Origin of the sequence: Blastomonas sp. CCH9-A1 (assembly GCF_001557175.1) — a bacterium.
In the GTDB taxonomy this organism is placed as follows: domain Bacteria; phylum Pseudomonadota; class Alphaproteobacteria; order Sphingomonadales; family Sphingomonadaceae; genus Blastomonas; species Blastomonas delafieldii_A.
The window spans coordinates 1-57,252 of record NZ_LSHM01000071.1 but is presented as its reverse complement, the minus strand read 5'-3'; the positions used below and the strand labels follow the sequence as shown (position 1 = coordinate 57,252).

Here is a 57,252-nt window from a genome sequence, read left to right as displayed (position 1 = left end):
GAAGTTCCGGTTCCCGAGGTCCAGCCCGGCATGATCCAGGTTGCCATTCAGGCCTCCGGTGTGTGTCACACCGACCTCCACGCCGCAGAAGGCGACTGGCCGGTAAAGCCCGAGCCGCCCTTTATCCCGGGCCACGAAGGCGTGGGCTTTGTCTCCGCTGTGGGCAAGGGCGTGACCCACGTGAAGGAAGGCGACCGGGTCGGCGTGCCTTGGCTCTACACCGCTTGCGGTCACTGCACGCACTGCCTCGGTGGATGGGAGACGCTGTGCGAAAGCCAGTTGAACACCGGCTATTCGGTCAATGGCGGGTTCGCCGACTACGTGCTGGCCGACCCCAATTATGTCGGCCACCTGCCGGACAATGTCGGCTTCAACGAAATCGCGCCGGTGTTGTGCGCGGGCGTGACGGTCTACAAGGGCCTGAAGATGACCGATACCCGGCCCGGCGATGCGGTCGTCATCTCCTGCATCGGCGGTCTCGGCCATATGGCGGTACAATATGCGGTGGCCATGGGGATGAAGGTGGTCGCCGTCGACGTCGACGACGCCAAACTCGACCTCGCCCGCAGGCTCGGTGCGGTGGAGACGGTCAACGCACGGACGGACAATGATCCCGCCACGACGGTAAGGCGATTGACCAGCGGAGGCGCGCGCGGCGCGCTGGTGACCGCGGTGAGCGAAAAGGCCTTTGAACAGGCGGTCGGCATGATCGGGCGCGGCGGCACCGTCGCGCTTAACGGCCTGCCGCCGGGTGATTTCCCGCTCAACATCTTCGGCATGGTACTGAACGGTATTACCATACGCGGCTCCATCGTCGGCACCAGGCTGGACCTGCAGGAATCGCTCGAATTCGCTGGCGACGGCAAGGTGAAGGCGACGATCTCGACTGCCGGTCTCGAAGACATCAACTCGGTGTTCGACCGTATGCGGCAGGGCCAGATCGAAGGGCGGGTCGTCCTCGACCTGACCGTATAATGGCGAACGGTGACGAGCAGGACGAGGGAAAAATGGGGCGGGCCGCTTTGGTTCGCCGTGTGATTGCCACCGAGGCGGGAGCGGCGCTGCTGGCCGAAATCGTCGACCGTCACGGCCCGGTGCTGGTCCACCAGTCGGGCGGTTGCTGCGACGGATCGAGCCCGATGATCTATCCGCGCGCCGAATTCCGCATCGGCGAGCGCGACGTGCTGATCGGCAAGGTCGGCGATATCCCGGTCTATATCGGCAGCGCGCAATTCGCGGCTTGGAAACACACCCAATTGATCCTCGATGCGGTCGATGGACGGGGCGGGATGTTCAGCCTCGATAACGGGACCGAGCGCCGTCTCCTCGTTCGCAGCAGGGCCTTCGACGACAAGGAACTCGGCATGATCGACAAAGCCGATACTCTACGCCAGATGCATCATGACATCGCCCGCGACCCGGACGCATTCTGGCTAAATCAGGCACGCCGCCTCGACTGGGAGAGCTTCCCGACCCGCGCGAACGAAAGCAGCTTCGACAAAGCCGACTTCGGCATTCGCTGGTTTGCCGACGGCGAACTGAATGTTTCGGTCAACTGCCTCGATCGCCATCTGGATGCCCGTGGCGACAACGCCGCCATCGTTTTCGAAGGGGACGAGCCGGGCGAGGGGCGAACCCTCACTTACCGCGAACTGCATACGGAAGTCTGTCGTTTCGCCAATGTGTTGAAGGGCCGCGGAGTCGCCAAGGGAGATCGGGTAATCCTGTACATGCCGATGGTACCCGAAGCCGCGATCGCCATGCTTGCCTGCACACGAATCGGCGCGGTACATTCGGTGGTGTTCGGTGGCTTTTCACCCGATAGTCTGTCTGATCGTATTTCCGATTGCGGCGCCAAGCTCGTTATCACCGCCAATGAAGGCAGGCGCGGCGGCAGGTCGGTTCCCCTAAAGGCCAATGTCGACGCGGCCTGTGCAAAGGCGGGCGGGGTCGAAACGGTTATCGTCGTACAGCGGACGACGACCGAGGTCGATCTCAAGGAGGGCCGCGATTGGTGGTGGCACGACTTGAGCAAAGGGGTCGATGCCGATTGTCCGCCCGAGCCAATGAATGCGGAAGATCCGCTGTTCATTCTCTACACCAGCGGATCGACCGGCAAGCCCAAGGGCGTGCTGCACAGCACCGGCGGTTATCTGTTGTGGGTCACGCTCACCACCGATCTGCTGTTCGGCCTGAAGCAGGACGACCTGTTATGGTGCACCGCCGATGTCGGCTGGATCACTGGTCACTCCTATGTCGTCTACGGCCCGCTTTCCAACGGTGTGGCGACGGTGATGTTCGACGGCGTCCCGACCTATCCCGATGCCGGGCGGTTCTGGGAAACCAGCGAGCGGCTGGGCGTCACCGTGTTCTACACCGCGCCCACGGCCATCCGCGCACTGATGCGCGAAGGTGATGCGCCGGTGACGCGGCATGACCTTTCGAAGCTGCGCCTGCTTGGAACGGTGGGAGAGCCGATCAATCCCGAGGCGTGGCAATGGTATCATCGCGTGGTCGGTGGCGGGCGGTGCGAGATCGTCGATACGTGGTGGCAGACCGAGACCGGTGGCGCGCTGATCGCGCCGGTTCCGGGTGCGATGGAAACGAAGCCCGGCTCAGCCACCAGGCCGCTGCCGGGCGTATTCCCCGAACTGGTCGACGCAGAAGGCAAGGTGCTGGACGGCACGACCGAGGGCAATCTCGTCATCACACAGAGCTGGCCGGGCCAGATGCGCACCGTCTGGGGCGATCACGATCGCTTCTTCCAGACCTATTTCAGCACCTATCCCGGCAAATATTTCACCGGCGACGGCGCGCAGCGCGACGAGGATGGGTATTTCTGGATCACCGGCCGGGTGGACGACGTGATCAACGTCTCCGGCCACCGCATGGGCACCGCCGAGGTGGAAAGCGCGCTGGTGGCGCACCCCAGGGTGGCCGAGGCGGCGGTCGTCGGGATGCCGCACGATATCAAGGGCCAGGGCATTTACGCGTTCGTCACGCTCAATGCCGGCGAGGAAGGCGACGCGGCGCTGCGCGACGAGCTGAGGGCATGGGTGCGCAAGGAGATCGGACCGATCGCCACGCCCGATGCGATCCAGTTCGCCCCCGGCCTGCCCAAGACCCGCTCGGGCAAGATCATGCGCCGCATCCTGCGCAAGATCGCCGAGGGGAAACCCGGCGAAGTGGGCGACACCTCGACGCTGGCCGAACCGGCGGTGGTCGAGAATCTGGTGGCCAAGCGCATTGAACCGTAAGTTTCTTGAATTGCTACGGCCGCTAAGCACGCATTTTGGCTGAAACCGGACTGACCGCTTCCGTTGAGAGTTTCGGACGCCGACAGGCGTCGGAAAGTCTTCGATGCCCGAACCGGGGTGGTCATGAGCCGAGCTATGGGGATTCCACTGGACGCGGCTGTCATGCCGGAAGTTCCGCGACAATGAGGTGCGACTGCAACTGCATGCGCTGGCCTACAACCTGGCCATCTTCTTGCGCTGCATCGAGTTGCCCGAGACGATGGCCGACTGGTCGTTGACCAGCCTGCAACTGAAGCTGATCAAGATCGGGGCACGTGTCGTCCGCCATGCCCGCGCCATCACCTTCCAGCTGGCCGAGGTGGCCGTCACCGGTCCGATGGTCCGCGCCATCCTCGCCGCCATCCGCCGATTGCGAGCGCCTCCGCTATGCGCATGACCGCCATCCACGCCCAAACTGAACGAAAACGGCAGGATGGGTCTGTCCGCTGCGCTGAAAAACACCGCCACCAGGGCACAACACGGCGGCTTCGCGGGCCGATCTGCCCTGTCTCAGCGCCTTGCGCGCCCGACGACGCCGCTCGGGACGGAAAATGATTGTCCTGCGGTCGGATTCAGGCGAAGCTCACGTCAGACGGCATGCCACTTGGGGAATGTATGGTCATAAGATTTGCGGCGGTCCGCCTCGCAGAGGAGCGCCATACCGACTCAAGGGTTTTGATGCTGAGCGCGACCCAACGCAGCGCAGTCTAACGCTTTCACGCGACAGGCTTGCCTCGACGCCAATGCAACCGGCAATGCGCCCAATCGAACAACCGGCAAACCCTTGATAGTTAGTGATACAGTCTTGACATACGGTCCACAGCAATGCGACCGATCACAGGGTCGAAACGAGCACCGAATGGCAAACTACGACGACGCTCTGAAAGTAATGGACGCGGTCGCAAAGTACCGTGAGGACGAGAGCTTGCCTAACGACCCGCACGAAATCGACCGCCTGTGCGAACGCTTGTTCTCGAACGATGGATTTGACGAAATCGCCATCGCATGGAAGCGTATTTCGAAATACGAGCGTGAGGTACACGGAGGCGATTGGCCAAAGGCCGATTGATGAGAATTGCCGTCATGCTACTATTGCCGCATGGCGAAACGGATTGAGCTCTACCAGGAAGCTGCCAAGCGGATGGCGATCAGCCCTGACGCGTGCATGGAGCAAATTCGGCGCTGCAGCATCAGTTCCAAGTTCGGATATGAGGGCACTGACCCAGCTTCGCTTGCCGCGATCGTGGGAATGGACGCAGACTGGGGTGCCGCCGCATTTGCGGAACTGCGGAGCACCGGTTTCATTAAGACGGACTGGGCCCGTTTCAAATGGTACCAGCCCAGCGGCAAGCAACTCGATGATAAGATAGCCGAACTAGCGGCAATCGAAGCCGCGGCAATCATCAGGCTGTCGTCCATGGACTGCGCGCCGGCACTACCTGTTATCCGCGCCTTGGCTGAGAACTTCCTCGAAGAAGCGGATGGCGGGGACACGATTGGGACGAGCCTTGCTCATAACAGGATGATGCTGGCGATCGTCAGCGCCACCGGCGAGCTTCGCCTCATGGAAGATTACGTCAAACACGCCAGTTTGGCGGTCGCCTATGCAGTTGCGGCTCGACTTGAGGCTGCCGACCTCGAGGGCATGAAACGTTCAGCTAATGTCATTGTGGACCTCATCGGGACGCCCGAACCGCGGGACTGTGCAGCCGAAGCTGTCGCCATGCGGCTCCACCCGAGAGAGCCCGTGATCGCGTAGGAGGCCTCACTCAGCAAAGCGGCAGGGCTACCTGACCGACCTCTTCCAAAGGCTCTATAATCGGCGTGAATGTGCGGGAGCTGCCCGCATAGGTTGGATACCCGGCTATGTTGTCCTCGATCGTCTGAAACCCATCCTGGCGGTCGTTGACCGGATAGATGCCCTCGCCCATCTTTTCGATGAGCGTCTGGAGCGAAGGGGCGATGCCATCGAAGAAGATCCGGCTAGCTGCGCGAACGCCCGCAAGGTCGCCTGACCTGGCAGATCCAAGAAACTGGTCGCTCGCCTCCACTAGAAATCCTGTGCGGACAGCATAAGAATCTGCCATCCAAAGGAGGCGGAAAAACGCCTGGGGGATGAATTGCGAGACAAGGTTGGCAAGGGTGCTTTCCTTGCCACCCAGGACGATATGCGTCAGCCCCATGGCACCAAGAAAAAAATCCTCGTGTTTCACAGGGACGTTTCGAATGCGTTCGTCGATGAATGCCGCAAGCGGGCCAAGAGTTCCACCCCCGGACTGCGCCAACCGTACTGCTCCGATCTCGACGATTGCGCCCAACGAAAGGCGCCATTCCTCAACTTGGCTCTGCGAGAATGTTGAGATGACATAGGACGTGCCCGAGCGGGTAAGATACATGAGCGTGGCCCCCAGAAACCAGTTGAACCAGGCACGCCAGTTGAGGCTGAACGCCACCACTAGCAGCGTGTAAATCAAGCCCATGACCATCACGACGCGCAGCAGCGAGCGAAAGCCCCCTCCCCCTGTCCAAGCGGATACCGCGTTGAAGACATTGACGATGTATTCGCCCCCGCCGATCGTGAATATCTCCATCATGGCACGCGGTCCCTACTGGATGCCCTGGCGCGAAAGCGACGTGCTGAATGACAGCGCGGCCGACATCTGCGGCGACAGATTGTTCCTGAGCGTGCCCTCGAGGAACACCGCGCGCTGAACGACATGCTGGGTCCGGTCGAGGCGCAGCTTCATGCCTTGCGAGTATGTGTCGAGCACCTGTCGGACCGAATTGATCTGATCGCGCCACTGCGAAAGAGCTTCCTCATTGGCATTCTGGAAGGTCCCTACCCCGCGCGAGGCATAGCCATAATATTGCTGCGCAAGCGCATCGAGCAGATCCATCGCCACGATTTCGGCGAGGTCATTCATGTCGTTGCTGGTCATGCCCCCGAGGGTTGCGGCAGCGTTGACCGTCATGATCTTGTAGAGTGGAATGGTGGTCGCCCCGAGCAAGCCGATTTCGTCACTGGTGAGCGCGGCATTGCTGCGAACCTTCGCGTTCATGCTCTCGATCATCGCCCGGACCCTGGGTTTCAACGCCTGTGACGCCGAAATCGACATGGCCTGCGTGGTCGGGTTGAGGCACTTGTCGTTGGTATCGCAATTCAGCATCGTGACCGAGCTGGTACCGTCCAGAAGCGCGGTCAGAAGGGCGCGGTCGCCCTGCCCCACGAACTGGAACCCGCGTTTGCCACTGGCATCGCCATCCTGGTAGAAGATCACCGTTCCGACGAAGGTCATGAGGTACTCACGAAACTCGGTCGAGAAACTGGGGTAGCTTTGCTTGAGCATCTCCCACGTGAAGTTGTAACTCTGTGCAGGAATGTCGGGATCGCTGTTGGCCGCGATCGTCGAGGCACGCTGCCCCCCTGTCCCGCATTCATGGCGGCTCTTGGCCCAATCGGAGAACAACCCCTGGCTGTTGCCGACCGACTTGCAAATCTCCGAGGACATCCGATCGGACTTGCCCCACAAGCCGCCGACGAGGTTCTGCGCCACTTCGCAGCTGTTCATGTTGAATTGGTTCATCTGCTGAACCTTCTGTGCCATTTCCTCGATGGTCGAGGCGATCTGCGGGCTGATTGACTTGATTGCGAGCTGGAAGGCAAAGCCCAGCGCGTTGTTGGCAGTCGCTTTCAGCATGGCCACTATTTCGTCGGTGTTGATGAAGGAGAAGCTGCCGGAGAAGACGTCGATGCCCCCGCATCCAGCTTTGACCCCCGGCAGCTGCAGATTGACCGGGTTCACGTTCTTTTGCGGAAAACGGGTCCAGATGTTGCCACCCGAGTAATAGCCTGCCGACTGGCCCTGATAGGCGACGGGGCCGGTGGCATTGGCGGCAGCGCCCATGTCGTCAAAGAAGCTATTGAGCTCCGACCCGACATTGGCACTGACCGGGGCTGCCGCAAAACTCGCAGCGGCAAGCACGGCAAGGGCCGTCCCCGAAGAGCGGAAGAGGCGGGCGGCAAAGCCGCGCTTGGTCTGGCGTGCCATCAGTAGTCACTCCCGGGCTCAATCTGGGTGAGGTAGAAAATGCGCTGCATCACATCGTCGGCCGCCATCACGCCGTAGCCGATCGGAATCGGCTTGCGTGTCTGGGTGTCGAAAAGGACCAGCGCCGGCACAGCTCCGCCCTGCAGACCCATGCGCTGGTACTGGCCGCTATCGACGACATAATTGGGGAACGCTTCGTTGGGTCCGCCATCCATCGAGACCGCGAGAACCTCGAGCCCATAGGTGTCGGACAGCGCCCGCATTACCGGCGAAAAGGTTCGGCAAGCCGAGCAGGATGAGGAGTAGAAATAGAAGACCCCGTAGCGCTCGGTAGCGGCTGTCGAACCCGTCCTTGTGCGGTGTGCCTGCAAAAATGCAGCCTTCCGGCACAACCCCGAGCGGGCCAGCGGCAAGACGATCGCCGCGCTTCGTCATCGGTTTGATGGTCGCCACACGCTTGCCGTTGACGTGCACATCATTCCCGATGCGCGTCACCATGTCGCCCGGCAGACCAAGAGCGATCTTGGTGAAAGCCGCCGGCTTCGCCCCAAAATACTTGACCGTAATGGGATCATGACCGGGATGGAAAACCACATAGTCCCCGCGCACCGGAAAACGCCTGGCCTCGACCACGAACGCCCAGTTCGGGAGCGAGTCCGTCACGTTGATCATCAACGCGTGGTTCTCGCTCCACTTCGAAGCTGCGCTGAGGGCACCTGCAACGAGACAGACAGCAGCGATCGCCACAAGCCTGCCACCGGTCGAAAGGCGTCTGGTCGCACCTGTCTTCACAGGGGGCTCACTGTCCGACAAAAGCCGAGCAAACCCCTTGCGTTGAGCCGAACGAGGGAGCGGATCAGGGTTTGCCATCGCGCTGACGCCCCTGATTGGCAGCCATGAAGGCCTGCATCTCTTGTTCAACGCGGGCCGCCTGACCCTGGGGAGCGGCGCCAAGCGCTTGGGCGGGTTGGGGACGCGGAACCTTTGCGTAAACGGCAGTCTTCACGCTCTGCGTGACGTCGGGAACCTCGCCGCCCACGATCGCCTCATGAACGAGCACGACTTTCCCGGACTTCGACAGGCCAGATACAGTCTCATCAAGCGCTGCCATGAAGACAGCGGTCTGCCGCGCAGCAGTCTGCTCGTCGGCATTCGAGCGTGCCTGTGCCTGGAGATAATCCCCGATGATGCCCTGCAGCTGAAGCTGGACGAATTCCTGCTGCCCTGCCCCCTGTGCGGCAACACTCTTGGTCACCCAGGCCCCCCAGACAAAGGTCGCCGCAGCGCCCGCGAACAGGAGGATTTCACGAGCCGACAGCGCGGCAAAGCGACTGCGACGTCTGACCTGTGAGGCCTTTGCCGAAGCGGGTGGCTGCGCTGGCAGCTCAACTACCTCAAGGGCGCGCCAGTCATCCTGGCAATCAGCGTGTACTATGCTTGGCACGTCGGTTTCTCAGTGTTCTGGGACGTCTGATCGTCCATCGAATGAGGCAAGCATTACCCTGCGAAACGGATTGGGCGCGGGAAGTGCTGCCGAAGTCAGCGACACGCCGCCGGTCGAATTCGGAATGCCAATTGAGCCCATGATCGTACGCACATAGTTGCGGGTCTCACGAAACGGCGGGATACCGCCAAATTGGTCCACGCGTCCCGGGCCTGCATTATAGGCAGCCAGTGCAAGCTCCCATGTCCCGAAGCGATCCAACTGCTCGCGCAGATACCGCGCGCCGCCGACAAGGTTTTGCCGCACATCCCAAGGGTCGGTGACACGCAGATATTGGGCCGTACCGGGCATAAGCTGAGCCATGCCCATCGCACCGGCACTGCTTCGGGCGAAGGGACGATATCTGCTTTCCTGCGCCAGCAAGGCGTCAAATAGAACAACGGGCACGCCGGCATCGCAAGCGACGTCGACGATCAGGTTGAAATAGGCGGTCCGGCGAGCCTGAGCATCGCCGCTGATACCATATCGCGGGAAGAAGCTGCGGGACTGGCAGAGTGGGTCATCCTGCGAAGGGCGGAATGGTGAAGAAGCAGGGCTCATGAATGATGCACCTGCCCGCATCCACGAAGGAACAGCGGGACGCGCGGCATAGGGATTGATCGTGAAGCTGTGAGGGACCAACTCAAAGTCGCCGTGCAACTCTGGTGAAAACGCATCCACTGGAGCCGGAGGCACTTCCACTGATTGCTCGAGATCGACCGCCCCGCGCAACTGTGGGCGGAGCACAGCAAAATCCGGTTTTGCCTCTGGCACAAACACGTCGAGCATGGCTTCGCGCGCCGATGATGGCGTCGGCGTCAAAGCGACCAGCAAAAATAGAAGATTTTTCATGACCACACCTTTCGGCGTGGTTCGGATATCGCCCCACTTTTCTAAATGAACAGGCGGCGCATGGCAATCGCCCAGAATCTGGCATCGCACAGACGAAAGCGGCGTTGGCCATCGCGAGCCGTGCCGGAGAAGGTCGGGTCGATCCAGAGGGGAAAGATGGTGAGGCTGAGCTGAGAGGAGCGAGTTTATGCTAGTTGCGCTCAAACCCACCCAGGAGACCATCGACATCGTTGCTGCGCTGAAGGGCCGTTGGCACGGTTCCTACGCGATGTGCATCTGCCCTGCGCATGCAGACCGAACGCCGTCACTTTCAGTCCGGCAGGGCGAGCGGGGTATTCTGGTCCACTGTTTTGCGGGATGCCGCAGCGAGGATGTCCTGCGCGAAATCGGTCGGACCAAACCGATCCTGAATTCCTCTGCCCCAAGCTATCAGCCAGAACGAACTGCGCCAAACGTCAGAAGGATATGGGATCAGGCCACGGAGATCCGCGGAACGCTCGGTGAAGTCTACCTTCGGTCGCGGCGGCTGCCAATCGACCTCCCCGACTTACGCTTCCATCCGCGGTGCCCATTCGGCCGCAAGCCTAAGACCACCTTCCGGCCCGCGATACTGGTCGGTGTCAGAACCGGGCACCGGATGACGGCCATCCAGCGGATCAGGCTGACCAACGACGGAACATGGCATGATGGCAAATTCATGCTCGGAAAGCCTGAACGGGGCGCGTGGGCACCGCAGTTCGAGGGCGACGTGCTCGCCATTGCTGAGGGCATGGAGGATGCGGCGAGCTATACTCAGATCAAAGGAGTCCCTTGCTGGGCAGCACTCGGGAATAAGCGTCTCGCGCTAATCAACGTTCCGGACCAAGTTGGCACCCTTTACATCGCCGCGGACAACGATGGTCCAGGCCGATACGCTGCAATGGCGGCAGTTGGATCACATAACATACCAGAAAGGCAGCTCTTGCGTGATCCGCCGCCAAGGCCTTTCCACGATTGGGCAGAAGCTCAGAGCCATATCCGTTAAATGAACATCAGGCTGAGTGTCGGCGATGAAGATCGGGCGCGAGGCACCGACAAACGCTGTAAGCTGTTGAACGAGCCATTCGGAAACATACCGCAAACTTGCCGGTCGAATTTCAGCATCGATATGCAGTTCCGACTTCCGCCGTCGAAGTTCATAGGCCACACCATCATAGAAAACGGATCGGTCCATTGAGGAACCCGTTTCAAGCAGTGCAGCGAAACTACGCAGACCGATTACTTGCATCTTTCCCACTACAAAGCTTGCGGGATTATCAATCGCGTCAATTCGATTTATGGCGAACCATTTGCCCATGAAATCTCGGATTTTCGGTGATGGGGCCAAAGGAAAACGCTATCACTTCAAGACACAGCTTGGTTTTATCCTGTATGTCAATTATACTGCCGCTGACTTCGGTTAAAATCCGTTGTCAACAGATCGCGCCGGTGCCCGAGAGGGTTTAATTCGGGAACACGGTGAGGAGCGGCTTTTGCTGATCCGAGTCCGAGGCTGTCCCTGCAACTGTAAGCGGCGAGCGCGATGCACATCGCTTCCACCTTCGGGCGGGAGCAGCCACTGGGCCGGACGCTAAGTCATGCGGGGCCTGGGAAGGCCGTGCATCAAGCTGTGACCCGCGAGCCAGGAGACCTGCCGGCGCTTGGTCGCTCTTGCTGCGGTCCAGGGGATGGCCATGGCACGGTAAACCTCCGTCTGAGCGACGAATCGATGTGACTGGGTCTTTCAGCGGCCCCGGCGCTGCGGGCGCGCGCCAGGAGAAAGCTGCTGACCACCTCACGTGGCGACTTGGTCTTGGTTCGTGGCGTCCGGACCGGAGACACCTGCAATGCAAATGTCATATAGTGCCTGACGTTATGGCAATCCGCCGCTTGGTCACCCTCAAGAAAGACAATGACCATTTGGTCGTAGAGGTAGACCTCGATGGGCCGATGCCGATTGGCCTTGTGGTCCATAAGGGCGAGCGCGACGCTACCATGCGGCTACTCATGGCGAAGAGTGGCAGCGCAATCGACAAACCCGGAAGAGTTTGCAGATTTCAACCCGATCAGTTGGGCTCTGCTGAAATGCTTGTCGATGAGCTTCGCGACAGGCTCCGCCGGATCGCTTCGAAACCCCTTAGTCTCAAGCAGATTGAGAAGCTGTTGTCGCTCACCCCCGCCGAACGCAACCGGTGGTCGAAAGATGGCCGACTGCAAATTTCCGGGACATCCAAAATACGCCGAGGGGACAACCTCATTTCGCTCGCGACCTATAATGTGGATGCGGTGGAACGGTTGCTTGAAAATCCTGCCATCGTTGAGGCTTGGCGTCGTTCCGATGCCAGTCGTTAAGGGATTGGCTTTCGGGCGACTTTCGACTAGTGGATCAACGTCAACGGTTTAAGACCGTTGTCAACAGATCGCGCCGGTGCCCGAGAGGGCTTAATTCGGGAACACGGTGAGGAGCGGCCTTGGCTGATCCGAATCCGAGGCTGTCCCTGCAACTGTAAGCGGCGAGCGCGATGCACATCGCTTCCACCTTCGGGCGGAAGCAGCCACTGGGCCTTACGCTTGTCCAAGCGCGGCCTGGGAAGGCCGTGCATCAAGCTATGACCCGCGAGCCAGGAGACCTGCCGGCGTTTGGTCGCTCTTGCTGCGGTCCAGGGGATGGCCATGGCACGGTAACCTCCGTCTGAGCGACGAACCATTGCGGCTGGGGCCGCAGGGTTAGTCCTGCGCGGGTGAATTGTGCCCACTCGCGTTGGCCTGGCCGACCGTTCGTGCGCTCTCCCGACTCGCCTTGGGAGTTGATGGATCCGGTTGCCCCTTTTCGTCGCGCAGTTGCTCGGCACCAAGGGGGTATCCCGATGAAGAAACCTGTTCTCGTATCCACGTTTGCGCTGGCGCTAGCCAGCTGCCCGGCCTTCGCGCAGTCGAACCCGGGACAGCCTACAACCAATGACAGCGGAGAAACCATTGTCGTGACGGCGTCACGGTCCGGTGAGGCCGTGGCCGTAAACAAGCTCGGTGCGTCGGTGACGGTACTGGACAGCGAAGCGTTGGAGCAGCGCCAGACCCGGATTGTTTCGGACATTCTGCGCGATGTGCCGGGCGTTGCCGTGAGCCGCACCGGCGCTGCTGGCGGCCTCACCCAGCTCCGGCTTCGCGGCTCCGAGGGCAACCACGTCCTCGTTCTGATTGACGGTATAGAAGCTTCGGACCCGTATTTTGGCGAGTTCGATTTCGCCACTCTCATTGCCGATCCCGAAGCCCGCGTTGAAGTCCTGCGAGGGCAGCAGTCCTCGCTTTACGGTTCGGACGCGATCGGCGGCGTTATCCAGTATCTGACATTGACCGGGAAGGAGGCTCCGGGGGTCAGCTTGCGCGCAGAGGGCGGCAGCTTCAACACCTTCACCGGAAGCGCGCGTGCTGGCGGAGTGTCTGGCGATCTCGATTATGCTGTGTCTGGCGCTTACTATCACACCGGCGGCTATCCCACGGCACGAAATGGCAGCAGGGATGTCGGCTCCGACATCGCAGGCCTTTCGGCCAAGCTCATCTGGTCGCCGTCCGAAACCTTCAAACTGACCGGCGTTGCCCGCTACAGCTTCACGGAAGCCGATACCAACAACAGCGAGAACAATCCGGCGAGCCCGCTATTCGGATTCACCGTCGACAGCCCCGGCGTGTTCTTCAGAAACAAGGCCTTCTATGGTCTTGTGAGAGCTGAACTGATCGGGCTCGACGGCCGCTGGACGAACGCAGTGACAGGGCAAGTCGCGTTGAGCGAGCGCAAGGGCTTCGACGCTGCGGGCTTCGATTACGGCAACAAGGGTAACCGCTACAAAGGCTCGTTCGAATCGAGCCTGCGGCTGGGCACCGACGCCATCCGGCATCGCCTGACCGCCGCAATCGACGTCGAGCGCGAAGAATTCCAGAACACCACACCGTCATCCTTCGCGTTTCAGGGAAAAAGATCGACCGACAATGTCGGGATTGTCGGGCAGTATGAACTGCTGATCAACGACGCATTCTCTTTTGGTGCATCGATCCGCCATGACGAAAATGATCGCTTTGATGACCCCACAACTTGGCGGGTTCAAGGCAGTTATTCGCTCCCGACTGGTACCCGTGTTCGCGGTGCCTATGGAACGGGGGTCAAGAATCCGGGCTATTTCGAGCTCTATGGATTTTCCGATGGCCGCTATATTGGCAACCCTAACCTGAGGCCCGAGAAGTCGGAAGGGTGGGAAGCCGGCATCGAGCAAAGCTTCAGCGATGGCAAGGCCACCATAAGCGCGACCTATTTCGATAGCCGCCTGAAGGACGAAATTTTCACGACCTTCCCCGCTCCGACCTTCATAGCGACGCCATCAAACCGTGCAACTTTGTCGAAACAGCATGGCATTGAGGTGGCCCTTGCCGCCCGTCCAATTCCCCAGATCAGGCTGGACGCCGCCTACACATGGCTTCATGCGCGAGAAAACGGCACAGTCGAGGTGCGTCGCCCCAAGCATATCGGCAGTTTCAACGCGACAGTGTTCAGCAAGGATGAGCGCTTTTCGGGTACGTTGACAGTGCGCTACAACGGGCGTCAGACCGATGTCGCGTTTACAAATCCAAGCTTCATTCCGGTGCGCGTGTCCCTGAGGGAATATGTACTGGTTAACCTGAATGCCGAATACAAGTTGCGCCCCAACATTTCGTTGTTTGCGCGCGTAGAAAACCTCATCAACGAGCAATACGAAGAGGTGTTCAGTTTCGCCACTCCGGGCCGCGCAGGCTATGGTGGCGTTCGCGTCCGCTTCTGATGTTCCGCAAGGCGCTCTGCCTCCTTTGGATGATCTCCGTGCTTCCGGCTCTGGCCGGTTGCACGGAGCCGTCTGGTAGTCGCAGCCAGGCGGCAGCAAAGCCAGTCCATGTCATGTCGATGAACCAGTGCACGGATCAGCTTGTCCTGGCATTGCTGCCACCTGAGCGGATCGCGTCGGTCACTTGGCTGTCGCGCGATCCCGACGGCTCCCTCATGTTCCGCGAGGCTGCGCGTGTCGACATCAACCATGGAATGTCGGAGGAGGTCCTGCGCCAGAAGCCGGACCTGGTTATTGCCGGGGCATTTACGACGCCGGCAACACGCGGACTGCTTAAGCGATTAGGGTTTCCAATGATCGAGGTCGATCATGCGGAAACCTACGAAGATATCCGCAAGATAACCCGACAGGTCGCCAAGGCAGTAGGAGAGCCCGCTCGCGGCGAGGAATTGATCGCAAAAATGGACCGCCAACTGGCCGACCTTGCGCGCGATCCGGGCCCGCCGCTACGAGTGGCTGCGTGGGATGGTGCTGGCTTCAATGCAAGCACGGGGTCTCTCTATGACACTGTGCTCAAGACAGCCGGTGCGACCAATGTTGCCAACACACTGCAGAAGAGCAGCTACGGCAAACCGGATATCGAAATCCTGCTCCTTTCTGCTCCGTCCCTGCTGGTGAAAGGCGCCGGGGTAGGTCGCCGCCCGGGGCTTCGCGAAAACGTCGAGCGACACCCTCTAATCCGTCGCTACTGGGACGGTGACCGTACGCTGACGATCCGACAGGCGTACTACGTTTGCGGAACGCCGATGGTGACGGAAGCCGCGATGCAGTTGCGCAACGAACTTCGTTCAGCGGCTCTCCATGCCCGCTCTCCCCTTCCCTTTGCCGGTGGGAAATCGCTATGACCCGGTGGCTTGTTCCCATGCTGGTCAGTTGTCTGCTCGCCAGCGCTTTCGCTTCGGTGCTGGCTGGCTCCGTCTGGTTGACACCACGCGAAGCGTTTCAGGCGCTGGCTTTCGATCATGCGGATCTGGCTGGCCAGATCGTCACCCAGATCCGCCTGCCACGGGTTGTCCTTTCGATGGCCATCGGTGGCATCCTTGGCCTCTCGGGTGCCGTCATGCAGGGGCTGTTGCGAAACCCGCTGGCTGACCCCGGCCTGCTGGGCGTTTCGGCAGGTGCCTCGCTCGGTGCGGTCATCGCCATCTATTTCGGCTTTGCCGCCAGTTTTACCCTTGCCGCTCCGCTGTTTGGTCTGACAGGTGCATTCGTCACCACAGGCATTGCCTTCATCCTTGCGCGGGGAGGCGGTACCCTATCGCTCATCCTGGCCGGGGCAGCAGTCAGCAGCATAGCCAGTGCAGGCGTCAGTCTGGCGCTCAACCTCTCCCCCAATCCTTATGCCGCTTACGAGATCATGACCTGGCTGATGGGTTCGCTTGCCGATCGAAGCTGGGATCATGTCCGCCTTGCCACACCCTTTATCCTTGCCGGGGGTACGATGCTTCTGCTGACGGGCCGAGCTCTGGATGCTCTTGCATTGGGTGAAGCGCAGGCTGAAAGCCTGGGGATTGCGGTTTCACGAACGCGCATGCTGGCGCTGATCGGTACGGCCCTTGGCGTCGGAGGCGCAACCGCCGTATCCGGAACGATCGGTTTCGTAGGCCTGATTGCGCCTCACCTTGTCCGGCCTCTGGTCGCCCATCGTCCAGGCAAGGTGCTCATCCCGGCCATGCTGGTTGGAGCCGTTCTGGTAACCCTCGCCGACATCGCGTCGCGCACATTGGTATTCCGGGGCATGCCGCTAAATCTCGGGGTGTTCATCAGCCTGATCGGGGCACCGTTCTTCCTGTGGCTGGTCCTTCATGTCCGGAGACGCACCGCATGAGCGCGCTGCACTTTCATGGTGTTTCGGCGCGCCGGGGGCAGCGTCTGGTCCTTGACGGGATATCGGCGCGTGTTCCATCGGGCCATCTGACTGCTGTGATCGGCCCCAATGGCGCCGGCAAGAGCACCTTGCTGGACATCACATCGGGCCTCAAACGCCCGGTGCAAGGTTCGGTCGAACTCGATGGCAAGGACCTCCACCGCCTTGGCCGCCGGGAACTTGCCAAGTTGCGTGCCTATCTGCCGCAACGTGCGGGGGTTGATTGGCCGATCACCGTAGAGCGCGTGGTTGCGCTCGGGCTGACTCCGGCGCTGCCAGCATTCGGCACCATACCGTCCGCTCTGCTTCCCGCCATCGACGATGCACTGCTCGCCTGCGATCTGCTGGGTTTGCGGGATCGGCCAGCCACGCAATTGTCGGGTGGCGAACTGGCGCGGGCAATGCTGGCCCGCGCGATTGTCGGCGATCCAGCGCTTCTGATCGTTGATGAACCAACCGCGGGTCTGGATCCACGCCATGCCATCGATGCCGTCCAGCGTCTCAAGGCCCGGACCACGGCCGGGTGCACGGTTGTCATGGCGATCCACGATCTTGATCTGGCCTTGGCCTTCGCGGACTCGATCCTCGCAATCCGCGATGGGCGATTGCTTGCACACGGTCCGACGCACGAAGTCGTCACCGAAAGCCTACTCACCTCGCTCTATGACGTTCCGGTCCGGTTATCTCGTGACGGGGACGGCATTTCCGTCCGCTTTCTCAAGTCCGGGGTATCATCATGAACCAGATTTCCTTTGACGAACTGGCACGTCTCGCGTGCGACCCTGGCCATGGCTGGAGCATCGGCACATTCGGTGCGATCGGCGAATTCATTCGCGACGAGGATGAGCCGGCCACGGTTCAAAACGACCGCGACAATATCGAAATCGTGACCGCTCGCGGTGCCTTGCGGATCAGGCATTCGGATAGCTTTGAATGCCTTGCCTGGGATAGCCTGTCCTCTGATGGCGAAAGCTGGGGTCATGCAATGGCGCTCTGCGCGCCTCTGACTGGTTCGGTCGATCGGGCTGTCGTATCTTTGGGCGCCGATACCGACGCCATTCGCAGGGAAGACCAGTCGAGCCGCCTGTTCGACATGGGCGTTTGTAACGGCACCATAAGGATGTGCGCCCGCACTGACGACGAAGCGCTGATCGGGGCTCTCGAGGCTCTTGAAGGTCAGGACCTGCTGTCTTCGCCAACAGTCATGGCCGAGGTTCTGCGTGCGCAGCCCCACCGGGTCATGCTCTCGCCTGCCGGACGGATCGAAGTCTTCCAACCGATTCCGCCTCCGGATGGGAAATCGCCGGAAGGCCCGCACACCCATCTGCTTGCCAAGCTTATCGGGAAGGGTCGGCCACATGGCGCCAACGTCCCCATTCCGGATGGCTATCAGTCGATCCTGAACATTCACCCTCGCTCACCTTGGCGGAACGCACTGGGTGAACGGCACGATTTCGTGCCCGATACGGACACCGCCTTTTCACCTATGCTTGAACGCTTTGGCCTTGATCAGGATCGTGCCGTGGACGCACATATCCGCACCGCTGTGGCTGAAGGCGCAAACCCTGAATTCTTTGATTGGCCCGACACACGGCGGGGCCGAACGAAAGCCCGCATCGTCCTGCGCCGTCTTGCCGCTGCCGGTCACGAGCACGTGGGTCCCTGGCGCGTCTGGTTCGACCGCGCTCCCGTTGAAACCGATGAAACGGAACAGTGAGGTTGCGCCTGCAATTTCAGCGCGAACTTTGATTGGCATGATCGAAGTTTGGGTCTAGAGATATTCAATGATGATGCGGGTTTGCCCGTGCCATCGATGATCGCGCCGGTGCCCCCAACGGGGCTTAATCGGGAATGCGGTGCGGGAGCGTAGCTCCCAAATCCGCGGCTGTCCCTGCAACTGTAAGCGGATAGCGCGATGCACATTTTTCCTGCGCGTGCAGGAAAAGCCACTGGACCGCGCATGAACGCGCATCTGGGAAGGCGTGCATCAAGCTGTGACCCGCGAGCCAGGAGACCTGCCGGCGCTCTGGTCGCTCTTGCCCGGGTCCAGGGGATGGCCAAGGCACGGTACTCTTCCGTCTGAGCGACGAAGCTGTGCGGCTGGGGCTGCACGGCCGCGTGGTTTCGGGCGTCTGTCGCGCCAGCCCGTTGTCGCGCGCCGACCGGACCTGTCCGGCAAGCCCTGCCCGGTGTCGCTCTGGCGCGCGGAGGAACTGCCATGTCGGACCTGTCAAAGGTACCCGTCACGATCATCACCGGCTTTCTGGGTGCCGGTAAGACCACGCTGATCAGCCACCTGATCCGCAACGCTGGCGGACGCCGATTGGCTGTGGTCGTCAATGAATTCGGTACTCTGGGGGTGGATGGGGACATCCTACAATCCTGCGCCATTCCCGATTGCCCGGCGGAAAACATCGTCGAACTGGCCAACGGCTGCATCTGCTGCACCGTGGCGGACGATTTCATTCCCACCGTAGAGCGCCTGCTCGCGCTTGATCCGCGCCCTGACCATATCCTGATCGAGACATCAGGGCTGGCCCTGCCCAAGCCCTTGCTCAAGGCCTTCGACTGGCCGGCAATCCGCAGTCGCATCACGGTGGATGGCGTCCTTGCGCTGGCCGATGCCGAAGCGGTTGCTGCCGGACGGTTTGCCCCCGATCTTGCAGCGCTGGAGGCCCAGCGCGCCGCAGACCCGGGGATCGACCACGAAACCCCGCTGTCCGAAGTCTTCGAGGACCAGCTTGCCTGCGCCGATCTCGTTTTGCTGACCAAGGTTGATCTGGCCGGACCTGACGGAGTCGCTGCCGCAAGGGCAGCCATTGCGGCCGAAGCACCCCGCCCCGTGCCTGTGATCGAGATAGCCGAAGGGATTGTCGACCCTCGCGTGATCCTTGGACTTGGAGCTGCCGCCGAAGACGATATCGCTGCCCGGCCCTCGCATCACGACAATGAGGATGATCACGAGCACGACGATTTCGACAGCACCGTCATCGCGCTCGGCGAGATTGCCGATCCCGCCGATTTGGTGGCGCGTATCGAAACGCTCGCCCGCGACCATCGCATCCTGCGGGTAAAAGGCTACGCTGCCGTGACTGGCAAGCCCTTGCGCCTCTTGGTGCAGGCCGTCGGGTCGAGGGTTCGTCACCAGTACGACCGCCCATGGCGCCCCGATGAGCGGCGCCAGACCACCCTGGTCGCCATCGCCGAGCATGACGATATCGACGAGCCTGCCATTCGCGCGGTGCTGGCAGGCTAAGCTAGGCCGTGCACGTCATCTTTCGCGAAACGCATGGGATGGAGGAAACGGCCATCCCACAGGATCTGGGGCAGGAGCCTGCGGATCTTGTCGTCCTGTCCTTCTCGGACAGCGATCTTGGTGCGTTCGCGGAAGGCTGGCGCCAGGCGCAAGCGGCGGATCCGGCATTTCCTTCGTTGCGGCTCGCCAATCTTGCCGCGCTGATCCACCCTTTGTCGGTCGACACCTATATCGAAAAGACATTGGCCGGGGCAAAGGCCGTGCTGATCCGGCTGATCGGCGGCACGCCCTATTGGAGCTACGGCCTTCAACAGGTCGAGACCCTCGCCCGATCGCGCGGGATTGCGCTTGCTGTCCTGCCTGCCGATGGTCGGCCGGATTGGCACCTCGACAGTGTCTCCACGCTTCCTGCCGCCACGCTGGCCAAGCTTTGCCAGTTGTGTGACGAGGGCGGCGCGGCAGCGGCGCGCGCGGCCCTGGCCGCTCTCGCGCACGCCGCAGGGCTTGGCGTCAGCACTGTGACGCAATGCACGGCTTTGCCGGCAACTGGCGGATGGCACCCCTCCTGCGGGATCATCGATCCTGCCAGCTTCAGGCCCAATGCGGATCGGCCGCTGATCCTGATCGTCTTCTACCGTGCGTACCTCGCCGCACACGACCTGCACCCGATCGCCGCGCTTCATTCCGCGCTTGAACAACGCGGCTTTGACGCGCTCTCGATCTTCGTCCCCTCGCTCAAGCCCCCTGAGGTCAGGGCACAGGTGGATCGCTGGGTGCGTTCGCTGGCGCCTGCAGCCATCGTCAATGCCACGGCTTTTTCAGCGCGGGGCGAGGATGGCGGAACGCCGCTCGACGGGGGGGGCGTTCCGGTCTTCCAGATCGCGCTTGCCACCGCACCGCGCGCAGGATGGGCGCGCACATCGCGTGGCCTCTCGCCGGCTGACCTTGCCATGCATGTCGTACTCCCCGAGATTGACGGGCGCATCTTTGCAGGCGTGTCGAGCTTCAAGGAAGCGGGCGAACGCGATCCGGCACTCGGCTTCGCTCCCTATTCGCACCGCGGCGATGACAACCGGATCGCAGCGGTCGCCGACCGCGTGGCGCGCTGGATCGGGCTGGCCCGCAAGCCGGCATGCGAACGCCGCGTCGCCCTGATCCTGTCGACCTACCCCGGCAAGGCCTACCAGATGGCGCACGCCGTGGGTCTTGACGCGCTGGCCTCAGTCGATGCGATTGTCGCCGATCTGGCAGAGGCCGGGTACAAGGTCAGCCGCCCCACCGATCTTGCCAGGCAGCTGGCGACCGAGCATCTGGTCTGGCCTTTGAATGCCTATCGCACTGCCATGTCCGCCCTGCCCGAGACGCTGCGGCAGGACCTTGCCTCGGCATGGGGAGAGCCGGAAGACGATCCGCTGGCTGTCGATGGGGCATTTCGCTTCCCGGCGCTCACGCTCGGCCAGGTGCTGGTGGCGCTTCAGCCCGAGCGGGGCGAGCCTATCAGTCGCGATGCAGACTATCACGACCTCTCGCGCTGCCCGCGGCACGCCTATGTCGCCTTCTACCTGTGGCTGGGCCAGCAGGGTACGGATGCGCTGGTCCATGTTGGCGCGCATGGTACGCTGGAATGGCTGCCGGGGAAGGCTGTAGCGCTGTCTGACGCTTGCTGGCCCGAAGCGCTGACACAAGCGATGCCGGTCATCTATCCCTTCATCGTCAACGATCCGGGCGAGGCAGCGCAGGCCAAGCGCCGCATCGGTGCTGTCACCATCGGCCATGTGCCGCCGCCGCTCGTCCCGACCGGAAGCGGCGCCGGGCTGGGCCGGATCGAGGCTTTGCTGGACGAATTCTCCAATGCCGACGGGCTGGACCCTGCCCGCCGGGACCGTCTGCAGAAATCCATCCGCGAGGAAGCTGCCGCGCTGGGGCTGGAGGCAGAGCTCGGCCTTGATACCGCCACCACTCTGGTCGAAGCGATCACCCGGATCGATCGCTTCGTCTGCGATGTGAAAGCCAGCCAGTTCGGTGACGGTCTCCACGTTTTCGGCCGCGGTGAACAGGGCGCGGCAGAGCGGAACGGGCTTCTGGCTGGGCTGGACGGCCGATGGATCGCTCCCGGACCATCTGGCTCGCCCCATCGCGGACGAACCGATGTGCTGCCGACGGGACGCAACCTCTACACGATCGATCCGCGCGCAGTACCTTCGCGCGCAGCGCATGCACAGGGCGTCGTGCTCGCCGAGGAGCTGCTCCGCCGCCATCTGCAGGATCACGGCGACTACCCGCGTGGCCTTGTGGTGGATCTGTGGGGTTCGGCCACCATGCGCACGGCTGGTGAAGAGTTTGCGATGGCGCTGCACCTTCTGGGGGCAAAGCCGATGTGGGACATGGCTTCAGAGCGCGTGACGGGGGTTGAGATTCTCCCACTCGCCATGCTCGACCGCCCTCGCCTCGATGTAACGCTGCGCGTTTCGGGCCTGTTTCGTGATGCCTTTCCCACCCTGCCCGCCTTGTTCGGTCAGGCCGTCCGGGCGCTGTGCACCAGGGACGAACCCGCCGACTGGAACCCTTTCGTTGCCTTGGCCCCAGCGCCGCGCGTCTATGGTCCGCGTCCGGGCCGGTATGGACTCGGGATCGGAGACGCGGCCGAAACCTATACCGATGATGCCCGGCGTGCGGCGGGCGAAGCATGGCTGGCAGCCTCCGACCACGCGCTGGATAGCGTTTCCGATTCCAGCACGGGAAGCGAGGCTGACCCCGATGGCATCCGTCTGCGAGTGGCCAGCGCGGACGCCTTCGTCCACCTGCAGGACCTGCCTGAAACCGACCTCTTGCTGGCCGCGGACTATGCCGGGCACGAGGCAGGCTTTGCCGCAGCCCAGGCGATTGTCGGAGGCAAGGCCGCACTCTATCATCTCGACAATCGGGACCCGAACAACCCGGCGGCCCGCACGCTGACCGAAGAAATTGCCCGCGTGGTCCGTGCCCGAGCCGCCAATCCAGGCTGGATCGCAGGAATGATGCGCCACGGCTTTCGTGGGGGCGCGGAACTGGCCGCGACGCTGGACCATCTTGGCGCTTTCGCACATCTTTCCGGCAGCGTGCCGCCGCAGCTGATCGACCTTTATCACGAGGCAACGCTCGGCCAGTCCGAAGTTCGCGCCTTCCTCGAACGCGAAAATCCCGATGCACTGGCGGCGATGGAAGCGCGCTTTGCCGCGCTGCATGCCGCGGGCCTCTGGCGCACCCGGCGAAATTCCATCCTGGCCAGCCTGCGGGAGGCACCATGACCGGATTTGCCGTCAAGGGCTGGTGCCCGGACGCATGGCACCCGATGATATCCGGCGACGGCCTACTGGTGCGGGTCAAACCCCGGCTCGGGCGGCTGACACGGGAGCAGGCGCTGGCCCTTTGCGATGCGGCCGCCACCTGCGGCAGCGGGCTGATCGACCTGACGCGGCGCGCCAATCTGCAGATTCGCGGCGTTGCCCAAGATCGCTGGCCCTTGCTGATCCAAAGGCTGATTGCGCTGGAATTAGTGCAGCCCGAGCCTGCACTCGAAGCGCGGCGCAACGTCCTTGTCGCGCCCGACTGGCAGGAGAACGACGACACCCACCGCATCGCCAACGCCCTGCTGGCCCGGATAGGCGAATGGCCCGATCTTCCCGGCAAGGTCGGGTTCGTCATCGATGCCGGCCCTGCCGCTGTGCTGACCGGCGCATCCGGCGATTTCCGTGTCGAACGCGGCACGGACGGCAGCCTCATCCTTCGCGCCGATGGTTGCCTCACCGGATCAAGCCTGTCTCCAGGCACGGAAGCGGACGCCCTGATCGCTCTCGCTCACTGGTTCGCCGCGAGCGGCGCCGCCGCAGCCGGGCGCATGGCCCGTTGGGATGCGGAACTTCCCGCATGGGCAAAAGGTGCGATCGCGCCTGCAATGGCTGAACCGGGCCATGTGCTTGGCACCGGACATCATCCATCGATCGCGCTGGCGTTCGGGCTGATAGAGGCTTCGGAGCTCGCCATCCTGCTCGAATCCGGTTCTGCTTCTGGACTGCGAACAACACCGTGGCGGCGGCTGTTGATCGAGGGGGCGGCGGCTGCCCGGACCCACCCGTCCACCGGCGCTAAACCTGATCCGCTGCCCCATGTGGAAGCCTGCCCGGGCGCACCATTGTGCGCACAGGCGACGGTTGAAACCCGTGCGCTTGCGCGCCGACTTGCGCCCTATGTCTCGGGACGGCTGCACGTTTCGGGTTGTGCCAAAGGCTGCGCCTGCTCGCAGGTGGCCGATGTCACGCTGACCGGACGCAACGGCAGGTTCGATCTGGTCCTTGCTGGCAAAGCCGGATCGCCTCCGTCCCGCTCCGGCTTGAGCGCCAGCGAAATCCTCGCGCATTTTGGAGCCGTCTGATGCCCCATGTCTATGAAACCGACGGGGCAGCGATCTATCGCCAGTCGTTTGCCACGATCCGCGCCGAAGCCGATCTCTCCCCTTTCGCGCCAGGCGAAGAGCAGGTGGCAGTGCGGATGATCCATGCGGCCGGGATGGTCGGACTTGCAGCGCATATCCGGTTCTCGTCGGGATTTGCCGATGCGGCACGCGCTGCGCTGGCCGGCGGCGCGCCGATACTGTGCGATGCGCGGATGGTGTCTGAAGGGATCACCCGCGCCCGGCTTCCCGGGAGCAACGCAATCATCTGCACGCTGCAAGATCCTGCGGTGCCTGACCTTGCACGCAAGATCGGCAACACCCGATCCGCTGCCGCGCTGGAACTGTGGCGGCCCATTCTGGCGGGTGCGGTCGTGGCGATCGGCAATGCACCAACCGCGCTGTTTCATCTGCTGAACATGCTGGAAGACCCCGCCTGCCCACGCCCTGCGGCGATCATCGGCTGTCCGGTGGGCTTCGTGGGAGCAGCTGAATCCAAGGCTGCCCTCTGGGCCGCTCCTCCTGCACCCTGCTGCGTCGTCGAGGGCCGCCTTGGCGGCAGTGCCATCACCGTGGCGGCCATCAACGCGCTGGCGAGTACGGCCGAATGAACGCCGGCACGAACATCGGCACCATTCACGGTGTCGGGCTTGGTCCGGGTGCGGCAGACCTGCTGAGCGTGCGCGCCGACCGGCTTGTACGCACGGCGCACCACGTCGCCTATTTCCGCAAGGCTGGGCGGCCCGGCCAGGCAAGGCGCATCGTGGAAGGGATGCTCCGCGCTGACGTGATCGAGTTTCCGATGGAATATCCGGTAACCACCGAAATCCCGGTATCCGATCCTCGCTACAATGCCTGCCTGTCGGCGTTCTACACGCACTGTTCGGAGCGGCTTGCAGCGATTTCGCAGCAGGGTGAGGACGTCGTCGTGCTGTGTGAGGGCGACCCGTTCTTCTACGGCTCCTTCATGCACCTCCATGCCCGCCTTTCAGGCCGCATACCGGTGGAAGTCGTCCCTGGCATCACGGGCATGTCTGGCGCCTGGACCGCGACGGACCTGCCGATCACCTGGGGCGATGATGTGATGACCGTGGTCATGGCCACGCTGCCGGAAGCCGAGCTTGCCCGCCGGATCCGCGAGACTGACGCGCTGGTGGTGATGAAGATCGGTCGGAACCTGCCCAAGCTTCGCCGCGCCGTGGCAGCCGCCGGGCGCATGGATGCGGCATGGCTGGTCGAACACGCAGCGATGCCCGGACAGCGCGTCACCATGCTGGCCGAGGCTGAGGCGGTGACCCCCTATTTCTCGATCCTGCTGATCCATGGTCAGGGGAGGCGACCATGACCGGGGAAAAGGACAAGGGTTGGCTAGCAATCGCCGGTCTGGGACCAGGAGACGAGGCACTCGTCACACCCGAAGTCACCGCCGCGCTGGCCGGGGCTACGGACGTGATCGGGTACATTCCCTATGTCGCCCGGATAGCTGCACGCGAAGGCCTGACGCTTCACCCCTCGGACAACCGGGTGGAGCTCGACCGCGCCGCTCTGGCGCTCGATCTTGCGGCGCAGGGCCGCAGGGTCGTTGTCGTATCGTCAGGTGATCCGGGGGTGTTCGCGATGGCCTCGGCGGTATTCGAAGCGCTTGAGGCAGGTCCTTCCCGCTGGCGGACGCTGGATATCAGGGTGCTGCCGGGCATCACCGCCATGCTGGCCGCCAGTGCACGGGCCGGGGCACCGCTGGGTCACGATTTTTGCGCGATCAATCTTTCCGACAACCTGAAACCCTGGGCCATGATCGAAAAGCGGCTGCGGCTGGCCGTGGAGGCGGACTTTGCCTTGGCGCTTTACAACCCCCGCTCGAAGGCACGTCCCGAAGGCTTCGCCCGTGCGCTGGCCTTATTGAAGGAGCTGTGCGGCGATGATCGCCCGATGCTGTTTGCCCGCGCCGTCACAACGCCGCAGGAAGATCTGCGCATCGTGCCGCTGGGCAAGGCGCACGATGAAATGGCCGACATGCGCACCACGGTGATCGTGGGATCAAGCCGGACGCGGATCATCGAACGTGCGGCAGGCCCTATCCTCTATACGCCCCGGTCCGTTGCGGAAGTGGCCTCATGACCAAGCCATTCCAGCACATCTTCTGCGCGACAGACCTCGATCCGGTCACCGATCACCGGGCGGTCGATCATCACGACCGGAAGCTTGAGCTGGCGCGCAGCGACAAGCTTTGCCTCGGCGCCCGTGCCACCGGCGTTCTTGCACACAACAAGGTCGATCATGTGAGACTGCATCAGCAGCCGATCACCTTCAGCCGTAAACGGCCCGCGATCGATGACAAGGTCGTGGGAGGGCAGGCCTGGGGGCGCAGCCGGAGGGTCAACAAAGCGCAGCAGGTAGTGATGCTGCGGCTGTGCGGCAAAGGCTTCCACATGCATTCGGCCCAGCGCGAGCAGGATGCGGCGCGGCGTGCCCGCAAGTTTGGCCACCGCAGCGGCAGTGTCTCTCACGCATGTCCAGCGATCGCCCGACCCGGCCTCCCATGCGGGTCTGGTCAAGGCGATATGGGCAATCCCGGCAATCCGCGCGGCCTTTATGGCATGTGCGCTCATAGTCGCGGCAAAGGGATGCGTCGCATCGACCAGATGCGTGATGCGATGGTCTTGGAGATAGGCCACAAGCCCCGCCACCCCACCAAAGCCGCCGACGCGGATCGGCACCGGCTGTGGCCGCGGGTTGTCGGTCCTGCCCGCGTAGCTGAGTGTCGTCGCAACCTGCGCTGCCGCAAGCAGGCGCGCCAGTGCGCTCGCTTCGGTTGTTCCGCCAAGCAGGAGAACATTCGGCATGGCTGACATGGACCCTCGCGCATGGTTGACGATCATCGGCATCGGTGAAGACGGCGTGGACGGCCTGTGCTCAGCGGGCCGGGCCGCGCTGGCCAGGGCCGAACTGGTCATGGGATCGGCGCGCCATCTAGCGCTGCTTCCCGCGCTTACCTGCGCGGTCTTCAAATGGCCAGTTCCCTTTGCCGACGGCATAGCCGAACTGCTGGCGCATCGCGGGCGGCGGGTGGTCATGCTGTCATCGGGCGATCCGTTCTGGTTCGGCGCAGGCGCAAGCCTTGCGCGCCATCTCGGTCCGGCGGAATGGGTTGCGCACCCCGCGCCATCGACCTTCAGCCTTGCTGCCGCCCGGCTGGGCTGGCCGATCGAGGAAACGGCCTGCCTCGGCCTGCACGCAGCGCCGCTGGACCGCTTGTGCCCCCATATCGCACCCGCCCAGCGCGCCATTGTCCTGCTGCGCGATGGCGATGCCGTTGCCACGGCGGCGCAATATCTGACCAGCAAGGGCTTCGGCCCATCGACGCTTCATGTGATGGAAGCGCTGGGCGGCCCCCATGAACGCCTCCGCGTGACGACCGCGCAAGCCCTGCCGTTCGCAGACATTGCCCATCCCGTTGCCGTGGGCATCGCGTTCGCCGGTTCAGGCAATGTCCTGCCCGTCACATCCGGCAGACCGGATGCGTGGTTCGATCACGACGGACAGATCACCAAGGCCCCGGTGCGCGCCCTGACCCTCTCGGCCCTCGCCCCGCGTGCCGGTGAATGGCTCTGGGATATCGGCACGGGTTCTGGGTCAATCGCGATCGAATGGCTGCTGGCTCATCCCGCCAACCGGGCGACCGCGTTCGAAGCCGATCCGCTACGGGCCGGCCGCGCCCGCGCAAACGCCAAGGCTCTGGGTGTAGACCGGTTGGATGTGATCAATGCCCGGATGCCCGAAGGCCTGCCGGAAGGCCCCCATCCGCATGCTGTGTTCATCGGTGGCGGCTTGTCCGACCCGCTGCTCGATGCCCTCTGGGCCCGGCTGCCTGATGGAACGCGGCTGGTGGCGAACGCCGTGAGCCTTGAATCTGAAGCCGCTCTTACCCGTTGGCATGGCGCAAAGGGCGGCAGTCTGCTGCGGATCGAACTGGCCGATGCCGTGCCCCTTGGCCAGCGGCATGGCTGGAAGGGGCGCTATCCCGTGGTACAGTGGAGCGTCACGCTATGATCGTGGCTGGCTTCGGCTTTCGGCGCGGCGCAGGCCTCGCTTCGCTGCGGGCGGCGCTGGAACTGGCGCAGGACGGGCTGCCCCCTATAACCCATTTGGCGACCGCCATCGACAAGACGTCTGCGTTGGTACCGCTTGCAGAGGCACTGGGACTGCCGATGACCGGCATCCCATCGGCGTCCCTGTCCACCACGCCTACGCCCACCAGCTCTGCCGCCAGCCTGAAGGCACGCGCGACCGGCAGTGTCGCAGAAGCCTGCGCGCTGGTCGCCGCTGGTCCGGGCGCCCGCCTTTTGCGCACGCGCCACATCTCGCCCGATCGCATGGCCAGCTGCGCCATTGCCGAAGGATCACAGCCATGACCGTCCACTTCATCGGCGCCGGCCCCGGCGCACCCGATCTTTTGACCCTGCGAGGGCGCGACCTGATCGCCGCCAGCCCGGTCTGCCTCTATGCCGGTTCGCTGGTTCCCGTGGCTGTACTCGATCACTGTCCGCCCGGTGCCCGCATCGTCAACACCGCGCCCATGACGCTGGACGAGATCATCGCCGAGATAGCGGAGGCTGACGCCGCAGGGTGCGATGTTGCCCGCCTCCATTCGGGCGACCTGTCCGTCTGGTCGGCAATGGGCGAACAATTGCGCCGCCTGCGCGCACTGGACATTCCGTTTACGGTCACGCCGGGTGTTCCCGCCTTCTCGGCGGCAGCGGCGGCTCTGGAAGCCGAACTGACCTTGCCCGAGCTCGGCCAGTCGCTGGTACTCACGCGCACGCCAGGGCGGGCCAGCGCGATGCCGCAGAGCGAGAGCCTCGCCAATTTCGCTGTGACGGGCGCGACTCTGGCTATCCATCTATCGATCCACAACCTCGCGCGGGTCGTGGCCGATCTTGCTCCCGCCTATGGCGCGGATTGCCCCGTTGCGGTCGTCTGGCGCGCCAGCTGGCCCGACCAGCGGATCGTCCGGGCCACCCTCGACACCGTCGAAACAGCCATCGCCGGCAGCATGGAACGAACCGCGCTGATCCTTGTCGGACGGGTGCTGGGGGCGGAGGACTTCGCACAAAGCAGCCTCTACGCCCACGGCTACGACCGGCGCTTCCGCCCACAGGATGCGAGCTCGCGCTTTGCAGGAGCCGGGGAATGAGCGTTTCAGGCCTGATGATCGCCGCTCCGGCATCGGGAACGGGCAAGACTACGGTCATGCTGGGCCTGCTGCGAGCGCTGGTTGAAGACGGCGCGGTGGTCCAGCCCTTCAAGAGCGGTCCCGACTATATCGATCCCGCCTTTCACCGCGCCGCCTGCGGCCGTGCGTCGTTCAACCTCGATACTTGGGCCATGAATGGCGAGCTGATCGCTGCAATCGCGGGAGAGGCTGTTGGCGCGGACATGGTGCTTGCCGAGGCTTCGATGGGCCTTTTCGATGGTGTCGCGAGCCGGGGTGCCGTTGGCAATGGCGCCAGTGCGGACATTGCACGGACAATGGGCTGGCCGGTTGTGCTGGTGCTGGACGTGTCCGGACAAGCCCAATCCGCCGCTGCAACGGCGCTCGGTTTCAAGCATCTGGATGACACGCTGCCGTTTGCAGGCGTGATCCTGAACCGGGTGGCCAGTCCCCGCCATGAACGGCTGGTGCGCCGGGGGATGGAAGCGATAGGCATGCCTGTGCTGGGTGCCCTGCCCCGGCGCGGCGATCTCACCCTGCCAGAACGCCATCTCGGTCTGGTCCAGGCTGTCGAGCATCCCGATCTCGAGCGGGCGATATCGGACTATGCCGCATTTCTGCGTGCAAATGTCGATCTGAATGCCATCCGCCATGCCGCCAGCAGCAACAGCGCCCCGCCTCCGGCCCCCGGCCAACTGCCGCTTCCCCCTGCCCAGCGGATTGCCATCGCCCGCGATCCCGCCTTTTCCTTCGTCTATCCCCATGTGCTCGAAGGTTGGCGGCGGGCTGGCGCGGAGATCATGCCCTTCTCGCCATTGGCAAACGAGGCCCCTGCCCGCGATGCCGATCTTGTCTGGCTGCCGGGCGGCTATCCGGAATTGCACGCAGGGACCATCGCTGCAGCGACGAACTTCCTGACCGGCCTGCGCCATCACGCCAAGACCCGCCCGGTCCACGGCGAATGCGGCGGCTACATGGTTCTGGGCGAGGCCTTGGTGGACAAGTCGGGAGAACGGCATCGTATGGCCGGCCTGCTGGGGCTTGTTACCAGCTATGCACAGCGCAAGATGCATCTCGGCTATCGCCAGGCCGAACTGCTGGCACCGATAGCCGGACTGGCCAAAGGCAAAAGACTGCGCGGCCACGAGTTCCACTACTCGACGATCCTCGAGCAGACAGACGCAGCGCTGGCATGTGTAACCGATGCAGATGGCGTCGCGGTTGCCGAAACAGGCTCGTATCGCGGCCGCGTGACCGGAACCTTCTTCCACATGATCGCGAACGCATCGTGAAAGGGTTCGTATCATTTGTGGGTGCGGGCCCTGGCGATCCCGAGCTGCTGACCCTTAAAGCCGTTTCTCGTCTTGAGACAGCGCAGGTGGTCCTGTTTGATGATCTGGCTGCGGGACCGATCCTGGCCCGCGCGCGCGATGACGCTGAACTGGTAGCGGTAGGCAAGCGCGCCGGTCGGCCATCTCCAAGTCAGGCCGAAGTCAGCCGTCTTCTGGTGGACCATGCCCTGGCCGGGAAGCATGTCATCCGGCTCAAATCGGGAGATGCTGGCTTGTTCGGCCGACTCGAAGAAGAAATTGAGGCGCTTCGCCATGCGGGAATCTCGTTCGAGATCATTCCTGGCGTCAGCTCGGCGACCGCCGCAGCGGCAGCTGCCGCGATACCACTGACACGACGCGAGCACGCTAGACGCGTCCAGTTCGTAACCGGACATGGCAAGACTGGCACTTTACCCGAAGACCTCAATCTATCAGCGCTTGCCGACCCTTGTGCCACAACGGTCGTCTTCATGCCAAAGCGCACATTTCCGGCGCTTGCTGCGCAGCTTGTCGCGGCAGGACTTGCGGACGATACTGCAGCCTTGTTGGCAGAAAACATTAGCCGACCGGACCAAAGACTTACCAGAAGCACTATTGCCGGACTTGCTCGGTCACTTGCCGACGGCGGATCGGATGCAACCGCACTGGTGATCTACGGCCCCATGATGGAGGAGGCATGATCCACCTCCATCTGATCGGCATAGGCACCGGGAATCCCGACCACCTGACGCGTGCTGCAATACGCACAATCAACGCGGTCGATCTCATTCTGCTGCCCCGCAAAGGCGATGCCAAATCAGATCTCCTGGACCTGCGCCACTCCATCTGTGGCGCCGCATTGGCCTCACCGGTCCGCATGGCCGAGTTCGACATGCCCGTTCGCCGACAGGATGGCGACTACACGCAGGCCGTCGACGATTGGCACGATGCGATTGCAGCGATTTGGGCAGAGCAGATAGCAGTTCACCTTCCTGATGGTGGGCGGGTCGCGCTGCTCGTGTGGGGCGATCCGTCGCTTTACGACAGCACACTGCGTATTGCCGATCGGCTCCGGACGGCTGGGGTCGACCTAACTGTTCGCGTCGAACCCGGTATCACCAGCATTCAGGCTCTTACGGCTGCTCACGCCATCCCGCTGAACGCCTTGGCCGAACCTGTCACGATCACCACCGGCCGCAGGTTGCGCCGGGAAGGCTGGCCGCTGGGAGTGCACACGATCGTCGTCATGCTCGATTCCGGCTGCGCCTTCGAAGTCCTCGATCCTGCTGGCATCACGATCTGGTGGGGTGCCTATCTGGGCATGTCGCAAGAAGCACTGGTGCATGGGCCACTTGCCGATTCTGCGCCGCAGATTGCCGCGCGCCGCGCGGAACTGCGCGCTCGCCACGGCTGGATCATGGATGTCTACCTGATGCGAAAGGAACGAGCCGATGCCTGCTGACCGCGAAGAAGAAGCTGCAAGCGCAGATGCGCGCCATGCCGAGAAAATGCGCAAGATCCAGGCTGCGCGTAGCACCATGATGGCCACCAAGACCCGCGAGCAGGGGCTGCTGATCGTTCACACTGGCACGGGCAAGGGCAAGACAAGCGCTGCACTCGGTATGGTCGTGCGCGCAATAGGACATGGCATGAAGGTCGGGGTCGTCCAGTTCGTCAAGGGCGCGATGGCGACAGGCGAAAAGACGGTGTTCGACGCTTTCCCGGAAAATGTCGAGTTCAAGCCGATGGGTGAAGGTTTCACCTGGGATACGCAAGACCGGACACGCGATATCGCTTCGGCACGTACTGCCTGGGATGAAGTCTGCCGCATGATCGCCGATCCGGCTTACCAGATGGTGGTAGCCGACGAACTCAACATCGTCCTTCGGTATGACTACCTGCCCTTGGATGAGGTTCTTAAGGCGTTTGCCGCGAAACCCGAGATGAAACATGTCATCGTCACCGGACGCAATGCGCCCGATGCACTGATCGAGGCGGCCGATCTCGTCACCGAGATGACCATGATCAAGCACCCTTTCCGCTCGGGCGTGAAGGCGCAGGCAGGGATCGAGTTCTGAGCGATCTGCCGCCCCAGTTCGATGCCGAGTTCGCGGCTCGATTTGCGCAGCTGCTGCGCTGGCGACGCGATGTGCGGCACTTCGAAGCCCGTGCTGTCGCGGAAGAGGAGATGTGTGCGCTGCTGGAGTGTGCCTCCCTCGCGCCTTCGGTCGGGAATGCGCAGCCCTGGCGGTTCGTGCGCGTGCGTTCATCCACCCTTCGTCAGGCGCTGGCCGACCATGTCGATGCACAGAACGCACAAGCAGCGCAGCAATATGCCTGCCAAGCCCGGCAGGAACTGTATCGTTCGCTCAAGCTGCATGGCCTTCGCGAAGCCCCGGAACTGATCGTGGTGTTCTGTGATGAGCAGCCCAAAGCAGGCCATGGACTTGGCATTGTCAGTATGCCGGAGATGTTGCGCTATTCATGCGTGCTGGCGATCCACACACTCTGGCTGGCGGCAAGGCTCCGCGGCATTGGCGTCGGATGGGTATCGATCCTCGAGCCCGGTGTCATCCGCGCCTTGCTGGACGTACCCGCCGACTGGTCGCTGATTGCACTGCTGTGCTTCGGATACCCCCAGGACCCGTCCCAGACACCCGAATTGGAGCGGCGGGGCTGGCAAGCCCGGGAACCTGTGACCAACCGAGTGTTCGACCGATGACCCCCAATCTATGGAGCAAGAAATTATGTTGATCCCCGTCGAGGACGGCCCTGCCGTAGTAGCATGCAACACCTGCCGACACAGCAGCACCGCAAAGGAGGATGACGCCGGTGTGCGTGGTGGCGCGCGTATGGTCGAGGCCCTGCGCGCCGTGCAGGCACGCGATGAACGCTATTCCGGTATCGCGGTGCAGGAAATGCCCTGCTTGTTCGCCTGCAGCGAATTCTGCACGGTCCATCTTCGTGCGCCAGGCAAAGTCGGGTATGTTCTGGGCCGCTTCACTCCCGATGAAGATGCCGCCGCTGCCATCCTCGATTATGCCGTCCATTATGCGCAAAGCGAACATGGCCGGGTTCCGTTCAAGGACTGGCCGCAGGGCGTCAAAGGCCACTTCATCACCCGCACACCGCCGCCGGGCTTTGTCGCGCAATGAGCACGTTTTCTTCCGTCGATGCCTTTGATGCTGCCATTGCCGATATGCCTGCGCCAGATGAAACAGCAATGGCCAGCGCGCGCAACCGGCAGTCGCAACTGACCAAGCCGCCAGGATCCCTGGGACGGCTGGAAGAGATCGCGATCTTCATGGCCGGTTGGCAAGGCCACGAAAGACCCCGGCTGGAACGGGGGCGTGCAGTCGTGTTTGCGGGCAATCATGGCGTCACGGCACGGGGCGTGAGCGCCTTTCCTCCCGAAGTCACCCACCAGATGGTGGCCAATTTTGAAGCAGGTGGCGCTGCCATCAACGCGCTGTGTGCCGCTGCCGGGCTCGATCTTCAGGTGCTGGCGCTGGAGCTTGACCGGCCAACCGCCGATTTCACCTCAGCCCCGGCCATGACCGAAAGCGAATGCCTTGCCGCGCTGTCTTCCGGGGCCGCCATGGTCGAAGCCGGCCTTGATCTCCTTGTCCCTGGCGAGATGGGCATCGGCAACACCACGGCCGCTGCAGCCCTCTGTGCAAAGGCGCTGGGAGGCGGTGCAGGCGAATGGGTCGGCCCGGGAACGGGGCTCGATCCGGCGGGCGTGGCGCGCAAGATCGGTGTAATCGAAGCGGCACTCGTCTTCCATCAGGTTGCACCGTCAACGCCTTTCGAAACCCTGCGGCGTCTGGGCGGGAGGGAAATAGCCGCAATGGCAGGTGCAATTGTCCGTGCAAGGCAACTTCGGGTGCCGGTGCTCCTGGATGGCTTCATCTGCTGCGCTGCCATCGCGCCGATCTTTGCCGCCGAACCTGCAATTGTCGACCATTGCCTGGCAGGGCATTGTTCGGCCGAACCTGGTCACAAACGGTTGCTCGAGCGGTTCGGTCTCGCACCGCTCCTCACTCTGGGCATGCGCCTGGGCGAAGGGAGCGGCGCTGCGGTCGCGGCCCAGATCGTGCGTTCAGCTCTCGCCGCACACAACCAGATGGCCACTTTTGCCGAAGCTGGCGTGGCTGCTGGCGTATGAGCGAGTTTTTCCTGCACCTCATGCGGCATGGCGAGCCCATCCACCCCGGTCTGCTTCTCGGAAGGACCGATGCGCCTACGACGCCCGAGGGCGTCGCATCATGCGTGGCACAGGTCGAGGAACTGTCGTTCCAGTCGATTGTATGTTCCGATCTCCAGCGCTCGGCAGAGGCAGCAAGAGCTATCGCCGATCCAAGAGGGCTGCACCCGATCCTCGACTCACGGTGGCGCGAACTGGACTTCGGCGACTGGGACGGTCTGGCACCCGCTAAGGTCGACAGTGCCGCGATCAGCGCGTTCTGGGACGACCCGGACGCCAATCCGCCACCCGGTGGTGAGCGCTGGTCTGCTCTGGTTTCGCGCGTGGAAGCGGCCTTGGCCGCAATCCCGCCGCAAGACACGCTGGTCGTAACGCATGGCGGAGCAATCCGGGCTGCGCTGGCCAGCCTGTTCGGCTTCGGACAGCGGCAGGTCTGGGCGTTTGACCTTCCCTATGCCGCGCTGATCAGCCTGCGGGTCTGGCCGGGAACGCCGCGCTCAGCCCAGATCGCGGGCCTTTGGACATGAAGCGCCCGATCGCATGAAAGGCTTCCTCATCGCACTCCAGTTCCTCACCCGTTTGCCGACACCCCGGCTCACGGTTTCTGCCGAGGAATTCGCCCAGTCCATGCGCTGGTTTCCAGCTGCTGGGCTGGTGATTGGCCTTATCGTTGCCGGGGCCGCCTGGGTTGGAGCAAGGACCGATCCCTGGACCGGAGCCCTTGCCGCCTTGATCGCCTGGGTTCTCGTCACCGGAGCCCTTCACCTGGACGGTCTGGGAGATATGGCCGATGCCAGCGGCGCGGCCCACAAGGACCGCGAGCGGCTCCTGGCCGTCCTGGCAGATCCGCATGTCGGCAGCTTCGGCGTAACGGCCATCACCATGCAACTGCTGACCAAGCTCGTGCTGCTGCATGGCATGATCGAGCACAGCCAGTTTCTGGCACTGATCTGGGTGCCGGTCGCCGCGCGCATCGCGCCGCTGGCATGGACCTTGTTGCTATCGCCGTTGCACGATGGCCTTGGTGCGCGCTTTCGGGGCGCGATCAGGCCGATCGATCTGGCGCTGTGGGCCGCAGTACTTCTCGCCACCACGGTGGCGTTTCCTGCATTGCTCATTGCGGTTCCTGCTGCGGCACTATGGGGCCTGTGGATCAAGCGCGCTATTGGCGGCATCTCGGGCGATGGACACGGCGCCGGAATTGAACTGATCGAGGCGGCGCTGCTGCTGGCGCTTGTCGTGATGGCGGCCGCATGACCCGCGATCGCTGGACATGGCACGGCGGCGGCCTCTCTGCGGCCCGCGCGCATTTCGGCGACGATGCGCGTGGTTGGATCGATTTTTCCACCGGGATCAATCCGCATGTCTGGCACGGTGCAGGGGCGGTGGAGATCGATTGGCGTGCCCTGCCAGACGAAATGGCCCTGCGCGCGCTGGAGCAAGCGGCCGCCGCCAGCTTCGGGTGTCATGCCGATCATGTCTGCGCGGTGCCAGGCACCGAAGTTGGCCTTCGCCTCGCCGGCAGGGTGCTGGGCGATGACGTCTGCCACGCCGTTCCATCCTATCGCACCCACGGCGAGATGGCGGCCTCCAGCCATCCCGTAACGCTTGGCAATCTGGCGCTGGCCGATGGATCAAGCCTGATCCTTGCCAACCCCAACAACCCGGATGGCGTCCTGCTTTCTCGGGAAGCCTTGAGCGATCTTCTGGTGCGGCGTGGTCGGAAAGGGTGGCTGGTAATCGACGAAGCCTTTGCAGACTGCCACCCCGACCACAGTTTCGCCGACCAAGTTGATGATCGGCACAGACTCCTGATCTTTCGGTCCTTCGGGAAATTCTTTGGCCTCGCCGGATTGCGGCTCGGTTTTGTGCTGGGCCCTCGTCCGATCCTGGCGAGTCTGCGTAAGCAGCTAGGTGCCTGGCCGGTCTCGGCGGCTGCGATCGCCATCGGCACCCGCGCCTATCAGGATATCGCCTGGCAGGACGCGATGCGGGAGCGCCTCATCGCCGAGGCCACCAGCTTCGATCAGCGCTTGGCCTCGTTCGGTTTGTTGGCAAGCGGCGCATGCCCACTCTTCCGGCTGATAACGACGCCGGACGCGTCACACCTGTTTGAACGTCTTGCCCGGGCTGCGATCCTCAGCCGCCCCTTCGCCGATAAACCGGATTGGTTACGCTTTGGCCTGCCCGCCAACGACGAGGCGATGGAGCGTCTCTGTGCCGTGCTCGAAGACCATGGCTGAACCGTTCGCGCTCATGGCCCTGGTGCTGGATGCTGCCATTGGCTGGCCTGGCGCGCTGTATCGCCGTGTCGGACATCCGGTCGGCCTGTTTGCCCGGATCATCAATGCCTGCGAAGGCGCATGGAACCGGCCAACTCACTCAGACGGCATACGCAAGACGCTCGGCGTCATGACCGTTCTGATACTGCTGGTGCTGACAATCGGGGCTGGACTTGGCCTTACCGCGCTCGCCCGGCACCTGCTGGGCTCATGCTGGTGGCTTGGTGCCGCAGCACTGGCCTGGCCCGCTCTGGCCCAACGCAGCCTCTACGATCATGTTCTTCCCATCGCAGTCGCACTGGAGCAGAATGATCTCGAAAGTGCGCGCCATGCCGTCTCCATGATCGTCGGGCGTGATACCGACACCCTTGATCGCGCGGGTGTGGCACGAGCTGCAATCGAAAGTCTGGCCGAAAGCTTTTGCGACGGCATCGCCGCGCCGCTGTTCTGGCTGGTTATCGGCGGCCTGCCCGGCGTCTGGGCCTACAAGGCGATCAATACGGCAGACAGCCTGATCGGCCATAAGGAAGCGCGCTGGCGCGCCTTTGGGTGGGCTGCGGCGCGCACGGACGATGTGATGAACCTGCTGCCGGCTCGGCTTGGCGGCGTCGTGGTATGTCTTGCCGGCGGCGGAGGGTGGGCCACGCTGTGGCGCGATCACCGCCGCCACGCCTCACCCAATGCAGGCTGGACCGAGGCGGCCATGGCGGGCGCGCTAGATCTCGCGCTCGCGGGACCAGTGTCCTACGATGGTGTGACCCATGCCAAGGACTGGATCGGCAGCGGGCGGCGCGATGCTGGCGCTGCTGACGTCAGGCGCGCTTTGCGCATTTATGTCCGCGCCTGCCTGTTGCTCTGGGCCATCGTGGCCGCTCTCACCTGGAAGGATATCGTATGGGCGCTCTGATGTTGCAGGGCACGGGTTCCGATGTCGGGAAATCGGTGCTGGTTGCCGGGCTGTGCCGCGCCCTTGCCAATCGCGGGCTGAGCGTTCGCCCGTTCAAGCCCCAGAACATGTCGAACAATGCTGCGGTTACCGTCGATGGCGGCGAGATCGGCCGCGCCCAGGCTTTGCAGGCTCTAGCATGCCGGGTCGAACCGCACACCGACATGAACCCGGTACTGCTCAAGCCTCAGGCCGACCACACATCGCAATTGGTCGTTCACGGCAAGGTCCGCGGCACGCTGGGCGGTGGCAATTTCCGGCACAAGCGTGGCGAACTGCTGCCCGAGGTCATGGAAAGCTGGCACCGGCTGCAGGCGCAGTGCGATGTCGTCGTGGTTGAAGGCGCCGGCTCGCCGGCGGAGATCAACCTGCGGGCAGGCGACATCGCCAACATGGGCTTTGCCCGTGCTGCCGGTGTGCCAGTCGTGCTGGTCGGCGATATCGATCGCGGCGGCGTCATTGCTGCGCTCGTTGGCACGAGGGCGGTATTGGACCCGGACGACGCGGCGATGATCCGGGGTTTTCTCATCAACAAGTTTCGCGGCGATCCGGCGCTCTTTGCCGACGGTTATCGGCAGATCGAGGCGCTTTCGGGCTGGCGAGGCTATGGCGTGGTGCCCTGGCTGCGCGCCACTGCCCATTTGCCAAGCGAAGATGCGGTCGTGCTTGAACGAACCGCACGCGAAACCGCCGGTCGCCTGAAAATCGCCTGCCCGATCATCCCCCGGATCGCCAATTTTGACGATCTCGATCCGATCAAAGCGGAAAGCTCGGTCGAACTGGTCATGGTACCGCCAGGCCAGCCCATCCCCGGTGATTGTGCGCTGATCGTCCTGCCCGGATCAAAAGCCACGATCGCTGATATGAAGGCGATGCGCGAACAAGGCTGGGACATTGATATCCTTGCGCATCATCGGCGCGGTGGAAAGGTCCTGGGCATCTGCGGCGGCTATCAGATGCTCGGCCGCCGCATCGCCGATCCGGAAGGGATCGAGGGACCACCTGAAGATATCCCCGGTCTGGGTCTGCTGGATGTCGAAACGGTCCTGACCGGAGATAAGGCGCTGCGCCAGGTTGCAGGCACTGCGCTCGATCAAGCCTTCACCGGCTTTGAAATGCACATGGGCGTGACCAGCGGTCCCGATTGCCGTCACCCCTTTGCGCTGCTCGGCGAAGGGCGGCCCGACGGCGCAACCAGTGCAGACAGGCAAGTCACGGGCACTTACGTCCACGGAGCATTTGCCAGCACGGCGCTGCGTTCAGCTCTGCTCGGCATGCTCGGCGCGCAGTCGGACGGGATCGACCATGATGCGAAGGTGGATGACGCGCTCAATGCGATCGCGGCTGAGCTTGAACATCATCTCGATGTGGATGGTTTGTTGAAACTCGCAATGGGGAAAGACGATGCGTAGCCTGTTCGTGATTGGCGGAGCGCGCTCGGGCAAGAGCCGCTATGCACAGGCCAGAGCCGAGGCGACCGGCCTGTCGCCAGTCTTCATCGCTACGGCTCAAGCTTTCGACGAGGAAATGCGCAACCGTATCGTTCGGCACCAGGCGGATCGCGGCGTGGAATGGGAAACGGTCGAGGCCCCCCTTAAACTTGCGGAAGCGATCGAGTTGCATGCCTCACCCGACCGGGTCTTGCTGGTGGACTGCCTCACGCTATGGGTGACCAATCTCCTGATCGGCGATCACGATATCCCGGCGGCAGTCCGCACACTCATTGAGACCATCACGGTTGCGCAAGGGACCCTCATACTCGTCAGCAATGAGGTCGGATTGGGCATCGTCCCGGAAAACCAGTTGGCGCGCCGGTTTCGGGATGAGGCCGGGTTTCTTCATCAACGTGTCGCGGCTTGCGCGAACGAGGTGCAGTTGCTGTGCGCTGGCTTGAATTTGCAGTTCAAATGAAAATGTCCCATTGTATTAATGGCATATTTGGAATTCAAATTGCGCGAGAGCCGGCCAGAAAGACCGCCAGAAGCTGGATCATGGCGCTGCCCATGGCGATGGTTGGCTGCCCGGTTTGGAAGGCGTTCATAACGTTGATGCGGCTTGTCGGGACATCTTTTTCCGCGACGAGAGTGCCTATCTGGTGGCGGAAAACTCTAGACCCAAGCGGTTCAAAGTTGGGTAGCAGTGCAACTTGGCGTCGGACTCTGCTCAAAATCGGTTACATTTCAGACCACCGTCACGGTGTATGTGCGCGCGGTAAGTGTCGCGGTGGCTCCCTTGGTCCTTGGGGCACCGCGTTTCAGCCTGAACCTAGGCTAGAGAAAGCTCTTGCCAGCGTGGTTCTCAAACAAAGCCGCATCTCGGACATAGCCAAGCAGCACCTCCACCTTTTTCTGTCGCGAGACCTCCTGCATTTTTGGCAGTGAAGCACCAGCCTTCGCAGCTTCGGTCAGGAATCCCGATCGAAGCGAGTGCGCCCCGACCGCAGCCGGATCGAGACCGACCTTCTCGGCGTAGCGCTGGATCAGGCGAGCAACCGAGCGATCTGACATGGGCTCCTTCGTCATCAAGCCCTGAGCATCGGTTCGATAGAAAAGGGGCCCCGCCTCCCCTCCCCTGACGCTCAGCCATTCGTTGAGGCGGGGACCGGGCTTGAGCACCTTGCCCGACGGAACTGCGATGACCTGCCCCTCCCCCTCCTGGTCGGTCTTCGAGTGCCGGATCGTCAGCTTGAGCCCTTCGCGCACGAGCTCGAGATCGGCGAGCTGCAGAGCGACCAGCTCCGAGCGCCGAAGTGCTGCTGCAAGGCCCAGCGCCATGACCGCACGGTCACGGATTGCCCTCGGGCTCGATCCTTCTGCAGCCGCAATCATCCGCGCCAGATCGGCCGCCAGAATGGCGCTCTTCTTGCGTGTCGGCCGTGCGCGCTGCTCGCGCCGAATGCCGGCGAGCGTATCGGCGATGACATCGCGGGGATCACGGTGCTGCGGCGCCACGTGCCCCGCCTGCCTGTGGTGCCAGGCAATGGCAGCAAGGTGCCGCCCGATCGTACTGTCCGCCCTCCCCGCTTGAGCCAGTGACGCCAGCCAGGTTGCAACCACCTCGGGCATCGCGGGCATGGGCTCAAGGTCGCGCGTCCAGCACCATTCTTCGAACTGCCGCCAGTCGCTGTCATAGGCGCGGACGGTGTTCGCGGCCTTGGATCGCGCCCTGTAGGAACGGGCGGCCTCGATTTCGGCGGCGAGCTGCGGAGGGATTGCCTGTCCGAGCGAGACGAGGCCCTCATCGATCGGCACCTCAACGATCAGCCCGGTGCCGTCAGCCAAAGCGCCTCTCCTTCATGCTCGATCGCGCCGCTGGTTTCTTCGGCGTTCTGCCCTTGGGAGAGCGGCGGCGTCGCAGCGGATTTGAGGCACTCTATATAGATTGTCGTGTTGTCCGTGAAGGGCTCTTATCGGACAGCAAACCCACCGTACAAGCTGGGTATACTTTTTATGCCATTTATATACTATCTGGCCGATGGTATCCGCCCCAGCACCTTGGCAACTGACGCTTGCCCGCATCGAAGGCGCCCTCCCCTTCATCTCACCCGAGTTGTCCGAATGCCTTGCGCTGGCCTCACTTCGGCGCCTCTGGCGCGTGCATGTGCGCGATTATCCGTTTGATAATCTTGGAATTGAACACAATCCGGGGCTCGAAGCGAGCGAGCTGATGCGCTCGTGGTATTCCGAAGAACGCCGTCAGTTCTTGTCGTGGATTAGCCGGCGAGGACACCCTCCCCTCGCCCATGCTGCCAAGCTGGTCATGGCCGCCAAATGTCACTCCGAAGGGTTCAGCGAGGCCTATTGGCCCGCCGATCGCGCGCTGGAGCGGCTTGACGCGCTGCTACCAAGCCGTGACCCGATGAGCACCTTGCTTGAATGGCTGACGGAACTGAGAACGGAAGAAATCGACTTTCTCGAAGGCGGCAGCGAGATGGTCCAGGTCGGAGGGTTCGCGGTAACACGTATGGCACCGCGTGGGGCGGCCTGGGCGGCATCGCTCGCTGCTGCCATGCGGCCACACTTGTTTGGGCTGGGCTCGGCGCCAATGGCGCTTGCTGGGGTCATGCCGCGGGCTCTGTTCCGTGAACTTCACGAGGAACCCCTGCCCGTCCTATTAGGCCGTGCGCTTCAGGCTACCGCTGAGAGTGCAGCCGCAGACCTCCGTGCCATGCAAAGGGCTCACCTGCAGGCTGAGGGAGCACTTTCAGGCCTGTACGCCTCCTCGACGGCTCCCCTGGCTTGGCGTCTGGTAGCCGGCATCGGACCTCTCACCCGTGCGGAGCTTGCCAGAGGCCTTGGGGTGACCAAGCGAACCGCTTCACAATCAGTTGCGGCTATGGTGACTGCCAGCATGGTCAGCCTTCGAACTTCCGATGGAGCAATCGTCCCAACGGACACGTGAACGTATCATGGACCCCGGAATACTTCCCGGTAGCAAACGCCAATTCGATGATGTGAGGTCGCTCTGCGACGCAGCAACTGTTCTACGAACTTTGTCGCCCTGCCTGCGTCGGCGAAGGATAAGATGCGTCGCTGTCCACGCGTTCCAATCCGCCCCCACGAGAATTCAACAATCGTGACACCGAACAGGTCCTGGCTTCGAGATATGACGTACCGCCTTGCAACATTGAGATCGGGATCTTTGGCTTCGAGCCAGATCTGACATTCCCTTTGTCCAACCTCTAACATGCGGAGGACTATGCGATAGCCACGTGAAGTTAGGCCAATCGGAAGTTTGAATCACAGGTCCCTGTCGTGATTCACGGAATCGATCTTAAGGCTGTGACCAGCGCTAATCTGCCGAGTTGCCATTCTGGTGGAATGTACGCATCGCACGCAAAGCGGTCATCGTCGAAGGGATATGTCGGCCTTCCTTAATCTTGAATCAAATCAATAACAAATCCGCCGCAGGCGTGAACGTTAGGGGATTTAGATTCTAAGGTTAAGAGGTTACCTGCTCGTGATCAGCCTGCAAACTCCTGATTTCTCGCGAGTCGGGGCGGCTATGCCGAATCTGAAAACACGATGTTCGGTTTCTGATAGCACGACCGCCAGATTCTAATAACACGTCATCTGATGCCCGATCACACGTTCGCCACCTCCCCGCCCTGTTGATAACTTTGAAAGCGCGGCTGTGAGCGTGAGGCCAGAGGATCAGTTAGCGTTCCGATTCACATATGATGCGCCGATCCCAAACTTTCTGATCCCCCATTTGCTCCTAGGCTGAAACGAACGTGTTTTCGGAAATGTGGTATTTCCGGTCGAACGTGTTTTCAGGAATGGTTTTTGGAGGCATTTTCCATCGTCCAGATTGAAGGCCGACCTGTCGGGTTTCTGGATCGCAGTGACTGAAGTGGAGCCTCAGGCGATCTGCCAGCTGGCTTGAGCGCTGCACAGTAGATCGCTGATTTCAGTCAAAGATGGACGGCAGAAGCACGGCTGTAGGGTCTATGCCGGTACTCTTGGGCCTAGTCAGCGATTTATTTACCTGGCGCCGAACGTAGACGCGGTCCTCTGATCGGGCGGGCTAAGCGAAGTGATTCCCGAAAACACGTTCGCTAGCTGCCGTGCATGATGAGACTGTTCTTATTCTTACGATAGATCGCTATGCCTGCGGCAGAGCGTAATCAGGCCTGAAGCCGAGCGGCAGCTCTACCAGCGCGCCGGGCGCCGCTACCAAGTCCTGCAGAAGGTCGCGATCTTCAAAAGCCCGGAAGCGTATGCTTGTTGCGCTCGTGGTGCTTCTTCATGAAGCCGTAGAACCGTTTCGAGTAGTTCCTTGGCAACTCATGCGGATTGCTGTTCAAAAAGGAATCGAATTGCCGCATCAGCACATCGAGATCCCAACCAGGACATTCAGCACGGATGGCCTGATAGATTTCGGGGTCAAGAGTGTCCTGAGCGCCCCCTCCCCTTCGTCGTGACTGAGATTGGCTCGCATTGCTGTCCAATGCCGCTGATGCATCGGCTTGCTGTTCGGGGCGCAAGCTCGCGCTTGTTGTTGCAAGGAGCTTGCGCACGAGGGCAGGATCAACGAATTCCTGCGGAGGGCTGACCTTGGCTGCCTTTTCGGGGGTTGCGCGCTGAATGCGCTGGGGTCTGCTCTCCGTGGCGACAGAGCCACTATGTTCGGTTTTTCCAGAAGGTTTTTCGAGATGGCGACGCATCACCATCTTTAGCTTTGGACGCGGCGTCTCTGCTCCAATGACCTCCAGACTGATATCCGGCAGGTTGTTAGCTCGCGCCAATTCAAGAATCTTGTTCTTGAACGAGGGTAGGGAGCTTTCGCTGCCGCTTTTCTGATGAAGAGTTTCGAAGCCAATCGTGAAACCTTCTGGCCCATTGCCACCAGCGTGCTTGCGAGCTGCGCGGTAGAGCCATTTCCCAAGTCCGCTCGTTATCTCGAAATACAGAGGCGAAATCGCAAGGACATTTCGCTTGTCCATGACCCCGTCGAAGAACCACTTAGAAAGCGTGATTTCCATCCCAAGCGAACGCTGGGTTCGCTCATCAACGAGATGAGTATAGCTATCGATCCACGAAAATGTGGTCTCGCGGGATTTGGAGTTCGCTCGGATGTTCGTCTTGATCGTCGTGGCCTGAAGGCGATCAAGCGCTGCGATCAGTCGCTCATAGGCGCGCCCGCTTACACCCCAGCAGATTCGCTTGAGAAGATCGCCAGGTTGAACACGAATGGTCGGCGACAGGTCATTGTCACCCCGCTCGCGCAATTCGTTGAGGTGGGACGCCAGATAGATCATGATATCTGCATCCCAGATGGTCGCCATCCCATAGGCTGGGTTGGCTGATACATGCACGGTGACCGACTTGTCCGGACTGAGGTACTCAATGGGTTTCAGGCGCTTCTTCTTCGAAAGGCTGAAGAAAGGGCGCTGCATGGTCTCCTGATAGTCCCGCAGCGAGATATCGCTGAAATCAGGCAGCGTGAAGAACATCTCGAACTGCACCCGGCGACCGGAGGAGGACTGATCTTTCTCGCTCACGTTCTTCGCCTAGTAAATCTGCCGCTGTCCCACATGTGGGACAAGTGAGCTAAACATATGAAATAAAACGATAAAAGCCACATTTTCAGAGTGGTAAAGGCATGGCCATAGGTGGGTCCAAAACCCTCCTTCATGGGGCAGGCCTTTTCAGAATCTTCGCCTTCTCAATCAGAGGGCGCAATGCATCAAGGATTTCGTCAGCGCTCAAATCAGTGGGGTTGATCGTTATCGTGAGCCCTCGTGCACGATCCTTTTCGATGACACCAATGGACGATCCTGCGGCTTCGATTACGGCTTTCTGGGCACGGCCAGGCCTGCCCGAAACTGCCTTGAGCAGACGGACAACAACCTGAGGGCCAGAAATTGGCTCTTCGTCTCCGGATTGCCGGAAACTTTGTTCCGCAGCGATTTGCTTTGCTGCTTCCTCCATCCTGGGGCGCAGCGATGGGTTGCGTATGGCTGGAAGAAGCTTGTCACCGTACCGGACCTGAAGTTCCATTGGCGAGGCAAATGCGCTTACGATTGTTTGCGGGATCTCTGTCAGGCCGATGTACCGGGCGAGCGTAGATTTCGAGATCTTCACGCGTTCAGCAAGCCGTGCCTGAAGGCCATCGTAATAGGTGTCGACTGCTGCCTTGTAGTTCAAACCGCGTTCTAAGTCTGAGATATCTTCCCTCTCGCGGTTCTCGATATCAGCAAGGCGGAACGCAGCTTCGTCATCGAGATCTTCGATAATCGCTACGAGCTCGATATCCGGGTAGTGATTGGCGTTGAGCCACGCGACAGCCCAGTGACGCCTTGTGCCAATGATCAGTTCGTACTGCAGCTCACCTTGCTGCTTACGACGCACGACTACTGGGATGCGGTTCCCGTTTTCTGCTTGGATCGACTCAATCAGAGATCGCAAACGGGGTTCGGTGAGCTGTTCGTAATCACGGGCGTTTCCCGGCCAGATCGAACATTCTGCAGGTTTGAGCCGGATGGTCGGGCGCTTGACCATCCGCGCTGCTTCCGTGAAGCCTTCAAGCCGACGTGTTGTGAAATTGCGCGATGCAGTTGCCCCTGCAGCGTCCTTGGCTTCAGAGACGGAAGGCTGGTCAGGGGCAGGGGAGGCGAGGGCCTCGCCAATCAATGAACGACGGCTCACGCTGCAACACTCCCTGCCGTGTCAGATGACCGTCTCGAAATGCTCTTCGACGGCCACTGCTCGTGTATTTCGTTCAGAACTTCTCCGAAGACTGCGTTGAGATTGTCCCGGCAACGCTGGTAGGTTGCGTGCGCAGCTGAAGGCTTGCTTTCATAGATCGACCGGAATGCTTGAGTGGCATTCTTGATTTCCTCAGAAGCCAGAATTGGCTGATTCAGCAGGAAATTGGCATATGTGGCCTTCATCATCTTCCACATGTCGGCTTCACCTGGCTTGCTGGGGGTGTAGGCCGAGCAGACGACGCGAATGAACCCATAATCAACAGGCGTTCCGTGATCCTCGAGGATCTCGATATTCTCGGCGATGGTGTCCATGAAATGGATGGTTGAAAGATAGTCGAGCTGCCTTGCCGGAACCGGGATGAGCATACCTGTTGCGGCGGCCATCACATTGAGGCCCAGGAACCCCATGGCCGGCGGAGGATCGAGCAAGACGACGTCGAAGTCCTTGATGATACTGTCGATGCCAATTCGGAGACGCTGAAGTCCCTCGCGCACTGCTTGTCCGCCCTCCGTCAACGTTGCCGTGAGGTCCCACTCTGCATCCTGCAGGCCAAGGCTTGACGGCACTATTTTGATTGTAGGCCAAGCGGTTTCTCGGATTGCCTTCCTGAAATCATCGAATGTACTGCGAGGCGACAGGAAGTTTCCTAAAGTCTCCTCTTCATCGATAAGTGCTTCGGGCTGGATGTCGAACATAGTTGTCGTTGACGCCTGCGGATCGCAGTCGATCACGAGAACGCTATATCCGTTCAGTGCGAGAAAATCGGCGAAATGCTTGGTAATCGTACTCTTGCCGACGCCGCCCTTGAAATTCTGCACGGCTACTACGACCGCATTCTCATGGGCTAGCTTGCCCGGATGAATGTTCAGCGCCTTGCGAATATGAGTAAGGTCTTCGAGCGTGTAATAGCGACGGCCATTGTTAAGCTGCTTCGGAGGCGCGAGACGTCCCTCCTTCTCTGCCTTGGCAAGCGCTTCAGGCGTTCTTCCGACCAATTCCGCTGCCGCCGTAGGCCCAAACGTGATATCCAGGACCTTGCGTTCATCAGGTTTGAACACCACAGCTTTGACCCGATCGCGCATCATTTCGCAGGATCTGGTCATATTTCGCAGTGTGTTCACGGTGTAGGACATGCGTCTGCCTTTCGATGAATCGCAGTTCTGCGACCCAGTTCGTGTTTTATGATCATTTTCGGCGGTAGAAGTCAAACCGATATCTTCGGGATGGTGCCGGTCCCGAATCCTCGTCGCTGCCGGGCACCCCTTGTCGCATAGCCCGTAGTGATCACGGGCTCATAAACCCGAGGCGAGAGGGAAGGGGGATGACCTGATGCGGTTCAGCATCAGGAGCAGACCGTGACCGACCTATTTGAACAATCCAGCCAGAAGCTGGACGCAGCAATCACCGAAATCCAGAACGCCATCGCCACCGGAATGGCGAACAAACAACGCCTGTTTGAGACGATGAGCCAGCTCTACGGGGAGGGCTCCGCAAACGGCGCCTGGAGCCAGAGGGACGCCTTTGACCTGCTCGAGGCGGCATTGACGCGCCACATGGCCGGACTCCTGAGCAAACCTCAGATGCTGACCCAAATTTCGGAGATCAGCGCGCTTATCGAGGCGCTGCCGACACATACGGTCAGAAGTGAAAACCAGCTCAGGTACCAGCAATTCTCGACGCCCGCTGACCTCGCAGCGCTATCCGTGATTTTGGCGCAGCCGCTTGCAACCGATATCGTTCTTGAGCCGAGCGCCGGACATGGCGCTCTGGTGGCAACTTTGCCCGATGTCCGCGCATTGCATCTCAATGAGATCGATCCGCGCAGGCGGGAGAAGCTGGCTCTGCTGTTCCCCCAGGCCACCACCACGGGGATCGATGGAGCCATGCTGGCATCGCATCTCGACGCTGCTGTGCAGCCCAGCCTGATCCTGATGAACCCGCCGTTTTCCCGCTCAATGGGACGAGGAGCAGACGAGTTCGCGGCTGTGCGTCACCTGCGCGCTGCCATAACGCGGATAGGGCAGGGGGGGCGGATCGTCGCGATCATGCCGGACTGGTTCACGACGAGCGCGAAGCTTGCGAAAATCTACGACGACACCTTCGCCTCTTGCACGGTCCGCACATCAATCCGCCTCGATAAATGCTATCACAAGCAGGGCACTAGCGTGGCTGTGCGCTTGTACGTGATCGACAAGATCCCGGGGCAAACCAGACCAGCAGTTTTGGCGCGGGAAACGGTTGCAGACGTGGCGTCTGCGGTTCCAATCATCAAACGCGTGACAGCCCAGCCCGACTGCGAACCGCGCGCGGTGCCGCCGAAAACAAAGCCGGGCGCGCTCTTCAAAGCCATGCGGGCAACGCCGATCACAAAGCCCGTCAAAGCGAGGGCAGCCCAAGCGCCCAAGATCGAAGCACTGGCGTTCAGTACCCTGGACAAGCCGCGCGTTCTCGGTGAGCAAAGCGGGGTCTACATCCCATACCGGCCAAGCCGGATCGACATTGTTGGTGCACGCGAGCATCCGACGCCGCTCGTCGAAAGCGTGGCCATGGGTTCGATCCCGGCACCGATCCCGGATTATGTCCCGGCGCTGCAGGATCGGGTTTTGCAGGAAAGCCTGCTATCCGAGGCCCAGATCGAAACTGTCATCTATGCTGGGAACGCGTGGCAGCAGTATCTGCCTGGCCAGTTCGTTCCGGCTGAAGAGGGCGTAGGCCTCCAACTCGACGAGCAAGGACGGGCCTATCGCAAAGGCTATTTCCTCGGCGATGGCACGGGGGCAGGGAAGGGCAGGCAGATCGCCGCCTGCATCCTTGATGGATGGCTTGCCGGACGCCGGAAGGCCATCTGGGTATCGAAGAACGAGAGTCTGCTCGAAGACGCGCGCCGCGACTGGAGTGCCATCGGCGGCCTTGCTGCCGACATTCAGCCGCTTTCGAACTGGAAGATCGATCAGGCGGTTCCGTTTCGCGAAGGAATCCTGTTCGTCACTTACCCGACCCTTCGGAGCCAGCGTCAGGATGCCACGCGCCTCAAGCAACTACTGGACTGGGCGGGCGAGGATTTCGACGGTGTCATCGCCTTCGACGAGAGCCACGAGATGGGCGGGGTTGCGGGAGGCGAGGGCGCCCGGGGCACGAAAAGCGGATCCTTGCAGGGCATCGCCGGCGTACTGCTGCAAAACAATTTGCCCAATGCCCGGGTTATCTACGCCTCTGCAACCGGGGCCTCGGAGGTCAACAACCTTGCCTATGCCGTGCGGCTCGGTCTGTGGGGACCGGGCACTGCGTTTGCCAACCGCGAAGATTTCATCAGCCAGATCAGGGCAGGGGGCATCGCAGCGATGGAACTCGTGTCGCGCGACCTCAAGGCACTCGGGCTCTATCAGGCGCGCGCGCTCAGCTTTGCAGGGGTCGAATACGACATCCTGAAGCATGATCTGACCGCCGAGCAGATCGCGGTCTATGATACTTATGCGGATGCCTGGGCGATCATCCATCAGAACATGGAGGAAGCGCTGGAGCTCACCGGCGTGGTCGATGAAATCGGCGGCGCAACGCTCAACAGCGGCGCAAAAGCTGCGGCACGCAGCCGGTTTGAAAGCACCAAGCAGCGGTTCTTCAACCAGCTGCTGCTGTCGATGAAGCTGCCAACGCTGATCGCTGCCATCAATCATCATCTGGACCGGGACGAGGTGGTGGTGGTTCAGCTGGTCTCGACTGCCGAAAGCATCCTCGATCGCCGTCTCGACAGCCTTTCGCCAGAAGAGCGCGCGGAGCTCGACCTCGACCTCAGCCCGCTCGACGCTGTGATCGAGTACCTCGAACGCGCCTTCCCCACGCAACAGATGCAGGTATTCGTCGATGATACCGGCACCCAGCGCTCTGCACCGATGTTCGACGAGGAAGGCCGTCCCGTCCACAACCAGACTGCGATCGCCCGCCGCGGCGAGATGATCGAGCACCTGTGCGCCATGCCGCCGATCAAGCCAGCGCTGGACGGGATCATCGAGCACTATGGCCCGGAGAAAGTCGCCGAGGTGACCGGGCGCAGCAAGCGGCTCATAACCCAGAGCGACGGGCAGCAGCGGCTCGAGACCCGCTCGCCGCGGACGAACCAGTCCGAGACCGACCAGTTCATGGATGGCAGGAAGCCGATCCTGGTCTTCAGTGATGCGGGCGGCACCGGGCGGTCCTATCACGCCAGCCTCGATGCAACTTGCCAGAAGCGGCGCATCCACTTCCTGCTGGAGCCTGGATGGCGAGCCGACCGGGCCATCCAGGGGCTGGGCCGAACGCACCGGACGCATCAAGCCAACACGCCGCTGTTCCGGCCTGTGACCACGAACTGCAAGGGGGAACTGCGGTTCACCAGCACCATTGCGCGCAGGCTCGATAGCCTCGGCGCGCTTACTCGGGGCCAACGCCAGACGGGCGGGCAGAACCTGTTTGACCCTGCCGACAATCTCGAGAGCGAATATGCCAAGGCGGCCCTCTCGACATGGTTTGCCTTGCTGGCGGACGGCAAGCTCAAGAGCGCTACGCTGATCGATTTTCAGCGCCGCAGTGGGCTCAAGATCGTCTCCGACGATGGCGTGCTCGAAGAGGACCTTCCGCCGATCCAGCGCTGGCTCAATCGCATCCTCGCGCTGCCGATCGGGATGCAGAATGCGATCTTCGAGGAGTTTCTGGGGTTGGTCGAAGCGCGGGTGTCAGCAGCGCGCGAGGCCGGATCGCTCGATGTTGGCGTCGAAACCCTGCGGGTTGAACAGGCCGATATTGTCGAGGACATAGTCCTTCGGACCGATGAGCGAACCGGCGCCACGTCGCATTTGCTGCAGCTAGCCCTCAAGACCAGAGCACGGCCGATCTCGCTTGAGCGTGTCCTTGAGCGCCGCGACTATGCCGACGGCTGCATTCTGCTCCACAATATCAAGAGCGGGAAGGCGGCCTTGGCCGAACCTTCGCGGCACTTCATGACAGAACAGGGGGATTTGATCCGGCGGGTTATCCTCCACCGTCCGCTTCGCCGCGAATACCACCACTTCGATGACCTCGCCGAATCCGCATGGGAGGAAGTCCCGCGCAGGACCTTCGAGAAGCTGTGGCAAAGCGAGGTTGCGGAGCTTGCCGAACGGCTAACGACGGAGACCGTGTACCTTGCGACCGGACTTCTCCTGCCGATCTGGTCGAGCCTGCCTATCGACTATCTGGAGGTCCGGCGGATCGTGGACGAAGAGGGCAGAAGCTGGCTCGGCCGTATGGTCCACGAACTCGACGTGGCGAAGCTGCTCGAGAAATTCGACATTGCCTCCACCGTTGAACTCAGCCCGGAAATGATCATCAGGTCGCTCGGCGAAGGCCGGACAGTCCCGATCAATCAGCCCTTCGAGGCGACCTTGAAATGCTCCCGCGTGGCAGGCGAGCAGCGCTATGAAATCGTGGGGGTCCCGCCTGAACAGCTGCCTTGGCTCAAGAGCATCGGCTGCTTTACGGAAATCATTGCGTTTCGCACACGGGTGTTCATCCCGACAAAGGCAGCGCTGTCGGTCATAGGCGCGATGTTTCGAGCATGATGAAAAGCAATGCTGGGAACATCGATGCCGGAGCCCTGACGTCCCACGGTTTTCCTCTTGGTCTGCACTATCTGTGCAGCATGGAAGGCCACGAAGTGGGGCATTCCTGTCAGTGTCGGTGGCGTTTGCTAGCAACGGCTCGCGCCAGAATCAGATGTTTCCTGCTTGTTCGCAACGACGAGTGAGGCTGGCCGGTTGGGGAGGGCGACAGTGCTCGTAGCACCCTCGGCGCAGCCGAAGCCGATCAGCTTCGACAGTTCGGGTCAGTCGAGTGGATGGAGTCAGCGACGTGACCGCATCACCGACACCGCTGCCTACTTCTTTCTCAGCGTCAGGGTGTTCGGCCCCAAAGCCTTTGCAGGTACGGCAGGCGGTACCTGAACTGGCGTGGCCCCCGCCGCTACAGCGGTCTGCGCAGGTCCGAACGCAGCGCCCAGAACCTTTTGCACTACCGCGAAGATCGCGGTCAGATCGTGCGGCTCTACCTTGGGAAAGACAGCCTTCCCATTGTGGACCAATGGGCGGAGGCGGTTGATGTTGACCGTGTAGAGATGGTCGCAGACGACATAGGCGATCCGCCCTGCAGCCTGCCCTTTGGGATTGGGATTCCTGGAGAGCTGATGAAAGTTCGTCCCCGCTTTCTGCTGCGCGCTCGTAACGGGCAGGATAATGCAGGTGTCGTGTAGCGAATTGGCCGCGCGAATAACAATGCCAGGGTGCTCTTTCACGAACTCGGGCGCATAAGCGTCGTGCGGAAAATCGATCCAATACATTTGGCCCATGCGCGGTCGGCTTACGATACGCCGTTCGCGGCGGCTGATTGGCACATAGCCCGCTTTGATGATCTCATGATGCAACGGAAAAGGATGCCCGGCTTCCGTCAGTAAATGGGCCACGTCCGGCATGTTTGTGAAATCGATCGGCACATAGCCCTGTGCCAGCAACTCTTCGTCTGTCGGGATTGGCACATAGCCCGCTGCAAGCAGTTCGGCCTCGGTCGGGAACGGCACTTCCATAGTCGGCTGATCATCTGAATTGTCGTCATTCGGCATGGAGAGGCTGCTTTTTCCCGGCGGTTGGTTGTCTCATTGCGGCGTGCTGGTATTCATTGGTCGACTATATTCACCCCGTAGCGCATCGAGTGCTATTTGGGTGTAGCCAGCTTCGTAGATTTCGATCTGGGTTCGGCGCTTGTAATAGGAAAGCCGACGACCCGGCGTATCCGCCTCGATCCGCATACGCGCCACGCCCCGGATACCTGGCGCGCGACGATGCTGCGCGAGGGTCACTAACATGTCGATGCCATAGCGTTCGAGCAGGTTGCTGCGCTCTTCAGAAAGATTGGCCGCAGCGTCGAGCATCGTGCGGGTGAGCTGATAGACATCGTCACCCTCACCCTGATGATACAGGGCGCCGGGATCGACTGGAAACAGCGGCTCGGCATCCGATTCCTCGCTGTCGAAGATCCATGCTTCATACCAGACGGCCCCGATCTTCTCGAGCATCGCCACCCGCGCCCAGAAATCCCCCCAGGCTCCATCCTTGTTGCGGCTTTTCGAGCGATGATAACTCGCCCAATCACCTTTCGCAGACTTCGACCCACCGACGAGGCGAAGTGCCCAAACGGAATGGATGCCGATCTCAAAAACCTTTCGAGCAGGATAATCGTCGGGCGGGGTCTGGCTCAACGCGCCGATTGGCACACCGAATGTCGCATCGAGCTGGACCAAACCATAGAGGTCCACCAGCATTCGCAGTAAGAGCGCGTCGCCGGTCTCGCGGACACGGCGAAGCATTGAAGCCTCAGTTTCAATTCCCGTTACCAACGCGACCGGCAGAAAGATGGGGTCGCTGTCGAGAGGGATCGGCTGCAGGCGATATTGCGGATAGAGCTTCGTCGAGCGGTCGGTGTGCGCAACGAACCCATGCTGGATCAGCTCGTCGATCGCGACCTTGGCCCGTGGCTTGCCCATTCCTGCATGCTGTTCGCAAGCCTTGGTCGACCATTTGCTGAGCTGATGGTCGCTGCCGGTCCCGGCAAGCAGCACAATATATGCGGTGACGAGGTTCAGCCTGTTGTTAGTCTCAACCTCCCATAGGCGTTCCCATGCTGCGCGATCAATGGCAAGAAAGTTGCCGCCTCGCCCCTTCCCCCGAATGCGATCGGCACCGACTGATTCGGCTTCACGGGACGCCGAATCGTCCAAAGGCGCATTTTTCGATCGTTCCACGAGGGCGTGGTAACACGTCTTTCTGTCCCCATCAAGGTATTCAATGCAATCAAGGGTATCAAGGCAATCAAGAACAATGGAACATATCAAGGGAATCAAGGAAAATGGATCATGCCGTATAACGGCCTGGCTCGCAAGGAATGTCTGAAATCAGGGACTTAGGATTCAAACGCGAGTTGAATTTTAACGCCTTTGGCCTATATAGAACTCACAGCTCAGGCTGCTCGGCTTAACGGCCTTTTGGAATTACACCGCAAGGTGCTCGGGGAGAGCTTCGCAAGAGGCTCTCCCCTTTCCTCATCCAGATTCCTTTAGCATCAAGCGCTTTCCGATCACCGATCGCGCATTGTGCGTTCAGCTCTCGCCTTCAGGCAGGTGCTGTCGAGAAGCGATGAAAACTGCCTTTCAAAGCTCGACTAGCTAACGTCGCATTCTGGCTCAAAGCCGGTCTGGTTACGCCGCGAATGGTGGCCATCCCAGAATCGCGAGCTCCAACCCTTTCGGCATTTTGTTCTTTTATGAGTCGCTCCGTCCAGCTCAAGACCATGTTATGCTGTTCACCCTCAGGGGAGAAGATGGTCAACTCTTAGTCCTGCGTGAAACGCAGATCGGAAGGGGAGGGGGAGGGGATGTGTGCCCGGGTGATTGCCGGGTGCACATCAGGAGCGACCACGATGCTTATTCCCTTTTCCCGGCTCTATCTGAGCGATGCCAATGTGCGCAAAACGCGCAGCGAAGAAGACGATATCCAGCTTTCCGCCGACATCGAAGCGCGCGGCCTTTTGCAGAACCTGCTGGTCACCAGGAGCAAGAAGCGCGGCAAGTTTGCCGTGATCGCCGGTGGCCGGCGATTGCGGGCCATCGAGATGATCGTCACGCGCGGTGCCTGGGCCCCCGATACCGAGATCGAATGCAAGCTGCTCGAAGGCAGCGAAGAGGAAGCAGGCGAGGCCTCGCTTGCCGAGAACTTCCAGCGCGTCGGGATGTCACCGGCTGAGGAATGCCGGGCCTTCCAGCACTTTATCAAGGAAGGCAGCGACGTTGCCGCGGTCGCCAAACGCTTCGGCCTCACCCTGCGCTTCGTGGAAGGCCGCTTGCGGCTAGCGAACCTTGCCGAGCCGATTTTCGAGGCACTCGCCAAAGGCGATGTCACACTCGAGATCGCCAAGGCCTACGCAGCGACCGACCAGCACGAGGTGCAACTGCGGGTCTTTGAGCAGATGCGCTACGCCTATAACCCAAGCGCCGATGCCATCCGGCGTATGGTGGCGAACGGTTCCATGCGCGGCAATGACCCGATTGCGCTGCTGATCGGCGAAGATGCCTATGTGGCCGCCGGCGGGAAGATCGAACGCGACCTCTTCAGCGAAGCGGCAGATGATCGCTGGATCGACATCGAGATCGCCCACAGGCTTGCGGCCGAGAAAATGGAGGCCGAAGCCCAGCGGATCGCTGCTGAAACTGGCCTTGCCTGGATCAGCCCAGTGGCGTCGACCAATTCATGGCAGGCGCGCAGCGAAATGGGCGTCAATGCTGTCCGGCTGCCGCCCGCGCCGCTGTCCGAAGAAGCACGAGCCCGAATTGACGCGATCGATGCCCGCATGGAAGAAATCAGCGAGATCATCGACGAAGGCCATGAAGGCGGCCCTGAAGGCGACGGGGCCGATTTCGGGCAGCTCGAGGCCGAGTATGAGGATCTCGATGCTGAGCGCAGCGACCTCAATAACCCGGTGCGCGAACTGCCCGAAGAATGGCGCAGTGACGCGCCACCTTCAACGCATTGCTGACGGAAGGCCGACCGAATGTGAGGCAGACGACCAGGCTCTGCGGTCCCAATGCATTGAACGCCTTGCCGAGCTCAAACACAGGCCTGCGATCATTGCGCTGGTCAAACGCGGGATCGACTATCGTCCCGAAGAACTGCGCCACTACCGGCGCGAGGGCACGCGGGCGCTGCGCCAGATCGCAGCAGGGATCGGGCTCGAGCACGCCGATTATCGCATCAGCTATTACACCTCACAGGAACAGCTCGCGGGCGAGCATGTGCTGGAAGCCGACGGGATCTACGTCCGGATCAGCCCGGAAAGGTTCGGCGAGCCGGGTCTCGCCTGGCGCAACCCGTTCTGGAAACCGCCTGGCGCGGTGATGCGCAAAGCGCCGATCACCGCCCTTGCAGACATTCCCGCACTCACGGCGCGGATCGCGCGCGAATTGAAGATCGCACCTCCGGCGCAGCCGGGGCTCATCTGAAGGAGAACACGCATGGGCTGGCTTTACATGCACCGTGCCGGAATGGGGGGCTTCGACACTCCCAAGGCCTATCTTGACAATCAGCTCACATGGGAGCGCGAGAATGAAGAAACCGGCACCTTCGAAGGATGCCGGGTCATCAGAAGCGTGTCCACAACCGGTGCCTACTACGCGGCTGGGCGCAGCGCAACAAGGTCGATCTGCGCGATCTCCACATTCGCAACGTCGGCGGCCAGCGGGTCGAGGTGGGTATCCGCAAGAGCGCCTACGATCAGCGCGAGAATTACGACAACCGGCACGGCCAGAGACAGGACGGCTTCTGGCGATGATGAAGTCCACCGCAGCGTGCCTGATTTGGACCACTGGCTTGTTGCACGACGCGAACGGAGCTCAGAATTTCGGCCTGATGGAGTTGTGGCGTATTGAAGCCGCTGGTTCCGCGGCTTCCAATATCTTCTTATGCAGCCAAAGCAGATTGCACGTTGCCAGGAAAAAGCAGGAGAGCGAAGGCATTTGCAATCTGCCGGGCGCTTGATTCAGACAAGCCAGTCACATCCCCCACCAAGGCCCCGCCATCGAAAAAGCTTTTAGGCTCAAGGCCAGAAGCGATCAGTTGATAGGTTCGGAACAGAACCCTTGCCATTTTCCCATCGGCAGACTGTCTGATCATCTGGTCATAATCAGAATCCAAGCTGATATGGTCCCAATGGACCGAGAAGTGTTTTCTTGCTTTTGCCACGTGCAGGAACGGTATCTTGCGGCGTTGGCACTCATAGAACCAAGCATCGCGAGCGGCCGAATCTCGCTTGTCGATCATTTTCCAAGCGGGGTTAGGCCATGGGATCCCTTTGAGGGGTCAGGACATAGAACGGGCACAGATATACGCTAAGCGTCTCTGCGCGCACTT

Annotated in this window: 51 protein-coding genes, 4 pseudogenes and 3 riboswitches (1 of these 58 only partly in view); of the genes and pseudogenes, 39 read left to right on the top strand and 16 right to left on the bottom strand. The window is 61.7% G+C overall.

Features of this window, described 5'->3' with window-relative positions; genetic code table 11:
• The 5 genes and pseudogenes from AX725_RS19350 to AX725_RS19330 all read left to right on the top strand — a co-directional run.
• A protein-coding gene (locus AX725_RS19350; RefSeq protein WP_066114660.1) for a zinc-dependent alcohol dehydrogenase crosses the window boundary here: on the top strand, positions 1–975 show its 3' portion. Its footprint begins 60 nt before the window's first position; only the last 975 of its 1,035 coding nucleotides appear in the window; its start codon lies off the left edge, out of view; it ends in the stop codon at positions 973–975.
• Positions 975–3,257 carry an acetate--CoA ligase gene (acs, locus tag AX725_RS19345; protein WP_230962461.1) on the top strand — a complete coding sequence of 761 codons (2,283 nt, stop codon included), beginning with the start codon at positions 975–977 and terminating at the stop codon, positions 3,255–3,257. The genes AX725_RS19350 and acs overlap by 1 nt, the downstream gene beginning before the upstream one ends.
• Positions 3,258–3,393: 136 nt before the next feature.
• Positions 3,394–3,693: pseudogene (locus AX725_RS19340) on the top strand (transposase); the annotation flags it as partial.
• A 462-nt stretch (positions 3,694–4,155) separates the two neighbouring features.
• Complete coding sequence (locus tag AX725_RS19335; RefSeq protein ID WP_058539811.1) at positions 4,156–4,365, top strand: hypothetical protein; 210 nt, start codon at positions 4,156–4,158, stop codon at positions 4,363–4,365.
• A gap of 30 nt (positions 4,366–4,395) precedes the next feature.
• Positions 4,396–5,055, top strand: coding sequence for a hypothetical protein (locus AX725_RS19330; RefSeq protein WP_058539810.1), 660 nt, complete (start codon positions 4,396–4,398; stop codon positions 5,053–5,055).
• Between the two features lie 628 nt (positions 5,056–5,683).
• Here AX725_RS19330 and AX725_RS20715 read toward each other — a convergent pair.
• From AX725_RS20715 to AX725_RS19305, 6 genes and pseudogenes are all read right to left on the bottom strand, one after another.
• Positions 5,684–5,890, bottom strand: a pseudogene (locus AX725_RS20715) (conjugal transfer protein TraG N-terminal domain-containing protein); the annotation flags it as partial.
• Positions 5,891–5,902: 12 nt separating this feature from the next.
• Positions 5,903–7,345 (bottom strand): conjugal transfer protein TraH, encoded by a 1,443-nt coding sequence (locus AX725_RS19320; protein ID WP_054735543.1) that lies wholly within the window; start codon positions 7,343–7,345, stop codon positions 5,903–5,905.
• A pseudogene (traF, locus tag AX725_RS20710) lies at positions 7,345–7,677 on the bottom strand (conjugal transfer protein TraF); the annotation flags it as partial. The pseudogene traF and the gene AX725_RS19320, both read right to left, overlap by 1 nt.
• A 58-nt stretch (positions 7,678–7,735) precedes the next feature.
• Positions 7,736–8,215, bottom strand: a pseudogene (locus tag AX725_RS20705) (S26 family signal peptidase); the annotation flags it as partial.
• Positions 8,202–8,789, bottom strand: a complete 588-nt coding sequence (locus AX725_RS19310; RefSeq protein ID WP_066114652.1) for a TrbI F-type domain-containing protein — start codon at positions 8,787–8,789, stop codon at positions 8,202–8,204. The gene AX725_RS19310 and the pseudogene AX725_RS20705, both read right to left, overlap by 14 nt.
• A 9-nt stretch (positions 8,790–8,798) precedes the next feature.
• Entirely contained in the window at positions 8,799–9,680 is an 882-nt protein-coding gene (locus AX725_RS19305; protein ID WP_052241776.1) for a lytic transglycosylase domain-containing protein, read from the bottom strand.
• A gap of 187 nt (positions 9,681–9,867) precedes the next feature.
• Here AX725_RS19305 and AX725_RS21730 point away from each other — a divergent pair, with 187 nt between their 5' ends.
• Entirely contained in the window at positions 9,868–10,704 is an 837-nt protein-coding gene (locus tag AX725_RS21730) for a DUF7146 domain-containing protein (protein ID WP_039330619.1), read from the top strand.
• Here AX725_RS21730 and AX725_RS21350 read toward each other — a convergent pair.
• On the bottom strand, positions 10,615–11,016 hold the full coding sequence (locus tag AX725_RS21350; protein ID WP_152998733.1) for a hypothetical protein: 402 nt from the start codon (positions 11,014–11,016) through the stop codon (positions 10,615–10,617). The two genes, AX725_RS21730 and AX725_RS21350, sit on opposite strands and share 90 nt — an antisense overlap.
• Positions 11,017–11,128: 112 nt before the next feature.
• Positions 11,129–11,371: riboswitch (cobalamin riboswitch) on the top strand.
• Between the two features lie 217 nt (positions 11,372–11,588).
• Here AX725_RS21350 and AX725_RS19295 point away from each other — a divergent pair.
• The 12 genes from AX725_RS19295 to cobJ all read left to right on the top strand — a co-directional run bounded on the left by AX725_RS19295 (position 11,589) and on the right by cobJ (position 26,239).
• Complete coding sequence (locus AX725_RS19295; RefSeq protein WP_137776011.1) at positions 11,589–12,050, top strand: hypothetical protein; 462 nt, start codon at positions 11,589–11,591, stop codon at positions 12,048–12,050.
• Positions 12,051–12,107: 57 nt separating this feature from the next.
• Positions 12,108–12,350, top strand: a riboswitch (cobalamin riboswitch).
• 215 nt (positions 12,351–12,565) lie between these two features.
• Complete coding sequence (locus AX725_RS19290) at positions 12,566–14,509, top strand: TonB-dependent receptor plug domain-containing protein (RefSeq protein ID WP_039330622.1); 1,944 nt, start codon at positions 12,566–12,568, stop codon at positions 14,507–14,509.
• 113 nt (positions 14,510–14,622) lie between these two features.
• Positions 14,623–15,414, top strand: coding sequence for an ABC transporter substrate-binding protein (locus AX725_RS19285; protein ID WP_160328032.1), 792 nt, complete (start codon positions 14,623–14,625; stop codon positions 15,412–15,414).
• Positions 15,411–16,397 carry a FecCD family ABC transporter permease gene (locus tag AX725_RS19280; RefSeq protein ID WP_039330624.1) on the top strand — a complete coding sequence of 329 codons (987 nt, stop codon included), beginning with the start codon at positions 15,411–15,413 and terminating at the stop codon, positions 16,395–16,397. The genes AX725_RS19285 and AX725_RS19280 overlap by 4 nt, the downstream gene beginning before the upstream one ends.
• Positions 16,394–17,176, top strand: a complete 783-nt coding sequence (locus tag AX725_RS19275; protein ID WP_052241777.1) for an ABC transporter ATP-binding protein — start codon at positions 16,394–16,396, stop codon at positions 17,174–17,176. Before AX725_RS19280 ends, AX725_RS19275 begins: the two co-directional genes overlap by 4 nt.
• Positions 17,173–18,153: a DUF6925 family protein gene (locus AX725_RS19270; RefSeq protein WP_052241778.1), complete on the top strand. Its 981-nt coding sequence runs from the start codon at positions 17,173–17,175 to the stop codon at positions 18,151–18,153. Before AX725_RS19275 ends, AX725_RS19270 begins: the two co-directional genes overlap by 4 nt.
• 89 nt (positions 18,154–18,242) lie before the next feature.
• Positions 18,243–18,473, top strand: a riboswitch (cobalamin riboswitch).
• A 181-nt stretch (positions 18,474–18,654) separates the two neighbouring features.
• Positions 18,655–19,692 carry a cobalamin biosynthesis protein CobW gene (gene cobW, locus AX725_RS19265; protein ID WP_039330625.1) on the top strand — a complete coding sequence of 346 codons (1,038 nt, stop codon included), beginning with the start codon at positions 18,655–18,657 and terminating at the stop codon, positions 19,690–19,692.
• 8 nt (positions 19,693–19,700) lie between these two features.
• The gene (cobN, locus tag AX725_RS19260) at positions 19,701–22,979 is read left to right on the top strand and encodes a cobaltochelatase subunit CobN (protein ID WP_039330627.1); all 3,279 of its coding nucleotides are present in this window, start codon (positions 19,701–19,703) and stop codon (positions 22,977–22,979) included.
• Positions 22,976–24,103, top strand: a complete 1,128-nt coding sequence (locus tag AX725_RS19255) for a ferredoxin-like domain-containing protein (protein ID WP_039330629.1) — start codon at positions 22,976–22,978, stop codon at positions 24,101–24,103. Before cobN ends, AX725_RS19255 begins: the two co-directional genes overlap by 4 nt.
• Positions 24,103–24,732, top strand: a complete 630-nt coding sequence (locus AX725_RS19250) for a precorrin-8X methylmutase (protein WP_039330631.1) — start codon at positions 24,103–24,105, stop codon at positions 24,730–24,732. The genes AX725_RS19255 and AX725_RS19250 overlap by 1 nt, the downstream gene beginning before the upstream one ends.
• Entirely contained in the window at positions 24,729–25,466 is a 738-nt protein-coding gene (cobI, locus tag AX725_RS19245) for a precorrin-2 C(20)-methyltransferase (RefSeq protein ID WP_039330633.1), read from the top strand. The genes AX725_RS19250 and cobI overlap by 4 nt, the downstream gene beginning before the upstream one ends.
• A complete protein-coding gene (gene cobJ, locus AX725_RS19240) occupies positions 25,463–26,239 on the top strand; it encodes a precorrin-3B C(17)-methyltransferase (protein WP_039330635.1) in 777 nt (258 codons plus the stop codon). The genes cobI and cobJ overlap by 4 nt, the downstream gene beginning before the upstream one ends.
• Here cobJ and AX725_RS19235 read toward each other — a convergent pair.
• Complete coding sequence (locus tag AX725_RS19235; RefSeq protein WP_039330637.1) at positions 26,203–26,964, bottom strand: cobalt-precorrin-6A reductase; 762 nt, start codon at positions 26,962–26,964, stop codon at positions 26,203–26,205. The genes cobJ and AX725_RS19235 overlap by 37 nt on opposite strands.
• Here AX725_RS19235 and AX725_RS19230 point away from each other — a divergent pair.
• The 16 genes from AX725_RS19230 to cobU are packed head-to-tail and all read left to right on the top strand — an operon-like array spanning position 26,963 to position 39,989.
• Positions 26,963–28,171: a bifunctional cobalt-precorrin-7 (C(5))-methyltransferase/cobalt-precorrin-6B (C(15))-methyltransferase gene (locus AX725_RS19230; RefSeq protein ID WP_039330640.1), complete on the top strand. Its 1,209-nt coding sequence runs from the start codon at positions 26,963–26,965 to the stop codon at positions 28,169–28,171. The genes AX725_RS19235 and AX725_RS19230 overlap by 2 nt on opposite strands.
• Positions 28,168–28,533 carry a cobalamin biosynthesis protein gene (locus AX725_RS19225; protein ID WP_039330641.1) on the top strand — a complete coding sequence of 122 codons (366 nt, stop codon included), beginning with the start codon at positions 28,168–28,170 and terminating at the stop codon, positions 28,531–28,533. The genes AX725_RS19230 and AX725_RS19225 overlap by 4 nt, the downstream gene beginning before the upstream one ends.
• Positions 28,530–29,315, top strand: a complete 786-nt coding sequence (gene cobM, locus AX725_RS19220) for a precorrin-4 C(11)-methyltransferase (RefSeq protein ID WP_039330643.1) — start codon at positions 28,530–28,532, stop codon at positions 29,313–29,315. Before AX725_RS19225 ends, cobM begins: the two co-directional genes overlap by 4 nt.
• On the top strand, positions 29,312–30,625 hold the full coding sequence (locus AX725_RS19215) for a cobyrinic acid a,c-diamide synthase CobB (RefSeq protein WP_039330645.1): 1,314 nt from the start codon (positions 29,312–29,314) through the stop codon (positions 30,623–30,625). Before cobM ends, AX725_RS19215 begins: the two co-directional genes overlap by 4 nt.
• On the top strand, positions 30,526–31,344 hold the full coding sequence (gene cobA, locus AX725_RS20700) for a uroporphyrinogen-III C-methyltransferase (protein WP_230962559.1): 819 nt from the start codon (positions 30,526–30,528) through the stop codon (positions 31,342–31,344). Before AX725_RS19215 ends, cobA begins: the two co-directional genes overlap by 100 nt.
• Complete coding sequence (cobF, locus tag AX725_RS19205; protein ID WP_039330650.1) at positions 31,341–32,105, top strand: precorrin-6A synthase (deacetylating); 765 nt, start codon at positions 31,341–31,343, stop codon at positions 32,103–32,105. The genes cobA and cobF overlap by 4 nt, the downstream gene beginning before the upstream one ends.
• Positions 32,095–32,721, top strand: coding sequence for a cob(I)yrinic acid a,c-diamide adenosyltransferase (gene cobO / locus AX725_RS19200; protein ID WP_039330652.1), 627 nt, complete (start codon positions 32,095–32,097; stop codon positions 32,719–32,721). Before cobF ends, cobO begins: the two co-directional genes overlap by 11 nt.
• Entirely contained in the window at positions 32,718–33,365 is a 648-nt protein-coding gene (gene bluB, locus AX725_RS19195) for a 5,6-dimethylbenzimidazole synthase (RefSeq protein ID WP_081095568.1), read from the top strand. The genes cobO and bluB overlap by 4 nt, the downstream gene beginning before the upstream one ends.
• A 25-nt stretch (positions 33,366–33,390) precedes the next feature.
• Positions 33,391–33,798: a DUF1636 domain-containing protein gene (locus AX725_RS19190; protein ID WP_039330657.1), complete on the top strand. Its 408-nt coding sequence runs from the start codon at positions 33,391–33,393 to the stop codon at positions 33,796–33,798.
• Complete coding sequence (gene cobT / locus AX725_RS19185) at positions 33,795–34,811, top strand: nicotinate-nucleotide--dimethylbenzimidazole phosphoribosyltransferase (protein WP_039330659.1); 1,017 nt, start codon at positions 33,795–33,797, stop codon at positions 34,809–34,811. The genes AX725_RS19190 and cobT overlap by 4 nt, the downstream gene beginning before the upstream one ends.
• Complete coding sequence (locus AX725_RS19180) at positions 34,808–35,377, top strand: histidine phosphatase family protein (RefSeq protein ID WP_039330661.1); 570 nt, start codon at positions 34,808–34,810, stop codon at positions 35,375–35,377. Before cobT ends, AX725_RS19180 begins: the two co-directional genes overlap by 4 nt.
• A gap of 13 nt (positions 35,378–35,390) precedes the next feature.
• Complete coding sequence (cobS, locus tag AX725_RS19175) at positions 35,391–36,107, top strand: adenosylcobinamide-GDP ribazoletransferase (protein ID WP_039330663.1); 717 nt, start codon at positions 35,391–35,393, stop codon at positions 36,105–36,107.
• Positions 36,104–37,093 carry a threonine-phosphate decarboxylase gene (locus AX725_RS19170; protein ID WP_039330665.1) on the top strand — a complete coding sequence of 330 codons (990 nt, stop codon included), beginning with the start codon at positions 36,104–36,106 and terminating at the stop codon, positions 37,091–37,093. The genes cobS and AX725_RS19170 overlap by 4 nt, the downstream gene beginning before the upstream one ends.
• Positions 37,086–38,039 (top strand): adenosylcobinamide-phosphate synthase CbiB, encoded by a 954-nt coding sequence (cbiB, locus tag AX725_RS19165; protein WP_039330667.1) that lies wholly within the window; start codon positions 37,086–37,088, stop codon positions 38,037–38,039. Before AX725_RS19170 ends, cbiB begins: the two co-directional genes overlap by 8 nt.
• A complete protein-coding gene (locus tag AX725_RS19160) occupies positions 38,027–39,490 on the top strand; it encodes a cobyric acid synthase (RefSeq protein ID WP_039330669.1) in 1,464 nt (487 codons plus the stop codon). Before cbiB ends, AX725_RS19160 begins: the two co-directional genes overlap by 13 nt.
• Entirely contained in the window at positions 39,483–39,989 is a 507-nt protein-coding gene (gene cobU / locus AX725_RS19155) for a bifunctional adenosylcobinamide kinase/adenosylcobinamide-phosphate guanylyltransferase (RefSeq protein ID WP_039330671.1), read from the top strand. Before AX725_RS19160 ends, cobU begins: the two co-directional genes overlap by 8 nt.
• A 359-nt stretch (positions 39,990–40,348) precedes the next feature.
• Here cobU and AX725_RS19150 read toward each other — a convergent pair whose 3' ends face one another.
• Complete coding sequence (locus AX725_RS19150; RefSeq protein WP_230960947.1) at positions 40,349–41,359, bottom strand: site-specific integrase; 1,011 nt, start codon at positions 41,357–41,359, stop codon at positions 40,349–40,351.
• A 193-nt stretch (positions 41,360–41,552) separates the two neighbouring features.
• On the opposite strand from AX725_RS19150, the gene AX725_RS19145 reads away from it, so the two are divergent.
• Positions 41,553–42,479, top strand: coding sequence for a hypothetical protein (locus tag AX725_RS19145; RefSeq protein ID WP_066114029.1), 927 nt, complete (start codon positions 41,553–41,555; stop codon positions 42,477–42,479).
• Positions 42,480–42,484: 5 nt separating this feature from the next.
• Here the strand turns inward: AX725_RS19145 and AX725_RS20695 are convergent, their stop codons facing one another.
• The 4 genes from AX725_RS20695 to AX725_RS19130 all read right to left on the bottom strand — a co-directional run bounded on the left by AX725_RS20695 (position 42,485) and on the right by AX725_RS19130 (position 47,424).
• Positions 42,485–42,766, bottom strand: a complete 282-nt coding sequence (locus AX725_RS20695) for a WGR domain-containing protein (RefSeq protein ID WP_082660524.1) — start codon at positions 42,764–42,766, stop codon at positions 42,485–42,487.
• Between the two features lie 1,013 nt (positions 42,767–43,779).
• Positions 43,780–45,033 (bottom strand): replication initiator protein A, encoded by a 1,254-nt coding sequence (locus tag AX725_RS19140; protein ID WP_082660526.1) that lies wholly within the window; start codon positions 45,031–45,033, stop codon positions 43,780–43,782.
• Positions 45,034–45,211: 178 nt separating this feature from the next.
• The gene (locus AX725_RS19135) at positions 45,212–46,228 is read right to left on the bottom strand and encodes a ParB/RepB/Spo0J family partition protein (RefSeq protein ID WP_058803371.1); all 1,017 of its coding nucleotides are present in this window, start codon (positions 46,226–46,228) and stop codon (positions 45,212–45,214) included.
• Positions 46,225–47,424 carry an AAA family ATPase gene (locus AX725_RS19130; RefSeq protein ID WP_058803372.1) on the bottom strand — a complete coding sequence of 400 codons (1,200 nt, stop codon included), beginning with the start codon at positions 47,422–47,424 and terminating at the stop codon, positions 46,225–46,227. The genes AX725_RS19135 and AX725_RS19130 overlap by 4 nt, the downstream gene beginning before the upstream one ends.
• Before the next feature lie 222 nt (positions 47,425–47,646).
• On the opposite strand from AX725_RS19130, the gene AX725_RS19125 reads away from it, so the two are divergent.
• Positions 47,647–51,864: a strawberry notch family protein gene (locus tag AX725_RS19125; protein WP_058803373.1), complete on the top strand. Its 4,218-nt coding sequence runs from the start codon at positions 47,647–47,649 to the stop codon at positions 51,862–51,864.
• Between the two features lie 314 nt (positions 51,865–52,178).
• Here the strand turns inward: AX725_RS19125 and AX725_RS19120 are convergent, their stop codons facing one another.
• Both AX725_RS19120 and AX725_RS19115 read right to left on the bottom strand, forming a co-directional pair.
• Positions 52,179–52,916 carry a type II toxin-antitoxin system PemK/MazF family toxin gene (locus tag AX725_RS19120; protein ID WP_062344765.1) on the bottom strand — a complete coding sequence of 246 codons (738 nt, stop codon included), beginning with the start codon at positions 52,914–52,916 and terminating at the stop codon, positions 52,179–52,181.
• A 33-nt stretch (positions 52,917–52,949) separates the two neighbouring features.
• On the bottom strand, positions 52,950–54,071 hold the full coding sequence (locus tag AX725_RS19115; protein WP_058818313.1) for a hypothetical protein: 1,122 nt from the start codon (positions 54,069–54,071) through the stop codon (positions 52,950–52,952).
• Positions 54,072–54,769: 698 nt separating this feature from the next.
• Here AX725_RS19115 and AX725_RS19110 point away from each other — a divergent pair.
• From AX725_RS19110 to AX725_RS19100, 3 genes are all read left to right on the top strand, one after another.
• The gene (locus tag AX725_RS19110; protein WP_066114797.1) at positions 54,770–55,882 is read left to right on the top strand and encodes a ParB/RepB/Spo0J family partition protein; all 1,113 of its coding nucleotides are present in this window, start codon (positions 54,770–54,772) and stop codon (positions 55,880–55,882) included.
• Complete coding sequence (locus AX725_RS19105; protein WP_066114799.1) at positions 55,854–56,345, top strand: hypothetical protein; 492 nt, start codon at positions 55,854–55,856, stop codon at positions 56,343–56,345. The genes AX725_RS19110 and AX725_RS19105 overlap by 29 nt, the downstream gene beginning before the upstream one ends.
• Positions 56,346–56,473: 128 nt before the next feature.
• On the top strand, positions 56,474–56,674 hold the full coding sequence (locus AX725_RS19100; protein WP_066114800.1) for a hypothetical protein: 201 nt from the start codon (positions 56,474–56,476) through the stop codon (positions 56,672–56,674).
• 128 nt (positions 56,675–56,802) lie between these two features.
• Here AX725_RS19100 and AX725_RS19095 read toward each other — a convergent pair whose 3' ends face one another.
• A complete protein-coding gene (locus AX725_RS19095; protein ID WP_058456890.1) occupies positions 56,803–57,162 on the bottom strand; it encodes a hypothetical protein in 360 nt (119 codons plus the stop codon).
• Between the last annotated feature and the right edge of the window lie 90 nt (positions 57,163–57,252).

Excerpts from the sequence above, each read along its gene's own strand:
- acs (WP_230962461.1), top strand. The coding sequence starts at position 975 with ATGGCGAACGGTGACGAGCAGGACGAGGGAAAAATGGGGCGGGCCGCT.
- AX725_RS19335 (WP_058539811.1), top strand. The coding sequence starts at position 4,156 with ATGGCAAACTACGACGACGCTCTGAAAGTAATGGACGCGGTCGCAAAG.
- AX725_RS19330 (WP_058539810.1), top strand. The coding sequence starts at position 4,396 with ATGGCGAAACGGATTGAGCTCTACCAGGAAGCTGCCAAGCGGATGGCG.
- AX725_RS19320 (WP_054735543.1), bottom strand. The coding sequence starts at position 7,345 with ATGGCACGCCAGACCAAGCGCGGCTTTGCCGCCCGCCTCTTCCGCTCT.
- AX725_RS19305 (WP_052241776.1), bottom strand. The coding sequence starts at position 9,680 with ATGAAAAATCTTCTATTTTTGCTGGTCGCTTTGACGCCGACGCCATCA.
- AX725_RS21730 (WP_039330619.1), top strand. The coding sequence starts at position 9,868 with ATGCTAGTTGCGCTCAAACCCACCCAGGAGACCATCGACATCGTTGCT.
- AX725_RS21350 (WP_152998733.1), bottom strand. The coding sequence starts at position 11,016 with ATGGGCAAATGGTTCGCCATAAATCGAATTGACGCGATTGATAATCCC.
- AX725_RS19290 (WP_039330622.1), top strand. The coding sequence starts at position 12,566 with ATGAAGAAACCTGTTCTCGTATCCACGTTTGCGCTGGCGCTAGCCAGC.
- AX725_RS19285 (WP_160328032.1), top strand. The coding sequence starts at position 14,623 with ATGTCGATGAACCAGTGCACGGATCAGCTTGTCCTGGCATTGCTGCCA.
- AX725_RS19280 (WP_039330624.1), top strand. The coding sequence starts at position 15,411 with ATGACCCGGTGGCTTGTTCCCATGCTGGTCAGTTGTCTGCTCGCCAGC.
- AX725_RS19275 (WP_052241777.1), top strand. The coding sequence starts at position 16,394 with ATGAGCGCGCTGCACTTTCATGGTGTTTCGGCGCGCCGGGGGCAGCGT.
- AX725_RS19270 (WP_052241778.1), top strand. The coding sequence starts at position 17,173 with ATGAACCAGATTTCCTTTGACGAACTGGCACGTCTCGCGTGCGACCCT.
- cobW (WP_039330625.1), top strand. The coding sequence starts at position 18,655 with ATGTCGGACCTGTCAAAGGTACCCGTCACGATCATCACCGGCTTTCTG.
- AX725_RS19255 (WP_039330629.1), top strand. The coding sequence starts at position 22,976 with ATGACCGGATTTGCCGTCAAGGGCTGGTGCCCGGACGCATGGCACCCG.
- AX725_RS19250 (WP_039330631.1), top strand. The coding sequence starts at position 24,103 with ATGCCCCATGTCTATGAAACCGACGGGGCAGCGATCTATCGCCAGTCG.
- cobI (WP_039330633.1), top strand. The coding sequence starts at position 24,729 with ATGAACGCCGGCACGAACATCGGCACCATTCACGGTGTCGGGCTTGGT.
- cobJ (WP_039330635.1), top strand. The coding sequence starts at position 25,463 with ATGACCGGGGAAAAGGACAAGGGTTGGCTAGCAATCGCCGGTCTGGGA.
- AX725_RS19230 (WP_039330640.1), top strand. The coding sequence starts at position 26,963 with ATGGCTGACATGGACCCTCGCGCATGGTTGACGATCATCGGCATCGGT.
- AX725_RS19235 (WP_039330637.1), bottom strand. The coding sequence starts at position 26,964 with ATGCCGAATGTTCTCCTGCTTGGCGGAACAACCGAAGCGAGCGCACTG.
- AX725_RS19225 (WP_039330641.1), top strand. The coding sequence starts at position 28,168 with ATGATCGTGGCTGGCTTCGGCTTTCGGCGCGGCGCAGGCCTCGCTTCG.
- cobM (WP_039330643.1), top strand. The coding sequence starts at position 28,530 with ATGACCGTCCACTTCATCGGCGCCGGCCCCGGCGCACCCGATCTTTTG.
- AX725_RS19215 (WP_039330645.1), top strand. The coding sequence starts at position 29,312 with ATGAGCGTTTCAGGCCTGATGATCGCCGCTCCGGCATCGGGAACGGGC.
- cobA (WP_230962559.1), top strand. The coding sequence starts at position 30,526 with ATGTGTAACCGATGCAGATGGCGTCGCGGTTGCCGAAACAGGCTCGTA.
- cobF (WP_039330650.1), top strand. The coding sequence starts at position 31,341 with ATGATCCACCTCCATCTGATCGGCATAGGCACCGGGAATCCCGACCAC.
- cobO (WP_039330652.1), top strand. The coding sequence starts at position 32,095 with ATGCCTGCTGACCGCGAAGAAGAAGCTGCAAGCGCAGATGCGCGCCAT.
- AX725_RS19190 (WP_039330657.1), top strand. The coding sequence starts at position 33,391 with ATGTTGATCCCCGTCGAGGACGGCCCTGCCGTAGTAGCATGCAACACC.
- cobT (WP_039330659.1), top strand. The coding sequence starts at position 33,795 with ATGAGCACGTTTTCTTCCGTCGATGCCTTTGATGCTGCCATTGCCGAT.
- AX725_RS19180 (WP_039330661.1), top strand. The coding sequence starts at position 34,808 with ATGAGCGAGTTTTTCCTGCACCTCATGCGGCATGGCGAGCCCATCCAC.
- cobS (WP_039330663.1), top strand. The coding sequence starts at position 35,391 with ATGAAAGGCTTCCTCATCGCACTCCAGTTCCTCACCCGTTTGCCGACA.
- AX725_RS19170 (WP_039330665.1), top strand. The coding sequence starts at position 36,104 with ATGACCCGCGATCGCTGGACATGGCACGGCGGCGGCCTCTCTGCGGCC.
- cbiB (WP_039330667.1), top strand. The coding sequence starts at position 37,086 with ATGGCTGAACCGTTCGCGCTCATGGCCCTGGTGCTGGATGCTGCCATT.
- AX725_RS19160 (WP_039330669.1), top strand. The coding sequence starts at position 38,027 with ATGGGCGCTCTGATGTTGCAGGGCACGGGTTCCGATGTCGGGAAATCG.
- cobU (WP_039330671.1), top strand. The coding sequence starts at position 39,483 with ATGCGTAGCCTGTTCGTGATTGGCGGAGCGCGCTCGGGCAAGAGCCGC.
- AX725_RS19145 (WP_066114029.1), top strand. The coding sequence starts at position 41,553 with ATGGTATCCGCCCCAGCACCTTGGCAACTGACGCTTGCCCGCATCGAA.
- AX725_RS20695 (WP_082660524.1), bottom strand. The coding sequence starts at position 42,766 with ATGTTAGAGGTTGGACAAAGGGAATGTCAGATCTGGCTCGAAGCCAAA.
- AX725_RS19140 (WP_082660526.1), bottom strand. The coding sequence starts at position 45,033 with ATGTTCTTCACGCTGCCTGATTTCAGCGATATCTCGCTGCGGGACTAT.
- AX725_RS19130 (WP_058803372.1), bottom strand. The coding sequence starts at position 47,424 with ATGTCCTACACCGTGAACACACTGCGAAATATGACCAGATCCTGCGAA.
- AX725_RS19120 (WP_062344765.1), bottom strand. The coding sequence starts at position 52,916 with ATGCCGAATGACGACAATTCAGATGATCAGCCGACTATGGAAGTGCCG.
- AX725_RS19110 (WP_066114797.1), top strand. The coding sequence starts at position 54,770 with ATGCTTATTCCCTTTTCCCGGCTCTATCTGAGCGATGCCAATGTGCGC.
- AX725_RS19100 (WP_066114800.1), top strand. The coding sequence starts at position 56,474 with ATGCCGGGTCATCAGAAGCGTGTCCACAACCGGTGCCTACTACGCGGC.
- AX725_RS19095 (WP_058456890.1), bottom strand. The coding sequence starts at position 57,162 with ATGATCGACAAGCGAGATTCGGCCGCTCGCGATGCTTGGTTCTATGAG.